The 57671-nt window shown below is 56.5% G+C and carries 48 protein-coding genes, 1 tRNA gene and 1 other RNA gene (1 of these 50 cut by a window edge); 24 read left to right on the top strand and 26 right to left on the bottom strand.

What is annotated here, in order from left to right; all coding sequences use genetic code 11:
• From C5L39_RS04260 to C5L39_RS04245, 4 genes are all read left to right on the top strand, one after another.
• A protein-coding gene (locus C5L39_RS04260) for a YeiH family protein (RefSeq protein WP_123047823.1) crosses the window boundary here: on the top strand, positions 1-797 show its 3' portion. Its footprint begins 235 nt before the window's first position; 797 of the gene's 1032 nt are visible here — the last part of the coding sequence; the start codon falls outside the window, past its left edge; the stop codon is at positions 795-797.
• 251 nt (positions 798-1048) lie between these two features.
• Entirely contained in the window at positions 1049-2500 is a 1452-nt protein-coding gene (gene uriT / locus C5L39_RS04255) for a uridine transporter UriT (protein ID WP_123047614.1), read from the top strand.
• Positions 2501-2507: 7 nt separating this feature from the next.
• Positions 2508-3449: a uridine-preferring nucleoside hydrolase UriH gene (gene uriH, locus C5L39_RS04250; RefSeq protein ID WP_123047613.1), complete on the top strand. Its 942-nt coding sequence runs from the start codon at positions 2508-2510 to the stop codon at positions 3447-3449.
• A gap of 252 nt (positions 3450-3701) precedes the next feature.
• Positions 3702-4145 carry a hypothetical protein gene (locus C5L39_RS04245; RefSeq protein WP_123047612.1) on the top strand — a complete coding sequence of 148 codons (444 nt, stop codon included), beginning with the start codon at positions 3702-3704 and terminating at the stop codon, positions 4143-4145.
• Positions 4146-4200: 55 nt separating this feature from the next.
• Here the strand turns inward: C5L39_RS04245 and C5L39_RS04240 are convergent, their stop codons facing one another.
• Together C5L39_RS04240 and C5L39_RS04235 are read right to left on the bottom strand one after the other, a co-directional pair.
• Positions 4201-5010, bottom strand: a complete 810-nt coding sequence (locus C5L39_RS04240; RefSeq protein WP_123047611.1) for an HAD-IIA family hydrolase — start codon at positions 5008-5010, stop codon at positions 4201-4203.
• A gap of 52 nt (positions 5011-5062) precedes the next feature.
• A complete protein-coding gene (locus C5L39_RS04235; protein WP_126268726.1) occupies positions 5063-5305 on the bottom strand; it encodes an acyl carrier protein in 243 nt (80 codons plus the stop codon).
• A 43-nt stretch (positions 5306-5348) separates the two neighbouring features.
• Between C5L39_RS04235 and C5L39_RS04230 the strand changes: the two genes are divergently transcribed.
• Positions 5349-6392, top strand: coding sequence for an alpha/beta fold hydrolase (locus C5L39_RS04230; RefSeq protein WP_123047609.1), 1044 nt, complete (start codon positions 5349-5351; stop codon positions 6390-6392).
• A gap of 9 nt (positions 6393-6401) precedes the next feature.
• Here C5L39_RS04230 and C5L39_RS04225 read toward each other — a convergent pair whose 3' ends face one another.
• From C5L39_RS04225 to aceE, 3 genes are all read right to left on the bottom strand, one after another.
• The gene (locus tag C5L39_RS04225) at positions 6402-7046 is read right to left on the bottom strand and encodes a DUF1707 domain-containing protein (protein ID WP_123047608.1); all 645 of its coding nucleotides are present in this window, start codon (positions 7044-7046) and stop codon (positions 6402-6404) included.
• 42 nt (positions 7047-7088) lie between these two features.
• Entirely contained in the window at positions 7089-7685 is a 597-nt protein-coding gene (locus C5L39_RS04220) for a DUF1707 SHOCT-like domain-containing protein (protein ID WP_123047607.1), read from the bottom strand.
• A gap of 131 nt (positions 7686-7816) precedes the next feature.
• On the bottom strand, positions 7817-10564 hold the full coding sequence (gene aceE / locus C5L39_RS04215) for a pyruvate dehydrogenase (acetyl-transferring), homodimeric type (RefSeq protein ID WP_123047606.1): 2748 nt from the start codon (positions 10562-10564) through the stop codon (positions 7817-7819).
• 554 nt (positions 10565-11118) lie between these two features.
• On the opposite strand from aceE, the gene C5L39_RS04210 reads away from it, so the two are divergent.
• Together C5L39_RS04210 and C5L39_RS04205 are read left to right on the top strand one after the other, a co-directional pair.
• Positions 11119-11550: a DUF3052 domain-containing protein gene (locus C5L39_RS04210; RefSeq protein WP_123047605.1), complete on the top strand. Its 432-nt coding sequence runs from the start codon at positions 11119-11121 to the stop codon at positions 11548-11550.
• 79 nt (positions 11551-11629) lie between these two features.
• A tRNA-Val gene (locus tag C5L39_RS04205) sits at positions 11630-11702 on the top strand.
• 185 nt (positions 11703-11887) lie between these two features.
• On the opposite strand, the gene C5L39_RS04200 is transcribed toward C5L39_RS04205, so the two are convergent.
• The 3 genes from C5L39_RS04200 to C5L39_RS04190 are packed head-to-tail and all read right to left on the bottom strand — an operon-like array spanning position 11888 to position 14030.
• On the bottom strand, positions 11888-12874 hold the full coding sequence (locus C5L39_RS04200; protein WP_123047604.1) for an SURF1 family cytochrome oxidase biogenesis protein: 987 nt from the start codon (positions 12872-12874) through the stop codon (positions 11888-11890).
• Between the two features lie 15 nt (positions 12875-12889).
• The gene (locus C5L39_RS04195) at positions 12890-13399 is read right to left on the bottom strand and encodes a low molecular weight protein-tyrosine-phosphatase (RefSeq protein WP_123047603.1); all 510 of its coding nucleotides are present in this window, start codon (positions 13397-13399) and stop codon (positions 12890-12892) included.
• Positions 13380-14030, bottom strand: coding sequence for an HAD hydrolase-like protein (locus tag C5L39_RS04190; RefSeq protein ID WP_123047602.1), 651 nt, complete (start codon positions 14028-14030; stop codon positions 13380-13382). Before C5L39_RS04190 ends, C5L39_RS04195 begins: the two co-directional genes overlap by 20 nt.
• A gap of 52 nt (positions 14031-14082) precedes the next feature.
• Here C5L39_RS04190 and C5L39_RS04185 point away from each other — a divergent pair, with 52 nt between their 5' ends.
• From C5L39_RS04185 to rnpB, 4 genes are all read left to right on the top strand, one after another.
• Positions 14083-15213, top strand: a complete 1131-nt coding sequence (locus C5L39_RS04185; protein ID WP_123047601.1) for a Nif3-like dinuclear metal center hexameric protein — start codon at positions 14083-14085, stop codon at positions 15211-15213.
• A 14-nt stretch (positions 15214-15227) separates the two neighbouring features.
• Positions 15228-15944 (top strand): zinc ribbon domain-containing protein, encoded by a 717-nt coding sequence (locus C5L39_RS04180; RefSeq protein ID WP_123047600.1) that lies wholly within the window; start codon positions 15228-15230, stop codon positions 15942-15944.
• A gap of 5 nt (positions 15945-15949) precedes the next feature.
• Positions 15950-17176 carry a bifunctional RNase H/acid phosphatase gene (locus tag C5L39_RS04175; RefSeq protein ID WP_245974870.1) on the top strand — a complete coding sequence of 409 codons (1227 nt, stop codon included), beginning with the start codon at positions 15950-15952 and terminating at the stop codon, positions 17174-17176.
• A 58-nt stretch (positions 17177-17234) separates the two neighbouring features.
• Positions 17235-17638: RNase P RNA component class A (rnpB, locus tag C5L39_RS04170), an RNA gene on the top strand.
• Between the two features lie 136 nt (positions 17639-17774).
• On the opposite strand, the gene C5L39_RS04165 is transcribed toward rnpB, so the two are convergent.
• Both C5L39_RS04165 and C5L39_RS04160 read right to left on the bottom strand, forming a co-directional pair.
• On the bottom strand, positions 17775-18860 hold the full coding sequence (locus C5L39_RS04165) for a 2,3-butanediol dehydrogenase (RefSeq protein WP_123047598.1): 1086 nt from the start codon (positions 18858-18860) through the stop codon (positions 17775-17777).
• Positions 18861-19170: 310 nt separating this feature from the next.
• Complete coding sequence (locus C5L39_RS04160) at positions 19171-20451, bottom strand: galactokinase family protein (RefSeq protein WP_123047597.1); 1281 nt, start codon at positions 20449-20451, stop codon at positions 19171-19173.
• Positions 20452-20598: 147 nt separating this feature from the next.
• On the opposite strand from C5L39_RS04160, the gene C5L39_RS04155 reads away from it, so the two are divergent.
• Positions 20599-20805, top strand: coding sequence for a hypothetical protein (locus C5L39_RS04155; RefSeq protein ID WP_123047596.1), 207 nt, complete (start codon positions 20599-20601; stop codon positions 20803-20805).
• 71 nt (positions 20806-20876) lie between these two features.
• On the opposite strand, the gene C5L39_RS04150 is transcribed toward C5L39_RS04155, so the two are convergent.
• Positions 20877-22742, bottom strand: a complete 1866-nt coding sequence (locus C5L39_RS04150; protein WP_123047595.1) for a CHAD domain-containing protein — start codon at positions 22740-22742, stop codon at positions 20877-20879.
• Positions 22743-22769: 27 nt separating this feature from the next.
• Entirely contained in the window at positions 22770-23891 is a 1122-nt protein-coding gene (locus tag C5L39_RS10950) for a DUF2786 domain-containing protein (RefSeq protein ID WP_123047594.1), read from the bottom strand.
• 178 nt (positions 23892-24069) lie between these two features.
• Here C5L39_RS10950 and C5L39_RS04140 point away from each other — a divergent pair, with 178 nt between their 5' ends.
• From C5L39_RS04140 to C5L39_RS04130, 3 genes are all read left to right on the top strand, one after another.
• Positions 24070-25407: a glutamine synthetase family protein gene (locus C5L39_RS04140; RefSeq protein ID WP_123047593.1), complete on the top strand. Its 1338-nt coding sequence runs from the start codon at positions 24070-24072 to the stop codon at positions 25405-25407.
• 31 nt (positions 25408-25438) lie between these two features.
• On the top strand, positions 25439-28546 hold the full coding sequence (locus tag C5L39_RS04135) for a bifunctional [glutamine synthetase] adenylyltransferase/[glutamine synthetase]-adenylyl-L-tyrosine phosphorylase (protein ID WP_123047592.1): 3108 nt from the start codon (positions 25439-25441) through the stop codon (positions 28544-28546).
• 116 nt (positions 28547-28662) lie between these two features.
• Positions 28663-28989 (top strand): hypothetical protein, encoded by a 327-nt coding sequence (locus C5L39_RS04130; protein ID WP_123047591.1) that lies wholly within the window; start codon positions 28663-28665, stop codon positions 28987-28989.
• A gap of 300 nt (positions 28990-29289) precedes the next feature.
• On the opposite strand, the gene C5L39_RS04125 is transcribed toward C5L39_RS04130, so the two are convergent.
• From C5L39_RS04125 to C5L39_RS04110, 4 genes are all read right to left on the bottom strand, one after another.
• Positions 29290-30657 carry an MFS transporter gene (locus C5L39_RS04125; RefSeq protein ID WP_123047590.1) on the bottom strand — a complete coding sequence of 456 codons (1368 nt, stop codon included), beginning with the start codon at positions 30655-30657 and terminating at the stop codon, positions 29290-29292.
• A 97-nt stretch (positions 30658-30754) separates the two neighbouring features.
• Complete coding sequence (locus tag C5L39_RS04120; protein ID WP_123047589.1) at positions 30755-32071, bottom strand: heparan-alpha-glucosaminide N-acetyltransferase domain-containing protein; 1317 nt, start codon at positions 32069-32071, stop codon at positions 30755-30757.
• 12 nt (positions 32072-32083) lie between these two features.
• Positions 32084-36097, bottom strand: coding sequence for a Pls/PosA family non-ribosomal peptide synthetase (locus C5L39_RS04115; protein WP_425453836.1), 4014 nt, complete (start codon positions 36095-36097; stop codon positions 32084-32086).
• Positions 36098-36586: 489 nt separating this feature from the next.
• Positions 36587-37519, bottom strand: a complete 933-nt coding sequence (locus C5L39_RS04110) for an alpha/beta hydrolase (protein ID WP_123047587.1) — start codon at positions 37517-37519, stop codon at positions 36587-36589.
• Positions 37520-37685: 166 nt separating this feature from the next.
• Between C5L39_RS04110 and thrC the strand changes: the two genes are divergently transcribed.
• Genes thrC through C5L39_RS04095 form a run of 4 tightly spaced genes read left to right on the top strand, consistent with a single transcriptional unit; the run spans position 37686 to position 40768 of the window.
• Entirely contained in the window at positions 37686-39134 is a 1449-nt protein-coding gene (thrC, locus tag C5L39_RS04105) for a threonine synthase (RefSeq protein WP_123047586.1), read from the top strand.
• 7 nt (positions 39135-39141) lie between these two features.
• The gene (locus C5L39_RS10690) at positions 39142-39303 is read left to right on the top strand and encodes a hypothetical protein (protein ID WP_165857966.1); all 162 of its coding nucleotides are present in this window, start codon (positions 39142-39144) and stop codon (positions 39301-39303) included.
• A 14-nt stretch (positions 39304-39317) separates the two neighbouring features.
• The gene (locus C5L39_RS04100) at positions 39318-40196 is read left to right on the top strand and encodes a trypsin-like serine protease (protein ID WP_123047585.1); all 879 of its coding nucleotides are present in this window, start codon (positions 39318-39320) and stop codon (positions 40194-40196) included.
• A 41-nt stretch (positions 40197-40237) separates the two neighbouring features.
• Positions 40238-40768, top strand: coding sequence for an NUDIX hydrolase (locus tag C5L39_RS04095; RefSeq protein WP_123047584.1), 531 nt, complete (start codon positions 40238-40240; stop codon positions 40766-40768).
• Between the two features lie 490 nt (positions 40769-41258).
• On the opposite strand, the gene C5L39_RS04085 is transcribed toward C5L39_RS04095, so the two are convergent.
• Positions 41259-41627, bottom strand: a complete 369-nt coding sequence (locus C5L39_RS04085) for a zinc ribbon domain-containing protein YjdM (RefSeq protein WP_123047582.1) — start codon at positions 41625-41627, stop codon at positions 41259-41261.
• A 132-nt stretch (positions 41628-41759) separates the two neighbouring features.
• Here C5L39_RS04085 and C5L39_RS04080 point away from each other — a divergent pair, with 132 nt between their 5' ends.
• The 4 genes from C5L39_RS04080 (at position 41760) to C5L39_RS04065 (ending at position 45301) form a co-directional block, all read left to right on the top strand.
• On the top strand, positions 41760-42968 hold the full coding sequence (locus C5L39_RS04080) for a metal ABC transporter substrate-binding protein (RefSeq protein ID WP_123047581.1): 1209 nt from the start codon (positions 41760-41762) through the stop codon (positions 42966-42968).
• Between the two features lie 17 nt (positions 42969-42985).
• A complete protein-coding gene (locus C5L39_RS04075) occupies positions 42986-43843 on the top strand; it encodes a metal ABC transporter permease (protein ID WP_197714711.1) in 858 nt (285 codons plus the stop codon).
• The gene (locus C5L39_RS04070; protein WP_123047580.1) at positions 43840-44610 is read left to right on the top strand and encodes a metal ABC transporter ATP-binding protein; all 771 of its coding nucleotides are present in this window, start codon (positions 43840-43842) and stop codon (positions 44608-44610) included. The genes C5L39_RS04075 and C5L39_RS04070 overlap by 4 nt, the downstream gene beginning before the upstream one ends.
• 142 nt (positions 44611-44752) lie before the next feature.
• Entirely contained in the window at positions 44753-45301 is a 549-nt protein-coding gene (locus tag C5L39_RS04065; RefSeq protein ID WP_123047579.1) for an NADPH-dependent FMN reductase, read from the top strand.
• Between the two features lie 106 nt (positions 45302-45407).
• On the opposite strand, the gene glnA is transcribed toward C5L39_RS04065, so the two are convergent.
• A complete protein-coding gene (glnA, locus tag C5L39_RS04060; RefSeq protein WP_123047578.1) occupies positions 45408-46844 on the bottom strand; it encodes a type I glutamate--ammonia ligase in 1437 nt (478 codons plus the stop codon).
• A 155-nt stretch (positions 46845-46999) separates the two neighbouring features.
• On the opposite strand from glnA, the gene C5L39_RS04055 reads away from it, so the two are divergent.
• Entirely contained in the window at positions 47000-47476 is a 477-nt protein-coding gene (locus C5L39_RS04055) for an RDD family protein (RefSeq protein WP_123047577.1), read from the top strand.
• A 16-nt stretch (positions 47477-47492) separates the two neighbouring features.
• On the opposite strand, the gene C5L39_RS04050 is transcribed toward C5L39_RS04055, so the two are convergent.
• The 8 genes from C5L39_RS04050 to sucB form a co-directional block, all read right to left on the bottom strand.
• On the bottom strand, positions 47493-49112 hold the full coding sequence (locus tag C5L39_RS04050; protein WP_123047576.1) for an aspartate:alanine exchanger family transporter: 1620 nt from the start codon (positions 49110-49112) through the stop codon (positions 47493-47495).
• 92 nt (positions 49113-49204) lie between these two features.
• Entirely contained in the window at positions 49205-49996 is a 792-nt protein-coding gene (locus C5L39_RS04045) for a DUF4191 domain-containing protein (protein ID WP_123047575.1), read from the bottom strand.
• Between the two features lie 33 nt (positions 49997-50029).
• The gene (locus C5L39_RS04040) at positions 50030-51073 is read right to left on the bottom strand and encodes a lipoyl synthase (protein WP_123047574.1); all 1044 of its coding nucleotides are present in this window, start codon (positions 51071-51073) and stop codon (positions 50030-50032) included.
• A 45-nt stretch (positions 51074-51118) separates the two neighbouring features.
• Positions 51119-51895, bottom strand: coding sequence for a lipoyl(octanoyl) transferase LipB (gene lipB / locus C5L39_RS04035; protein ID WP_123047573.1), 777 nt, complete (start codon positions 51893-51895; stop codon positions 51119-51121).
• Positions 51896-51976: 81 nt separating this feature from the next.
• Entirely contained in the window at positions 51977-52366 is a 390-nt protein-coding gene (gene gcvH, locus C5L39_RS04030; protein WP_123047572.1) for a glycine cleavage system protein GcvH, read from the bottom strand.
• A 47-nt stretch (positions 52367-52413) separates the two neighbouring features.
• A complete protein-coding gene (gcvT, locus tag C5L39_RS04025) occupies positions 52414-53514 on the bottom strand; it encodes a glycine cleavage system aminomethyltransferase GcvT (protein ID WP_123047571.1) in 1101 nt (366 codons plus the stop codon).
• A gap of 4 nt (positions 53515-53518) precedes the next feature.
• Positions 53519-56389, bottom strand: coding sequence for an aminomethyl-transferring glycine dehydrogenase (gcvP, locus tag C5L39_RS04020; RefSeq protein ID WP_123047570.1), 2871 nt, complete (start codon positions 56387-56389; stop codon positions 53519-53521).
• 149 nt (positions 56390-56538) lie between these two features.
• The coding region (sucB, locus tag C5L39_RS04015) for a 2-oxoglutarate dehydrogenase, E2 component, dihydrolipoamide succinyltransferase (RefSeq protein ID WP_123047569.1) at positions 56539-57671 on the bottom strand (1133 nt) is incomplete at its 5' end.

Here is a 57671-nt window from a genome sequence, read left to right as displayed (position 1 = left end):
AGAAGCTCTTGCGGCTGGGAATTGTCTTCTTGGGATTGCAACTGGTCTTCTCCGATATCGTCTCGCTAGGAGTCCCCATGCTGCTGGTCATCGTCTGTGTGGTGGTCAGTGGTGTGTTAGGGACCATCTGCATGGGTCGAATGATGAAGATGCCTCCGACTCAGGTCCTGCTTATTTCCTGTGGCTTTTCCATCTGTGGTGCAGCCGCCGTAGCTGGGGTGGAAGGCTCGGTCGATGCTGATGAAGAGGACGTTGTCACTGCGGTGGCTTTGGTGGTTATCTTTGGCACCTTGATGATCCCGGCGATCCCACTGGCAGGTTCTCTCCTTGGGCTAAGCCCGGAACTAACCGGAATGTGGGCTGGTGCTTCAATTCATGAAATCGCCCAGGTCGTTGCTGCCGGTGGGATCATTGGCGGGGCAGCGATGTCGGTGGCCATCGTGGTTAAGCTAGCTCGAGTGCTCCTGCTTGCGCCGATGGTGGCGATCTTGGGGATCGTCCAGCGTCGCAGCGGTAGCGTTCCAGCCAACGGGAAGCAGCCGGCGATCATCCCACTGTTTATCATCGGATTTCTGGCCATGGTGGTCATTCGATCTACTTTTGATCTCCCCGAGACGGTAATTCAAGCTGGAGGGCTCGCCCAGGCGGCACTGCTATCGGCGGCCATGTTCGGCCTTGGGTGTGGAGTGAAAATTCAATCACTAATCCGCGTCGGGGCGCGTCCATTCATTCTTGCCGCGGCTTCCACAGTGCTGGTCACTAGTGTGTCGCTGGCTGGAATCTTGCTCGTTCACTAATCAGCGATGTGGCCTGCCACATTCGGGACGCTAGGGTTGGGCGATTTTACTCGGACGAAGGCAGAGGGGTGCACTATGTCAATAATATTTCCAATGTCATACATAGTGAATCATTGGTTATCACCAGTTCTTGTTATTCTCCTATCTGCGATGAGATGATAGGTAAGTCACATACTCAACCGGTCGCCGACCCGCCCTCATTTGGTGAGGCTCGACACTTAGGGCCGCCAGATTGAAAAGGTAGTTTTTTCATGTCACAAGCAGTGGAAGTTCGGCGTGCTCCCGGCTCGGAGGTGATCCCACTGGTATTGGCTTTGCTGGTGGCAGTGTTCGCCTTCCAGCTCAACGCCTCAATGCTCTCTCCGGCACTAGCGACGATGGAGCAAGAGCTCTCCGCCACCGCCGCCCAGATCGGCCTGACACAGACCGCGTTCTTTACTGCCGCAGCGTTGTTCTCCTTGTTCTTGCCACGCTGGGGTGACCTCATCGGCCGTCGTAAAGTTCTCGTCGGCATGATGGCGGTGACCGCCATAGGCTGTGTGGTCTCCGCATTGGCGCCCAATGCCACTATCTTGTTTATGGGCCGAGTAATTCAAGGCGTCGCTGGACCTACCGTCCCGTTAGCCCTGATTATGCTTCGTCAACAAGTTCCCAACGAGAAGCAATACGCCCTGCTGTTGGGCATTATTACCTCCATTAACGGTGGCATCGCAGGCATTGATGCCTTGGCTGGCGGCTGGCTGGCCGGCAACTTTGGCTTCCGCTCCATCTTCTGGGTCATGGCTGTCGTCTGTGGCTTGGCGGTCGTAGGGGTTCGGCTATTCGTCAGCGAATCCACTGCAGAGCAGACCCCGCCGATGGACTGGAAGGGCGTTGCCCCGCTCGCGGTTGCCATTGGCGCACTGCTGACTGCCTTTAACGAGGCTGGCAAGCTCGGTGAAGCTAATTGGCTACTATTCGCAGTCCTCGTGCTGGTTGGCGCAGTCGGAATTATCGCGTTCTGGAACATTGAGAAGGGCCAGGAGCATCCGCTGGTTACCGTTGAATATATGAAGCAGCGCCGTACCTGGGCACTGCTTTTGACCACCTTGCTGACCATGACCGGTGTGTTCGCCGTGATGAACGGACTGATCCCAAATATGGGGCAAGACACCGTCAATGGTGCTGGTCTGAGCGCCGAAGTAGTCTCCTGGTACACGCTGACTCCCTACGCCATAGCCGGTCTCATTATGGGGCCGATTGCCGGAACTCTCGCCGCCAAGTTTGGCTACAAGCGCGTCTTGCAGGTTGGTTTGGTGGGTACCGTCATCGGCCTGTTGGCTGCGATCTTCATCTCCGGTGACATCAACCGCTGGTGGCTGTTGGTGATCTCGATCTTCATCGGCGTGACCTATGCCGGTATTGCCAACATCATGCTCAATGGCCTGGGCGTGGTCTCTAGCCCGGCTGATAACCAGGGCTACCTGCCGGGCATGAACGCCGGTGCGTTCAACCTAGGCGCCGGTATCAGCTTTGCCATCCTCTTCGCGGTGGCCACCATCTTTGCCGACAATGGTGGTGGATACGCCGCTGGCATGATCGCTGGAGCCATCATCGTCGGCTTGGCGTTCATTTCTTCGCTGTTTATTCCCAACCCCGAGACCATCACCGATACCTTGGCCGCTCAGGAGCGAGCCTTGGCCGCCACATCTACTAAGGAGTAACACTGCTATGACCAAAAAAATTATTCTCGACTGCGATCCAGGCCACGACGATGCGGTTGCCATCCTGCTGGCTGCAGGCAGCCCAGCCATTGATCTACTGGGTATTACCACCATTGGTGGCAATCAGACCCTAGAGAAGGTCACCTATAACGCCCGGCAGGTGTGCACTATTGCTGGCCTCAATGAGATCGCTATCCATGCTGGTTGCACCCGCCCGTTGGTACAAATGATGGAGAATGCTCCAGATATCCACGGTGACACCGGCATGGAGATCCAGGGCTATCAGCTGCCGGAGCCGACAGTAGAGCTGGCTGAGGGCCATGCTGTGGACTTCATCATCGACACGATCATGTCTCATGAGCCAGGTACCGTGACGCTGGTTCCCACAGGGCCGTTGACCAATATTGCTCTCGCAGCGCGCAAGGAGCCACGCATTGTTGGGCGCGTCGCAGAGGTAGTGCTTATGGGTGGCGGATACCATGTGGGCAACTGGTCAGCCGTGGCAGAATTCAACATCAAGGTCGACCCAGAAGCTGCTCATATCGTATTCAATGAGTTGTGGCCGGTGACGATGGTTGGTCTGGATCTGACCCACCAGGCACTAGCTACCGACGAGGTTGAGGCTCAGATCAAGGCGCTGGGTACAGATGTGGCAGATTTTGTGGTGGGACTCTTCGGATTCTTCCGTAAGGCATATCAGGATGCGCAGGGCTTTGAGCATCCTCCGGTACATGACCCTTGCGCAGTAGCCTATCTCATCGACCCGACGGTGGTTTCCACTCAGAAGGTGCCGGTGGATATTGAACTCAATGGGGCTCTGACCACGGGAATGACTGTCGCGGATTTCCGTGCTCCTGCCCCTGCTGACTGTCATACGCAGGTGGCTGTGGATCTGGACCATGCCCGGTTCTGGGAGCTAGTGATCGACTCCATCAAGGCCGTTAGCTAGGAAACGCGGCACTCCCTGGCAAGTTAAAAGCTCAACTTGAGCTTTAATAAACAGGGGTGTCAAGCAGGGCTTGAGAGTTGGCGGGGTTTGGAAAACTCACCGATACTTGCATGTACAACGCCATGGACATTTGTTTCATGAGGCGCATGCGAGGCCGTTGGGGAAGACGAACCTCGTCTTGCACTGCCGCTTGTCAGGACCATGCCAGGTCCTCTCGAGCGGCGATGCTCATGCTGCCGATTGGACACCGACATGACGACTTTTGCCCCATCGCTCTCACGTTGGTTGAGCGCCGCCGATTCTTCGGCACTGCTCGATCCATGGGACACCCCCGACGACCTTTCGCATGCGTCCATTGAAGATGCTGTGTGTAACACCGACGTCGCACGCACTGCCGTGCTGACGGTAACTGGCATGCCTCGAGAACTCCGCTCAAGAGTAGAGGCAGCTATGTCAGTCTGCGTGCCTTCGGAATCGCAGCTGAGCATCCCCGGTACCAACCCGCTGACCGCGGATTGGTTTACCTCTTGGTGCCGCGATCGCAGCAGCGAGGCGGAAGGCCATAACGCAAGCGTCCTGATCGGCTGTCGCCAGGTACTCACCGGCGAAGCCGCAGAACTTGAGCTTTTCAACCAAGTGGTCAGCGATCTAGCGCAGACTCACGGCTTTATCGCCGAGGTCCGCATCGTTGACTAGATCAACCTAAATTCTTCACCTCGCGCAGCTGCGCGAGTGGGAAAGACGGGGGAGATTAATCCTCGGGGAAGTAATGTCCATCTTCGAAGGGGTCGAGGATTCGGTCGGCCAGCTCGGCAACGCTGTCGACGACCTGAGTAGGACGATAGGGATACTGCGCAATCGCAGCATCATCAGAAATTCCGGTGCGGACCAAAATAGTGCGCATACCGGCTTCGAGTCCGGACTTGATATCAGTGTCCATGCGGTCGCCGATCATCACTGCCCGCTCTGAGTGCTCGCCCATGACATTGAGGGCTGAACGCATCATCACCGGATTTGGTTTGCCAATGAAATAGGGCTTCTGGCCGGTGGCCGCGGTGATGAGCGCCGCCACAGCGCCGGTGGCCGGGAGAATTCCCTGGGGAGCCGGCCCAGTCAGGTCCGGGTTCGTGCAGATAAACCGTGCCCCAGCCAAGATCAGGTTGATGGCGGTGGTGATGGCCTCGAAAGAATAGGTTCGAGTCTCGCCTAGGACTACAAATTCCGGATCGGAGTCCGTGAGGATCCAACCCTTGCTGTGTAGCAGTGTGGTCAGCCCGGATTCGCCGACCACATAGGCGGTGCCTTCTTGTCGTTGGTTGGCCAGGAAATGCGCGGTGGCAGTGGCTGAGGTCCAAATCCGCTCGGCGGGAATCTGCAGGCCGGTGGAAGCCAATCGGGCGGACAGGTCTCGTGGGGTGTGGATTGAGTTATTGGTGAGAACCATGAACGGAATGTCATTGTCGGACAGAGAATGCAGGAAACGATCGGCACCGGGGATCATTTCTCCCTCACGGATGAGAACGCCGTCCATATCGGTCAGGTACGCAATGTTCGTGGTCATGCTCACCATCATCCTCGTCTATCGGCAATTGTGCGCGTTGAAACAGCTGTGACTATTCTCCGGTGCCGGAAGAAATGTGATTGTTCAGGTCCCCCACGGTCTCAATGCCAAAGACCGTCTTGTCATCGAGGAAGACTCCGAACGTGTCCTCAATGCGGACAGCAATCTCGATCATGGATAGGGAGCTGATTCCCAACTCGCTGATCTTTGCCTCCGGAGTCAATGCTTCGGCATCAATGCCTGAGGCTTCCTCGATGATGTGGGCCAGTTCGGGGGAAGTAACAGGTGAGCTCATGCGCTTTAGTTTAGCGCCGGACAGGACTCGGTAGTGTTCAGGGATGGTCACGACCCTCCGCAATTTTCCTTCGCTTGCTCGCAGCTGGGGACATCGACTGAGCCATATCGCTCAAACTCAGCTCCCACTAGGCCGAGGAACACCGCATTCAGCGACCCGACTACCTGGGTTGACGGGCATTGATCGCACTGGTGTCGTGGATAACCACGGTGTGGCTGTCCATTGGTATGAAAGCGGAGAAACCGACTCGGTGACCGTGGTTTTCGTCCATGGTTTCACTCTGGCCGCTGAGTCCTTCTACCGCCAAGTCGATTATCTGCGCCCACGATGGCCGAATGCTCGCCTGTTGCTTATCGACGTCCGCGGCCACGGCCAAACCGGCCGTGTCAGGCCGGAGCAGTGCACCATCGACGGCGCAGCCGATGACGTCCTAGCAGTCTTGCAAGACCGCGGGATATCAGGTCCAGTGATTTTGGTGGGGCATTCGCTCGGTGGGCTAGTGGTATTGAACCTTGTGCGCCGTTGCGCAGAAGAGCTGCGCGATCGAATCTCTGGCCTCGTATTAGTGTCGACTTCTATTGAAGCGCTCTCCGACCAAGGGCTGCCGCAGCTGCTGGCATCTCCGGTGGCGGACAAGGTCTACCGAGCAGTCGAGGCTTCTCCTGCAGAGGCCGCAAAATTCAAGCGAGAGGCCGCGCACTTTTTTGCTCCCGGATTGGCTGTGACAGTATTCCGTCGTCCCACCGACTACGAAATCGTTGAGTTTCATGCTGCGATGATCCGCCAAACACCCCTAGAGACTTTTGTTGGGTTCTTTGACGAACTACAAAACCATGATGAGCTTACTGCGGGAAGCTATCTCGAGAGCATTCCTGGCTACGTCATCGCCGGTGAAAAAGACGAGGTCACTCCGTTGGAGCAGGCACAGCGACTCATCGAGGTATGGCCACGTGCCTGGCTGCAGATTTCCATGGACGCCGGACATATGCTTCCCCTAGAAGCTCCCGAGATTGTCAACGCCGCCATTGACCGGTTGCTGCAGATAGTCTGCTCACCGGAACCCCTCGATACTTCCCAATCCGACTGATTTGGCAAACTACCATTCAGTGAGCCATTTCCAGAGGCCGGAGCCGGCTTCTGGATCCTTAGTCTTCACACTCAACGATGAACCTTTCGTTGTGCCGCTAATAATCAGTCGGATACCACCGGTTGCTGGTGTCGTGGTGTTGATATCGGAGGAAGACCACGACTCCTGTAGCTGGTTTTCCAAGATCACTCCCGGCGGCAGAATAATCTCAATAGTAGAAAACATCGCATCGAGGTGGAAGGTGATTACCGGTGCAGAAGCTAGGGCTTGGCATAAATCCAAGTGCAACGTCGCGCCTTTGAGCCGGAACTGCGTGTACTCGGGAACAGTCCACTGCCCGCTACGACGAATAGTGCCGAGATTTGAACTCAATGTGTGCCCTTGTTGTTGCGGCGGAAGGGGTTGAGCCATCGGCTGAGGTCGCACAGGTTGCGGCGGTTCGGGTTGCTTTACTACCGGATGCGCTTGGGTGGGGAAAAACCGGTTCCGAATGGCATCAAGCGTGGTGGGATCCTCGGTAGACCAGATGAGGCTGCTGAGATCATCAAATTCTGGAAATGACAATTGTCCAGCACCGACCAAGCGGGTCAACTCATTCTGGAGCGCCTGACGGTCTTCGTCTTTTGGGCTGCGAGAATTCAATGGGTTGATCACGCAGTTGATTCTACTAACACCCACGCAACGATAGCGAGAGGCTTATAGCCAGCGCCACCAGAATGACGGATCCTCATCTAGATCCTTGGTGGTCACTTTTAAATCCCCCAGAATGCTCCTGCCGGTCAGCTTCACCAAAGGCGCACCGGGCATAGGGTTAGAGCTTTTCACCTTGTTGGTTCCAAGGATGGTAGTGAACTGGGATTCAACCGGCACCCCTGGTGGGAGCAACAAACGTACATCACCCAGCACAGCGTTGATGTGGATGGTGACTACCGGTGTGGCTGCTACCGCTCGACGTAGGTCGAGGAACACATCCCCGAATACGGTAGTGATAGTGCTCTGTTGTGGAACTAGCCAGTACCCGGAGCGTTCAATATCGCCGAAAACGGACGTGGTTTCTTGTGGAATATCGACAGCTAGCGCCTGATCAGGAGAAACTAGATCAGCGTTGGCCGAGTTCTGTTGCTGGGGCTGGACTTGAGCGATGATGCTGTCCAACACCGTCGGTTCCTCCGTCGACCACACGATACCGACCAGCTCGCTGAACTCGCCAAGATCTAGGCGACCTTCGGCGACCGCTAGGGTGAGCGCTTGCTGAGCTTGCTCGCGGTGGTCTTGGTGCTCCAGCTCCTTCATGCTTTGCCAGCCTAGCTATTAATCAGCATTCAAGCGCTGAGTACTTCCCAATGTTGTGTTCTTGAAGCTATGACAAGCGAGTGCCCCCGTCCGGGAACCGGACGGGGGCACTCTTGCGAGCAAGTAACTAACTAGACCGAGGTGGGATCGTCTAGTTCGAACTTCTCGGCGGCTGTAGCAGCAACCGACATATCGATCTTGCCCTCGCGAGCCAAGCCGATCAGCACAGCAACGACGACAGACTCGGCGTCGGTGTTGAAGAAACGACGCGCGGCCCGACGGGTGTCGGAGAAACCAAGCCCATCAGTGCCCAAGACGATGTACTGACCCGGAACAAAAGCTCGGATCTGCTCTTGGAGGTCCGTCGCGAAGTCAGAAACTGCCACGTACGGGCCTGATCCCTGGTTGAGCTGGGTGCTGGCGAAAGGCTCTTCGACCGGAGCCGCCGGGTTACGCAGCTGCTCCTTGTTCTTTGCCGCACCATCACGAGCAAGCTCAACCCAGGACGTTACGGAGAAGATGCTAGCTGCCACGTTGTAGTCGGAAGCGAGGATCTTCTGCGCTTCGATCGCGGCCTGCATTCCGATACCAGATGCCAGGATTGAGGCTTCGTGGCCATCGGCTTCGACCTCGGCTGCGGGGGAGTAAAGGTAGATGCCCTTGTGCAGACCCTCGACGTCTAGTTCCTCAGGCTCAGCCGGCTGCAGCGTCGGCTCGTTGTAGACAGTGAGGTAGTAGATGACGTTCTCGCCACGGCCCTCGCCGTACATGCGATCGATGCCCTCGTGCAGCAGGTGGGCGACCTCGTAGGCGAAAGCGGGATCGTAGGAGACCACGCTTGGGTTGGTCGAGGCCAAGATCTGGGAATGGCCATCCATGTGCTGGAGACCCTCACCTGTCAGGGTCGTGCGGCCAGCGGTGGCACCAATGAGGAAACCACGGACCATCTGGTCGGCAGCAGCCCAGACGCTGTCACCGGTGCGCTGGAAACCGAACATCGAGTAGAAGATGTAGAGCGGCACCATAGCTTGGCCGTGAGTGGCATAAGAAGAACCGGCGGCGATGAAGGAAGCCATGGAACCAGCCTCGTTGATACCCTCATGCAGGATTTGACCATCAGTGGCTTCACGGTAGGAGAGCATCAGATCGTGGTCAACCGGCACATAATTCTGGCCATAAGGGTTGTAGATCTTCAGCGTCGGGAACCATGAGTCCATACCGAAGGTACGAGCCTCATCCGGGATGATCGGAACGACGCGCTTGCCCAGTTCCTTGTCGCGCATGAGCTCCTTGAAAGTACGCACCAGTGCCATGGTGGTAGCAATCTCCAGCTTGCCTGAGCCCTTGCGAACACTGCGCAGCTTGGCCAGCTCCGGCACCGTCAACGGGGTGTACTCCTCGCGGCGGGTGGGTACGAAACCACCGAGCTGCTCGCGGCGGGACTTCATGTACTTGATTTCCGCGGCATCGTCACCGGGGTGGTAGTACGGCGGCAGGTAGGGATCCTTCTCCAATTCTGCATCGGAGATCGGAATGCCCTGCTTGTCGCGGAAGAGCTTGAGATCGTCGACAGTGAGCTTCTTCATCTGGTGGGTCGCGTTGCGGCCCTCGAAGTTATGGCCCAAGCCGTAGCCCTTGACCGTAAACGCCAGGATGACGCTTGGCTTGTCTTTGGTCTCCAGCGCACGCTGGTAAGCGGCGTGAACCTTGCGATAGTCGTGGCCACCGCGAGAGAGGTTCCAGATCTCATCATCGGTCATATCTTCAACGAGTTTGAGAGTGCGCTCATCGCGGCCGAAGAAGTGCTCGCGGACATAAGCACCATCGTTGGCCTTGAAGGTTTGGTAATCGCCATCCGGAGTGGAGTTCATGATGGTGACTAGGGCACCCTCTTTGTCCTTCTCCAGCAGAATATCCCAATCGCGGCTCCAAATGACCTTGATGACATTCCATCCGGCGCCGGTGAAGAAGGACTCCAGCTCCTGAATGATCTGGGTGTTACCGCGGACCGGACCATCGAGGCGCTGCAGGTTGCAGTTGACCACAAAGGTGAGGTTGTCGAGGTTATTGAGTGCTGCATGCTGGATTAGTCCACGGGACTCCGGCTCATCCATTTCACCGTCACCGAGGAAAGCCCAGACATGCTGCTGGGAGGTGTCCTTGATGCCGCGATTTTGCAGGTAGCGGTTAAAGCGTGCCTGGTAGATCGCATCCATGGGGCCAAGGCCCATGGACACCGTTGGGAATTCCCAGAAGTCCTTCATTCCGTGCGGGTGCGGGTAAGAGGGAATTCCGCCCTGCGGACGGGAAACTTCCTGACGGAAGCCGTCTAGGTCGTCTTCACTCAAACGCCCTTCGAGGAATGCACGAGCATAAATACCGGGGGAGGCGTGACCTTGGAAGAAGACATGGTCACCGCCGCCGGGATGGTCCTTGCCACGGAAGAAGTGGTTGAATCCGACCTCATAAAGGGGGGCGGCGCCGGCGTAGGTGGAGATGTGTCCACCAACTCCGATGCCTGGGCGCTGAGCCCGGTGGACCATGATGGCAGCGTTCCATCGCATCCAGCGGCGGTAACGCTTTTCCATGTCCTCGTCGCCGGGGAACTCAGGTTCCATGGTGGTGGGAATGGTGTTGACGAAGTCAGTAGAGGTGAGGTTCGGCAACGGGACGCGTTTGGCCGATGCTCGCTCCAGAAGACGCAGCATGAGGTAGCGCGCACGGTCCGGAGAGGTCTCGGAGAGCAATCCGTCGAGGGAATCCATCCACTCGCGTGTCTCTTCCGGATCGGAGTCGTTGAGGTATGAGGCGACACCGTCGCGGATCAACGGAAAGTTGGAGTCGTCCTTCGCGTCTTTCGCGTTAAGGTCTTCTGCCATGGTTAACCTCCTGGTTTGTGGGGTTGAGGTGAATTACCTGGGATACCTGTTGAGTCCCCCGGTTGCACCCGAGCTTGTTTAGCTAGAATACGTGTTTTCCTCAGTCAAGGCCTATCTAGTCAGTCTTGAATCGTTGTTGAGAGAAAGATCTCGTACTGAGGGGTATATTTCTATCCCTTTTAGGTGGGGGATTGGGGGCAGTGGAAATTTATCCAGGTAGCCATTCGGGGCGGCTTATCCATACTGCCAATTCTGCTCCTAATTGTAGGAGATTGAAAGTCTTAGAAGATGGGCACATTCATGCGATCACAAGCATCTAATTGATGCTTTGTACTCGGCTTTTGGCTCAACGCTGTCCGATGGGAACTGCGGGTCAAGTGCGGTAGAGTTCGGATATTTCCGGCGTGTCGAGGTGGTGGCTGAAGCTGTCAATGTGGGTTGAAGGTGGACGGAATCAGGAAAAACCTGCATACTCCTTGTATTCTGCTGATAGAAGCTAGGACATCTGAAGTTCGCCGAATCGCGGCGGGCTAGTTACAAGGAGGAACAAAGAAGTGGTGGACGCTCCGGGCGTGGTCAACGAAAACGCCCAGGAATATGCACAGACTCTCGGCGTCAAGCCGGAGATGACCGTTCTTGAGGTCGGTTGGGATGAAGACTGCGATAACAGCATCTCCGAAGCGATCGAGGACGCCATTGGCGGGGAACTCCTCGAGGATGAAACCGATGAGCTCTGTGATGTCGTGTTGCTGTGGTGGCGGGAGGAAGATGGTGATCTGGTTGACGGCCTCGTCGACTCCATTCGCCCGCTGGCAGACAATGGCTGTATCTGGTTGCTGACCCCGGGGGCAGGCAAGGATGGCACTGTCGCTCCAGGTGAGATCTCCGAGTCTGCGCAAACCGCCGGACTGGTGCAGACCACCGCCACTAGGATTGGAAATTGGCAGGGTAGCTGCCTAGTTTCCCGTGGTTACTCTAAAAAGTAACCCTTAAGTACCCTGTTTGATTGTTATCGTGTTAAGATCTCCAAGTTCTTTCCGATTGCCTCAGACAGGCAGTACGAGAGCGCCCTTAGCTCAGCTGGAAGAGCAACTGGTTTACACCCAGTAGGTCGGCGGTTCGATCCCGTCAGGGCGCACAATTAAAAAGCAGGCCACGGTAGGTTTTCAATCAACCACCGTGGCCTGCTTTTTCGTTTCTGACCCATTTTTGGGCATATTATTTCCGCACCATATTAGGGGTAGCGCTTCCCCCACGGCACGTTCACCGGGCCTGTCCCGAGCAGAAACGCCGCACGTCCAAAGCTAGGTGCGACTAGTAGCACTAGAAGCGTTCTTGGCCGCGCTGCCGGAATTTACGGTAGTGGTCGGGACGAGCATCGCCGTAACGGGCACGTGGACGGGGAGAGCTTGGGGGCTCTTGTGGCGTTGATTCTTCTTGGTCCTGTGGTGCATCTGAGGAGGACGGACCCTCCAGATCTTCTGGAGCAGAAGGATCCTCGGGATCGTCGATAAGTTCTTGTTCTTCTTCGCGTACACGGCGACGCTCTTTGATCTCTGCCCAGATGAAGTAGCCCAAGCCCAGTGGAGCCATAATGCCGAAGGCGATCCATTGGAACCCGTAGGACAGATGGGAGCCTCGGTCTAGTTTGGGCACTGGGATCGCGTAGAGCTCTCCTGGTTGATCCGAAGATAGCTGGACGTAGTCGTGGGCCAGATCAGCTCCGGTCAACTCTGATATTTGCTCGGTATTGATGCCGTAGACCTGCAAATAGCCATTATCTTCAAACGGATCTGTCGGTGGGGTGACCTCGTCGAGACGGACATGGCCGAGAATGCTCACTTCCTCGGTAGGCGCAGGAATGATATCCGGAATGCTGCCTTCCAAGGGCTCAGAAAAACCTCGGTTGACCAAGATTGTTTCCCCGGAGTTGAGCTGGAATGGGGTTAATGCATGGAAAGCCGGCTGGGATTCGACTGGACGAAGCCGAAGTAGGACCTCATCTTCGGGAAGGTAGCGACCTTCAAGGATAACTCGGCGCCATTCGTCATCTGGGTCGACAAACCCATCAGCATCGAACACCTCAGTGGCATCGACGGGGTCAATGACAAAAGCTGCATCGATGAGTTCATTGCGGGCGACGATAGCGTCGTCCTTATTCAGCTGCCAAGGGGCAAGAAAACTAAAAGCGGCGTAGGAGAAGCCAACGATGGCGATGAGCATCAATAGCCAGCCGGGACGGAGAAAAATCCGCCACCCGGTCCGGCGTTTAGTGCTCGAGTTAGATCGATTGTCCACGGTGCTACTCACATTGAGCGAGTTTACCTATGTACGCAAGCCTGCCTGAACCTGTTGGCGTACCCAGCTCAAAACGCCCTCAGTACAACGGTCGATTTGGATGCGGGTTTCGGTAAATCCCTCCGGGCCGCCGTAATAGGGGTCATCGACGGAAGCTTCAGCAGGTGCTGTCGAGTCAAAGCTGCGCAGCAGGCGCACTCTTTCTTCCGGTACTCCGCGAGCAAGTAGCTCGGCAACATGTCCGGTGTCGAGAGCGACGAGTAGATCGGCTGAAAAATCATCCGGCCCAAATTGGGAGGCCACATGCTCAGAGCCGTCATGGCCACTGGTGCGCAGTTCAGCTACGGCGCGCTTATCAGCGCCCTGGCCTACATGCCAGCCGCCAATGCCGCAGGAAGAGACACGGACCTTGTCGCTCAATCCTGCCGCTTCGAGAGCATCACGGATAATGATCTCTGCCATAGGGGAGCGGCAGATATTGCCGGTGCAGACGAAATCTAGGTGCAGTTGTTCTTCGCTAGGCCAAGAGTCGGGCATTGATGATCCTTTCCAGATCCTCAGGAGTGCGTGCCGTGCGGTATGCGGTTTCCCATTCCTGCGGGGTGCCATAACCCCAGGTCACTGCGATGGTGTCGATGTCGAAATGAGCGGCTCCCTCGATGTCATGAGAACGATCGCCGACCATGACAATATCTGAGGTTCGCTCCCGCCAACCATTCGAAGCCAGGACGTAGTCAATAACATCGGCCTTGGCTCGGCGCGGACCATTTTCTTGGGCAGCACCGAGGAAATCGATGTAGTCGAGGAAACCCTCGCGTTCGAGGATTCTCCGAGCGAAGCCCTCGCCTTTAGACGTCGCGGTGGCGATAGTCAGTCCCTGCTGCTTCCAGGACACCAATAATTCGAGCATGCCGGGAAATGGAGAGGCTTGTTCCCAACCGCCGTTGTGGGTGTAGTCGAGGTAGGACGCCAGACCCTGCTGAGCCTGCTGATCGGTCATTCCTAGAGATTTGAGGGTCAACTCCATCGGTGGACCTGCGATCTGAGATATGAACTCCTCTGAGGGATGCTCCCAATCCAGTGCGTCTAGCGCGTGGAGAAACCCGGCACGGATGCCGGGGAGGGAATCGATGAGAGTGCCGTCGACGTCGAGAAGGAGAATACTCACGAGCCTAGAGTGCCAGACTCAGCCCGATTCCGCCCGTCTACACTTGACTCCCATGACCACCGTCGCTGAGATTCGCTCTGTACTTGAGGACGCCTATCCGCCGAAGCTTGCGGAGAGCTGGGACGCCGTGGGGTTGATCTGTGGTGATCCCGCCTCCCCGGTAGATACCGTTGCCTTTGCCCTTGATTGCACCCAAGCAGTGGCTGAACAGGCAGTGGCCAGTGGTGCTCAGATGCTGGTAGTGCACCACCCTTTGCTACTTCGTGGAGTGACCTCGGTGGCCGCAGACACCCCGAAAGGCAAAGTCATTCACACGCTGATCACCGGTGGGGTGGCCTTGTTTGCTGCACATACCAATGCCGATTCAGCCAGGCCGGGAGTCAACGATCGACTTGCCGAGCTGGTGGGAATTTCCTCAGGTTCGCCGATTTTGCCCAGAGGCGGAACGAACTTAGATAAATGGGGAGTACAGGTACCACCGGCCAATGCGGAGGCGCTGAAGTCAGCACTCTTTGCCGCGGGAGCAGGCCAGATCGATAACTATCAGGACTGTTCCTTTGAGGTCTCCGGTACCGGTGAGTTCACTCCAGTCGTGGGTGCTGACCCAACTATCGGACAGGTAGGCCAGCACCATAGTGACGTTGAGCTGCGGATAGAGTTTGTTGCCCCGGCTGCCAAACGGCGCAGTCTGATTACGGTGCTGCGCGAGGTCCATCCGTTTGAACAACCTGCTTTCGACATCGTCGAATTGGCGGATACCGATAGTGCTGAGAATTCCTATGGTTTGGGTAGGATTGGTGAACTTCCAGAGGCAATGACGCTGCGGGAATTTACCCAGCAGGTAGCCGATAGACTCCCGGTGACCTGTTGGGGAGTGCGAGCAGCTGGTGATCCAGAATCGATAGTGAAAAAAGTCGCCGTATCCTCTGGTTCTGGAGACAGCCTGCTTGACGCGGTCCGTGGTTTGGGAGTGGACGTATTTGTTACCTCCGACCTGCGGCATCATCCAGTCGATGAATATTTACGTGCCGGTGGACCTCCGGTGATTGATACCGCGCACTGGGCCAGCGAATTCCCGTGGACTGCTCAGGCAGCCGAACTGGTGCAGGAACGCGCGGGCGTCGATACTGAGATCATCGAGTTGAGAACCGACCCCTGGACACTGTCCGCACATTCAAGCTAGTAGAAAAGGTAGATATGAAACTTCAACCCACTCAGCAGGCGGTTCTGCTGGAATTAGCCTCCACCGAACGCGCTCTCCAAGTCACTGGTGGAAAGGCTTTTGTCACCACTGAGCAAAAGGACTTGAACCGGCTGCTCAAAGAGCAGCAAGAGATGCGCAACGCCGCAGCCTCGGCTCAAATGGCGGTCGATGACATGGAATCGGAGATTCTGCGAATCCAAGAAGATGAGCGCAAGCTGCGCCGTCGCGAGCGCGATGATAAAACCCAGCTCACCGCTGAGGTCGATCCGGTTCGTCGTCGTGACATTGAGCATGATCTCTACTCTGCCAAGTCCCGCATCGCCGATCTGATGAGTGAGCTGCAGGAAGCGCATAATGAGATTCACGCGCTGCGTAATAACCGGGATGTCCACGGCGCGCGTCTGGATGATCTAGGCCGCAAGATTGATCTGGCTAAGCGTGCCGCGGAATCCGCAAACGAGGCTTCTTCCGCGAAACCTGATCCGCAGACGCTGATCTTGGAGTTGCGCGCTCAGCTATCCACAGAGGCATTAGCTGCCTATGACGCGCAGAAGAATGATTCTGATATTGGAGCCGCTGACTTCAACGGTCGCGCCTGCGGTGGTTGCTTCATGGTCTTGGGCACGCTTGACCAATCGGCTATTCGCAAGGCTCCGGCTGATGAACTGCCGCATTGTCCGGAATGTGGCACCTACCTGGTTCGGACGTAGATCTGGTGGCTGACCACAAAAAGCTCCTGATCTACACCGATGGTGGTTCCCGGGGAAACCCTGGAATTGCTGGTTCCGGAACGGTGGTCTATTCCACCGAGGGTGAGACCCTCGCGGAGATCGCCTATGTCGTGGGCAAGAAGGCCACCAATAACGTTGCTGAGTACCACGGCATGCTGCGTGGCCTAGAAGCTGCTCGTGATCTGGGCGCCCGGGAGCTAGAGATCCGCATGGACTCCAAACTCGTCGTAGAGCAGATGAGCGGGCGGTGGAAGATCAAACACCCCGACATGCAGGCATTAGCGCTCAAGGCTCGTGATCTGATCAAGAGTTTTGATCAGGTCACCTTTACTTGGGTTCCGCGAGCAAAAAACAAGGTCGCTGATCATCTGTCGAATGTGGCTATGGACGCGGCGGCAGATGGGCATGCCCCAGGCATCGTTGATGATGGTCAATCTGCCGGGCCATCTGCAGAATCCTTATCGACGCCGCCGTTGTCGCCGGAATCATCATCGGAGACCTCGGCAGCTACTCCCGCGACTTCGGCCGCACCTGTTGACCAAGCATCGGTGGGTAGCCCCGGTCATTGGACTGGAGCAAGCTCCCCACCCACCCGATTAGTGCTGTTGCGCCACGGCCAGACAGCCATGTCTGCGGCCAAGCAGTACTCAGGACGCTCCAATCCAGCCTTGTCCGAGATCGGTATGGCGCAGGCACGGGCAGCCGCCACGGCCTTAGCCGAGGGAGAACGGATCGACGCCATCGTCACCTCGCCATTGACTCGTGCCCGGCAAACGGCCGAAGAAGCAGGCCGAACATTAGGCCTAGAGGTGGAGGTCTTGGAAGGACTCACTGAGCTTGATTTCGGCATGTGGGAGGGCAAGACCTTCGAACAGGCACATGAGTTAGATTCGCAGCTGCACGAGGAGTGGATAGGCAACCCCACGATCACTCCACCTGGTGGAGAAGCCCCCCAAGCGCTGCATAAACGGGTCCGCACTGTGCGCCGCGAGCTGGTCGAGCGCTATCCGGGCAAAACCGTGCTGGTAGTGGCCCACGTCATGCCCATCAAGTCGTTGGTGCGCCAAGCTATCGATTCCGGACCGCATGTGCTGTCTCGCATGTTTTTGGAACTAGCTTCTATCAGCGTGGTGGAGTTTTTCCCCGGGCAAGCCCGCGTGTCATCCTGCCTTCGATCTTTCAATGACACCGCGCATTTGAAAGATATCTAAGCTGCAGAGCACCGTTGGTGGAATGAGGGGGCCAAGGGGTAGAGTCAGATTTCGCGAATGAGTTGGCTGGGTGATCGCGGCGGCTGAACCACCCCGGTATCGGGGAAGGCAGTAGTCGAGGAAAGTCCGGACTCCACAGAGCACGGTGGTTGTTAACGGCAACCCGGGGTAACCCGCGGGCACGTGCAACAGAGAGTAGACCGCCAGGCCTGATTGGTCGGGTAAGGGTGAAAGGGTGCGGTAAGAGCGCACCGGCGGGCCAGGTGACTGGTCCGGCCAGGTAAACCCCACCGGGAGCAAGGCATCAAAGCCTGCCAATAGCGCAGGCTGGTTCGGATGATTGAGGGTGACTCGCCTGAGTCCGAAGGTAGCTGCTTGAGGCGATCAGCGATGGTCGACCCAGATGGATGTTCACCGCCTCTTTTAGAGGTACAGAATCCGGCTTATCGGCTGGCTCATTCGCCTATTTTTAAAAAAAGAAAGTCCTTCCCTAGGGAAGGACTGGCTGGCAGGGAGCACGGCGGCGTCGATAAGCTTTGTTGCCTATTGTCGCCAGAAAAGCTCCCCAGCCATTAGCCGCTGGTTTCTCCGACGAGACTTACAAACCCTTGCCGGAGGGGGAAACCAAAATCTTCACGGCCGTCTCATTGTGGTTGATGAGGGTATCGAAACCTTCATCGATCAGGTCCTCAAGTGCAATCTTGCCGGTAATGAATGGCTTGAGATTGACCTTGCCGGACTCAACCAGCTCAATGGTGGCTGGATGCGCGTTGACGTAGCCGATCGTGCCACGCAGATCGATTTCCTTCATCACCAGCTTGTGCATGTCGAACTTGGAGCGTTCACCCCAAATCGAGACGACGACGATCTTGGCAGTGGGCTTAACTGCATCCATCAAGGTATCCAGAACAACCTGGACGGAGGTGCACTCGAATGCGACGTCTGCGCCCTCGCCGCCGCTGATCTTGTGTACTTCATCGGAGACATCGACCTCAGTCGGATCCAGAGCATAGTCTGCGACTCCTGAATCCAGGGCCTTCTGCCTACGCAGCGAGGAAAGCTCGGAGACCACAACGGTCGCTCCGGCTGCCTTGAGTACTGCGGCAGTGAGCAGACCGATCGGCCCGGCTCCGCCAATCAGCGCGAACTTACCGGTGGCATCCTGAGCTAATCCGGCCCGATCAACGGCGTGGTAGCCGACGGACAGTGGCTCGATCAGAGCGGCTTCATCCAAGCCGATGTCCTTGGAGATTTTATGCACCCAGCGACGGCGCACAACAATGTTCTCGGAGAGTCCGCCGCCACGGCCACCTAGGCCGATGAAGTTCATATTCGGGGACAGATGATAGCTGTTGTTGTTCGAGGAAGTATCTACATCATCGCCGATGATATAAGGCTCAACCACCACGTGATCGCCGACCTCAAGATCGTCTACGCCCTCACCGAGTTCTGCGACTACACCAGAAAACTCATGCCCCATGGTTACCGGAGCCGTCTCACCTGAGATTGGGTGCGGCGTGTCGTGGGTGGGGCAAAAGATCGGACCATCTAGGTACTCATGCAGGTCGGTTCCACAAATTCCACACCACGCTACGTCGATGCGGACGGTGCCCGGTTCCAAGTCCTGAGGAGTGGTCTCTTCAATCCGGATGTCTTTTTGGTCGTAGAAACGTGCAGCTTTCATGGAGAAAAATTACCTTTCTTAGGGTCCACGTGACGCTTCCATTCTAGGGTTTGAGACCTTTGGTTGCCAGGATGCTAAGTCCGTAAGGAAGCAATTCTGCAGTGCATCGGCAACTTTTCTGGAAGTGGACTTTTGCGGGAAACTGCTCTTTGGTAAGTGGACACGTCATATTCTGAGACAACCTAGCCACAGAAGCTGCCAAAAGCCTTGGCTAAGCGCAGCTAGATCTGAGCCAAACGCTTCTTATGAGCTAAGGAGACGGACGGCTCGAGGCGAATTCTTCCTTGCTGCTAAATACTCGGGAAGGCGCTTAAGAAATTTCTGCCAGCCCTGCTACTTCGCCTGCTTCCAACTTGATCACGAGTAGGCCATCAGCGGAGAGATCGGCGGCAAAGTTCGCGGCATGATGCTTATCGACGCCCGTGATTACCGCAGTTGACGACCCTGCCGCAGCAGATCGAGCACTCTGTGCTCCCCGTTCCAGGCATAGCTGGGCCAGCTCCGAGGCCCCGTGAAGGTCATATTTGCCGACTAATTCCGATTGAGATTGTGCAATCAACGGCCAGATCGCCGGAAGCCGCCGCGAACGCAGCGCTTGGCTTAGGCGCCGAGCTCGGAGGGTTTCCTCCTCATGGAATGACAACCACGCTCCGGCTTCTTTGAGACTCGGGGAGTCCGCTTCGCCATGGACTTTATGGACAGCTCGCAGCCACTCTAAGACGCGTTGAGGGGCATCCGGAAGCAGCCGTAATGACTCCGTGCCGAAGGCCTGACACGCAGTGGCCAGGAAGCGCCGCCGCCGGCGGATCTCTTCGTCAGCGTTGGTGTGGGTGCCGGGGGCCATAATGGCGAAAAAGTCGATCCCTGAGGTTTGCAAGAGCGGGGCTTGAGTAAGCGAACCGTCGGCATAGTCGATCACGCTGATGGTCTCACCTGAACCGCGAAGTGCGCAGGTATAGCGGGCTCGAAGCGGAGGAGTGGCGGCGAACATCTCCGCCGATTGCACACATACCTCAGCCAGGCGAGTGCGCGTTGGGGCCAGATCCAGTCCCTCGGCAAAACCCTGCAGTGCCAAGGCGAAAGCTGCCTCTTGGGCTGCTTCAGCTCCCAAACCCGCCCCTTGGGGGATGTCATCGACCACAGTGACATCCATGCCCGCGGTCTCCCGGGTCAGCAATTGCCGGTGAATCATGGTCCACGCGATGCCACTCAACCGAGCAGCTAGACCACCTTCCGGCGTCGGCGGGACTACCAAGCGCCCACGTTCATCGACGGTAGGTTGTTGCTCGGCAGCGCGCTCAGCCACGTCCCTGATGCTGACGCTGTCGGTGGTCATTGATATTCCGTCGACGCCGGTAGCGTATCGAGTCACCTTCACCAGATCGTCTTGGCGGGGAGAATAGGCAACTGCTACTCGAGGTGCGGCTTGTGAAATGAGCACGACCCCACCAGCGTAGTCAACGTGCTCGCCCAATAGCAGCCATGTTGCAGGTGCATCCGCTGCCTGAGTAGCCGCAACCCCAGTGTTTTCCTGATGGATGCTGAGCACCCGTTCGAGTGCGGGGGCCTGACTGCTGGGCCACATCGGCATTTTCTTAGGTCTCCTTAGCGATCACTGGTTTGCGAAGCAGGCTCAATACTCTTGCTAGGTATCCGCTTTACTTTAGCCGCCTCCCCGGTGTGGGAGCACGAGTAGCCTGGATGGGGCAACCACAGATCATGGCTGGAGGAAGAACACATGAGCAGCAATGAACAAAAATGGTATTTCAACCCAACCACCGGAGAGATTGACCAAGGAAAGAAAAGCTCCTGGGCCAATCGGATGGGTCCATATGACACCCGCGAAGATGCCGCTAGCGCACTAAAAATTGCCGCGAAACGCAATGCTGACATCGATGCGGCAGAGTCCGAAGACGATGACTGGGGCAAACCAGCTGCCTGGTAGGCCACTGAGCGGACAGACCTACTGTTGTATGCACAGTAGCTGTCTACGTTCGCGGTGACCGAGCCAGTGGCCTACTTCTTTTTAGACTTCTTCTTTCCTTTTCCCTTGCGGCTGTTTTTGAGCGATTTCAGCAGCCGCGCGTAGGCAGCCTCGATCGCTTCGGCTTCCTTGGCATAATCATCCAAGGCACGCAGGCCGATCATGCGTTCACGCTGATAGAGGACGCCGTAGCCGAAGGTATCTTCACCGCGACGGTGAGCATGATCTGCCAATTGGAGTAACCGATCGCGGGAAGTCACCGAATCTTGAAAATCTCCCAGGCTCGATTGCATGGCCTTGCAGGAGTTGTATAGCCGTTTCGTTTTCAGCTCCGTGGCTGCGCCGACGGCCTCTGCGGCATAACGCAGCTTCTTAGCGGATTTACGCATGTCATGGAAGAAGTCCTCCCGCTCATGCAGGCTTAACTCGCGGTTGCTCCAATTCTTCACGGCCTTGCGGTGGCGTTTGCGGAGTTTTTTATAGGCTTCATCGAGGTGCTCTGATAGTAGCTCCTCGACCTGGGCGGGAGACTGAGATGAGGCGTGGGCAGGCTCTGCTTCTCCTGCTTTCTCTGGCTCCGTGGCTGCAGTCTGCTCACTGGGCGCCTGCTCCTCGGTCTCCTCGGCGGTCTCCTCGACATCAGACGCAGGGGTGGCTTCATCTTCGACCGTTGCCTCGGAGGTATCAGTCGAAGCAACATCAGCAGAGTCCGATTCGGGCTCAGACTGAGACTCAGGCCCGGCCTCGGGCTCTGGCTCAATTGCGGTAGGAGCGATCGTGACCACGGGGGGATGCGCCAAGAGATGATCAATGGCGTCGAGGAGATCTAGGTAACGCTCGGAATTGAGAGTGGCGATCACTCGACGGTGGGCCCGTCGGTACTCCGCCCCCATGTCATGGCGCAGGTGCTCCTTGGTGTCCTCGTCTAAGACTCCTGAGTCCTCCGAATCGAGCAGACTGAGAAATCTCTCCTCAACGACTTCTGCATCTCGAGCATGTCCCAACATCTTCGCCAGCAGTTTGAGCTCGGACTCGATGTACTCAAGCTCTTGTCCGCCGAGGATTCCGTTAAACGTCTCGATATGGCTACGTAGTTCCCTGGTGGCCACTCGCATTTGATGGATGGAATCCCATTCATCGCGACGGACTATCGGGTCATATTTCAGCAGTTTGTCTCGGTTGAGTGTCAATGCGGCAATCACTGCAGCGGCTGGTGAATCACCAGCTATGTCTGGTTCGACTTGGAATGGCGGAAGCGGAGCATTATTGGCTGAGTCTCCCAGCGCCATGACAAGTTTTGACGGGGAAGACGACACCCGCGCACCGGCGCTGAGCAGCAACGCGGTGGCCGAAGTCATCAAATCGGTGCCGAGTTCGGTGCCCGTAGTCTCACCTGCGAGCTCTATCTCCCATTCCCGCCATGACGACTGGGTGCCACCGGGCAGGAGCGACCATGCAGTGACGTGGTCATCGCAGAATTCAGCGACCGGGGAACCATTTGCTCCTGCCAGAGTAGATTCCACCCGCGCGTTATCGACCTGGGCAATCGGAGCCAGCGGTTTGCCTCGTACTAGTGCCCGCACCTCGGAGAGTAAGTCTTCAGGAACCTGGTAAAAACCATCGACAGGTTCGCCCATGGGAGCTTGAATCTCTACCCGACCCGCAGAACCCGGCAGTTTAATATGCCAACCGGCATCGTGTCCGCCTTCCCGGCGTCGGAGGGTGATTTTTGATCGGGTAAGTCGGAGATCCTCGGTGTCGTAGTAAATTGCAGAGAGATGGTGGGTCGTGGCTGAAACGACACCGTCCACACCAGCTAGTCGGGTCAGGTCGGGGACGATGGCGCTATCGGCCACCGCAAACTTGGCTTCGACTTCAAGGAAGCTACGGGTGCTCACTGAAGAACTCCTGTCGGGATTGGTCAATCATGCGGATTGTGATCTCAGTCTACCCTCGGGGCATCGACTCGGCTCCCGCTCTTCGGGAGATTGTGGAGTCCCAAGAAGCGCTGCTAATTCCGGCCTGAAATTCGACTGTTCAGCAGCCGTCAGGCCATCAACTAGTCCCTGAGAATCCCGATGATGAAATCCTAAGGCACGGGTTCGGTGGAACTTGGCGAACACGTAATTGGTGGCAATAGTGTGGCGTTGGGAGGCCAATCTACGGGCGCGCTGTCTGGCTGGTTGCCTGCTAGATAATAAGGTTCCGATCCGCTCGGCGTAGGCATGAAAAAATGCTCCCCGATAGGCAGCGACTTGGCCGCGAGAGGGCGTGCCAGAATCCGACGTATGTGTTGGGAGAAACGCCAATCGCTGTCGATTGAGACTGCTAAATAGCCTCCTACAATGCTCGACATCTTCTGGGTGCCCAATCAGACAAGCGATGCCGCTGCGGGTCATGAGTACCGTGCTGCAAGAATATGAGGGCGCGATATTAGCTAGCAGCAGGAATTGATGCTTAATCCATGGTGCTTGAAGGCGCACCCGCATCGACACTAATGAAGCGGTGTCAGCAGGCTCATAGGAAAGATAGCGGTGCCGTAGTAGTTGAGCTTTGGCCACCAACGCCAGAGACTCGGCCTCAAATGTGCTCGACTCGGCTTTGCATAATAATTTCTCAATGCGCTGAAACGACCTGGAATATGACCTGGTCTCTGGCGGAGTTCGCTGTGGTACCCAAGATAGATCCTCGGTGAAAATCTCGGCATCCCGCAGCCTCGGTAACTCGCGGAGGCGGTCAATGAGTGGCTGGATTCCAACTGGACGAGTGATCTCTTCTCCGGTTCGCTGCCCTTGTTGCAGCCAAGCTCGGGCGATAGGTTCTTCAGCGGTGGCATCCGAGACGATCTGGCTGCAGGCTTCTGACGGAAAGTGACATGCTCTCTTCCCCAATAGATGGCGGAGATCATTAGGAGTCCACCCGAGAGCTGCTGCCGCTAGGAGGACCTCGGTGGGAACATGATGGGAATCTTGGGGGCCACTCGGTCCTGGCGAGATCGCGCCATCAGCGTGTGAGGCTGTGGGGATGAGCGTGTAGGAGTGCGGCATGGCCTACCTTTCAATTAGCAAGTATGTGCGATTTTCTTGATGTGCTCACAGTTGATCACACCCACCTGACATGGCCATGGCTAAGGGAGAGGGCTGGTTGCAGAAAACTTGGACAACTCCAGCGGAATCAGACCCCAGAGCGACTCGAAGACGTCGCTGCGCCGCTAGTGTTGTTTGTATGACCCGCCAACAAGAATTCGTGCTGCGCACCGTCGAAGAACATGACATTCGGTTTATCCGACTGTGGTTCACCGACATCCTTGGCTACCTCAAGTCGGTAGTGATGAGTCCCTCCGAGCTAGAGAACGCTTTTGATGAGGGCGTCGGTTTTGATGGCTCCTCTATCGAGGGTTTCTCCCGGGTAGCTGAATCTGACATCATCGCGCTTCCAGACCCATCCACTTTCCAGGTTCTTCCTTTTGATGCGAACAACCCAGAGATCAAATCTGCTCGGATGTTCTGTGACATCACCACACCAGATGAACATCCCTCCCTCTCCGATCCGCGGCAGGTGCTCAGGAAGCAGGTTCGGCAGGCCGCCGATGAAGGATTCACCTGCATGATCTCCCCAGAGATCGAATTCTATTTGATCAAGCAGAATGCTGACATCACCTGTTTGGAACCGACTGATACCGGCGGGTACTTCGACCAATCGTCGAACAACGTCGTCCCCAAGTTTCGTCGCGAGGCCATGGTGGCCTTGGAATCAATGGGTATTGCCACAGAGTTTTCCCACCATGAGGCAGCACCAGGTCAGCAAGAGATTGATCTGCGCCATGCCGACGCGTTGACCATGGCAGATAGTTTGATGACTTTCCGCTTCCTGATTAAGCAGGTAGCGGTCAACAGCGGAGTGCGGGCAACCTTCATGCCCAAGCCGTTTACGCATCAAGCAGGCTCGGCCTTGCACTCTCATATCTCCTTGTTCGAAGGAGATACCAATGCCTTCCATGACCCGGACGATGAGATCTCACTGTCTCAAACTGGCCGCCAATTTATCGCCGGTGTGCTCCGGCATTCGCCGGAGATCTCCGCGGTCACCAACCAGTGGCCTAACTCCTATAAGCGCATAGTCTTTGGCAACGAAGCACCCATCTCAGCAACGTGGGGGATATCCAACCGTTCAGCCTTGGTTCGGGTACCTACCTACCGGCTCAACAAAGCCGAATCGCGCCGGGTGGAGGTTCGTTCCCTAGATTCTGCGTGTAACCCCTACCTGGCTTATTCGCTGATTCTGGCCGCTGGGCTTAAGGGCATTCGCGAAGAGTATGTCCTTGATGAACCAGCAGAAGACGATATCTCTTTGCTGACTCGACGTGAACGTTTGGCTATGAGCTACGAAGATCTGCCAGCTTCCCTTGACCAGGCACTGCGCCTGTTGGAAAAGTCTGAGTTTGCAGCCGATGTCTTGGGTGAGCAGATCTACGAGTACTTCCTGCGGACCAAGTGGAAAGAGTGGCACAACTACCAGGAGCAGATCACCTCCTGGGAGCTGCGAAACACCCTCGACTACTAATAACCACTGGACGAAGGAGCCTCTCATCATCATGTCTGTCCCAAACCATCGCCCGAAGGTCCCCTCCCCGGCGGTACTCAGACTTACTGGACCCCGTGCAGCCGAAGATCTGGCGTGGTTGGGCTGGAATAATGAGCAGTCCATAGATTTGTTGTGGGCGCTATCCAGCGTCGGTGATCCAGACCTGGCGTTGAACACACTTATTCGTGTGATGACGGCACTGGGCGATGAACGCGACGACATCGACCGCGCCTTCCGCAGCGATTCCGCGTTCCGGATCCGAATGTTCGCGTTGCTTGGAGGCTCAACCTCACTCGGCGATCATCTGGCAGCTAATCCCCACCTGTGGCGGGAACTGACCAATGAACTGCCAACCTCGCGAGAACTTATGCAAGAGATGCTTGGCTGCGTTGATGCGGTGCCCGCGGTGGTAGCTGTCGACCAAGAAGCAGAGCCCACGGTCATCGATCGAGGCGAGGACACTGCCTCGACGGATCTTTCTACGCCAGGGACCTATCGGGCACGGCTTACTGGGGCTGAAGCTGGTGTTGCACTGCGGTTGACCTATCGGACGCTGATCATGCGGATCGCTGCTTATGACTTGGCTGGTACTTATGTTTCGCACCGCACTGCTGATAACCAGCAAACTGAGGTACCTTTTGTCACCGTTACTGGCCTGCTGACTTCGCTGGCTGATGCTGCGCTCACCGCGGCATTGTCGTTGGCAGTGGCGGGAGTCTACGGCGAGGAAGACGTGGATACCCAGCTAGGGATCATGGCCATGGGCAAGTGTGGCGCTGGGGAACTGAACTATATCTCTGATGTTGACGTGATCTTCGTTGCAGAACCTGTCAACCCCCGGGCCACCCGACTGGCTGGTGAGTTCATCCGTATCGGTTCAAAGGCCTTCTTCGAAGTTGATGCCAACTTGCGTCCCGAAGGAAAATCCGGCGCACTAGTACGTACCCTCGATAGTCACTATTCCTACTATCGGCGGTGGGCTGAGACCTGGGAATTTCAAGCATTGTTGAAGGCCCGTCCGATGACTGGTCACCTGCCATTAGCTCAGGCCTACTGGGAAAAGCTATCTCCGATGGTCTGGACGGCGTCGCAACGCGATTCCTTCGTTGTTGATGTGCAGGCGATGCGTCGTCGAGTGCTGGAAAATGTCCCCGAATCACTACGTACACGTGAGCTTAAATTAGGTACAGGCGGTCTGCGAGATGTTGAGTTTGCCGTGCAGCTGCTCCAACTCGTCCACGGTCGTTCCGATGAATCGCTCCGAGTGCTCTCTACCGTCGGTGCCCTGAACGCACTGGTTGAGGGCGGTTATGTCGGTCGAGACGATGGGCAGCAACTCATTGAAGCCTATGAATTCCTCCGGTTGTTGGAACATCGACTACAGCTGCATCGACTTCGGCGAACACACACCCTGCCTGATGCCGATGATCAGCGCAATCTAGTTTGGTTGGCACGAACCAGTGGATTCTCGGCCAATGCAAAGCACTCGGCTGTTGAAGTCATGTCTCAGCACTTGCGTCGGATCCGCTTGCTGATCTCCGACCTGCACTCCAGGCTGTTTTACCGTCCATTGCTCCATACCGTGGTCAATCTCTCGGTTGGCGAAATTACCTTGTCTCCGAAGGTAGCGAAGCTGCAGCTGGCAGCTTTAGGCTACCGACATCCAGTGCGTGCTTTCGAGCATCTGACTGCACTTGCATCTGGTGCGACTAGGAAATCGAAGTTGCAGGCGATGCTGCTGCCGACGTTGATGACTTGGTTGTCAACGACCGCGGATCCAGATGCAGGGTTGCTCAACTACCGCAAACTCTCCGATGCTGCCCATGACCGGGCATGGTTTTTGCGCATGCTCCGCGACGAGGGCGTGGTTGGGCAGCGCCTGATGTCTATTTTGGGTACGTCTCCTTATACCTCGGAACTAATCATCTCCTCCCCAGATTTCGTTAAACAGCTCGGTGATGGCGCTACCGGGCCGAAAGTCATGGAAACTGCTCCCGACCAAGTCAACAAAGCACTGGTGGCTTCGTCCAAGAGGCATCTAGATCCGAACAAATCAGTCGCGGTGGCACGTTCGCTAAGAAGAGTTGAATTAGCCAGGATCGCGGCGGCAGACCTACTTGGGTTTATGCCGGTGGGTCAGGTGTGTATGGAGCTCTCCTTGGTCTGGGATGCCGTGTTGCAAGCCAGCCTCCTCGCGGAAGTTCGAGCGAGCTTGAAGAATAACGGTCTTGAGGAACCACCGGCTCGTATCTCCATCATCGGCATGGGCAGACTCGGTGGAGCGGAGCTAGGTTATGGCTCCGATGCCGACGTGCTGTTTGTCTGCGAACCTGCCGCAGGAGTCGATGATCACGCAGCTGTTCAATGGGCCATCACAATTTGTGAGGGGATGCGAGCGCGGCTATCCAAACCCTCCGGGGATCCGCCGTTGGAAGTCGACCTAGGCCTGCGCCCAGAGGGTCGCTCCGGAGCAGTGGTGCGCACGATCGAATCCTATGAGCGTTATTACAGTCAATGGGGTGAAGTATGGGAGATCCAAGCCCTCTTACGTGCTACTTCCGTTGCCGGTGATGACGAGGTGGGCGAGAAATTCCTGCGGATGATTGATACCTTCCGCTACCCAAAGGGAGGAGCGACGCAGTCTCAAATCCGCGAGATTCGTCGGATGAAGGCGCGAATCGACAACGAGCGCCTTCCGCATGGCGCCGATCGAAATACGCACACCAAGCTCGGGCGTGGTGCGCTGGCTGATGTCGAATGGACCGCGCAGCTTCTGACTATGATGCACGCTCATGAAATCCCGGCTTTGCACAACACCTCTACTCTCGAGGTCTTGGAGGTCATCAGTAAAGAAGGAATTATTACCCAAGAGCAGGTCGATACTCTGCGTGAAGCGTGGCTGATGGCCACCAACGCCAGAAACTCGCTGGTCTTAGTTCGCGGCCGCCGCACGGATCAGCTGCCAAATCCTGGACCTGCTCTGGCTCAGGTGGCGGGTGCTGCAGGATGGGATCCCGATGATTCTCAGGGCTTCTTGGAGGCGTATCTCAAGATCACCCGCAAGGCTCGACAAGTCGTCGATGAGGTCTTTTGGGGGGAAAGGACCCTCGAGCCTTAATTTGAGGGAGACCTAGATGGGGTCAGGGTAGCCACCTAAGGGTGGTAGGCAGATGGAGTTTTCCGCCTAGGCTGGGCGAGGCACCGAACAACACCTTCCAGTCAGGAGCATCTTTCATGGCCGTTTCTCTGTCCATTGATCTCAACAACGGGACGTTCGCTGACCTGCGTGCGCTTGTCGACGCCGCCGAAACCGCCGGCGTCGATGATCTGGTTTCCCTCCAGCTCGAGGGCAGCACTTTGGTGGTTACTGCCGAGGCCAGATTGCCCCGTGAACGCCCTGTATCGGAGGTCGTCGATAATGAACAAGGCTCACATAGCTCTACGGCTAACCCACGGAGTCGCTTTGAGCGCAGTGGCGGTGAAGTAATCGGAGACGCAGCTTTACGCAGCGTCATCGACATACTCACCAACCGGCAGGATCCTCCGCGCGGATCCAACTAGCTTCTGCCAGGAAGATCACCAGGGAAGTGCAGATCATTGACTTAGGGTTGCCATTATGCAACCTGGAAGGAAGACTCGTCAGATTCTGGCAGCGACTGCACTGACACTTCTACCCTTAACCAGCGGGGTAGCCATAGCTCACTCGATTGAGCCTTCAGTGCAAGCAGTCAGAGGAATTAATCCTGAAGAATCGGAACCGCCTGGGATCGGGCTTGGAGTGGAACTCGGGGAGATGCTGGACAAGTGACCTAGGCCTATCTGCCTAGGTCAGTCTTGGCAAAGTGTCTTCTCCTAGATCGACTAATCTTCTGAAGAATCCACGATGCGAACCTGCCGGCCACCTCCAGCAGCTAGCGCCTTAGCACGGTTTCGCGCGACGATAATGCGAGAGCTTGTTAGTCCAATCATGCCGATGGCCCAGGTGATAGTGACTGCCCACCACGCCAATCGGAAGTCCGCCCATTCGTAGTCTCGGCCTTGAGAAGAATAATCAAGGAGAATGCCGACTGCTTGGGCCGCGAACATACCGGCAAAGAAGCCTCCCATGTTCGCCATACCGGTGGCAGTGGCTACGATCCGGCGGTCCAATCCCACCCGGATATCATCAAAGCCGAAATTGGACGTCGGGGTAAACAACGCCATGATGATGTTGACCACGATGATTGCAGTTACTCCGCGAGGCTCAGCGGGTAGGAAGAAAATGATCCAAGCCGTGCCGATCGATCCTGCGAAGACGATCGCGGCGACCACTCGGTTGGTTCCCAGTCGTGCGGAAATTGGACCCAAGATGGGGCCCGCTACTATCGACGAAATCACGTTGATGGTCAGCACCACACCAACGGTTGAGGGCGATAACCCCATTCCGAGCGTCATCAGCGGCACACCCCACAACAGGGTGAACACAATCTGCGGCAACATCGAAGAATAGTGGTTGAAAAACCCCTGCCAGCACAACGGTTCTTTAGCAACTGTTCGAAGCAAAGTAGCAATCGGGATCGAATCTTGCTGTTTGTCCTTTGTGTCTTCGGCTGGATCGTGATCTTCATCCGACTGCGATGCTGCCCATGATTCTGGAGAATCTGCGATAGCTACGCTCGCAGCCAAAGCTACGATTAGCCCGAGTGCTCCGAGGCTGAGGAAAGCAGGAGTCCAGCCTGCCCAATGCAACATAGCCAAAAATGGCACGGCAGAGAGGAATTGGCCAGACTGGCCAATAGCTGCCGTCATCTGGGTAAACAGTGGGGTCTTTTTCAACGGGAACCAATAGGGGAGGATCCGCATGACTGCCAGAAACGCGGTGGCATCTCCGCCACCGATGAGCACCCGAGCACCGATCGCTACCCAATAGGATTCAGTAAACCCCAGAACTACCTGGCCTAGCGCCATGATGACGGCGCCGATGACCAGAAGTCGTCGAGGGCCGAAACGATCGATGAGAATACCGACCGGAATCTGGGCAAAGGCGTACACACCGATTTGGACGGTGGTGAACACCGCTATGCGGGAGGCATCGACGTCGAAACGATCGATGGCGTCAACTGAGGCGACGCCGAAAGAGGTTCGTCCGGTAATTGCCACAGCGTAGACAAGTACGGCGACCAACCACACGATGAGCGCTTTGCGGGTGATCTGTTCGCGCGGGTGGGGATCAAGCAGTGTGGAAGTCACAGAAAACTACTCTAGACCTCCGCTATGAATGGAGGTTGTGCGAGTCCAAAGAGTTGAAGACCGCTGCGAGGATTGTCTTCGTTTCGCCGAGGCATGCTTAGCCTTTTCGCCGGTGGCGACTGCGGCTAGGAGGGCCAATCAATAGCGCGGAAGTCTTTTTCGAAATATCAGTGACTAATCGTTCGAGCGGCCCTCGGCCGAAGGTCTTAGACCAGACGATGGCGAAGACCACGGATGCAACGATTTGCAAGAGATACCAGAACGTGGAAAACGGTTCAGTGGTGGCATAAGTGATAAAGACCAAGTGAGTTGAGTAGAGAGTCAGCGTCATTGAGCCCATGAATACTAGGGGCACCAGTATCTGCTCCCAAGCTCTAGCTAACAGCAGGAATCCGCCTAGTGCTGCTAGTGCGAATCCCGCGCTGACCAATAGGGACAACGGTGTGTTGGTGTGCGGTCCATCCACGGCTAGCCACCAGAGGCTATCCGTTGGTAGGGGCTGATCATCTGGTGGGCCAAATCGATCAATCTCAATGATCTCATCCTTGTTCCAGCCAGCGGGAGCAGTCAAGAGATTTCTCCAACCGCCTGCATTGTTGAACAGGGCACTTGAGGTACTGGCCCCGAGGAAAGCGAGACCAAGCCCTGAAGCAAGCAATCGAATTTGGTTAATTAGGCTGCCCAGATCCAACCGACCTAGTCCCATTCCTAGGAAGAGGTAAGCCATCCAAGACAAAGCCGGAAAAGTTCCGCCTGCTAGCAGTGTCAAAAAGGTGGCACCGGGTTGCATAATCAGATCTGAAAAGCTGGGCAGCAAAACTGCAGTGAAGTCGACTCTGCTGTTTATTAAATGAATAAGTAGTGGACCTATGACAGCGGTGACAGCTGCAGCAAGAAACAGCCGAATCGGGCCCAGCCGGAGGAAAGGAATGACCAACAGAAAGTACAGGCCGTAGTAGGGGAGAATGTTGAACACCAGTGGCTCTAACTGATTAATACCCAATCCGAGAATGAGGATTAGCAGAGCGCGAACAGCAAGAGAGACCCTGCTTGCTGCTAATCGACGGCCGTTCAGCGGAGTCTGCCATCCGCTCATCATCGCCACACTGATTCCAGCCAATAGCGCAAACAGAGCGGATGATTTTCCAGAGAAGAGGAACCAGACCAGGCTAGGGTCATTGGTCGTTGTGTTATAAGCCGGATAGGTATGTACCGCGATCATCCCCAAGAGCGCGAAACCACGTGCAGCGTCAACTCCTATTAATCGGGTCCCTCGTGGTCGAGTCGTTTCTTCTTCGGGATCGGGCGGCGGGCCGCCGGACCAAATGTCACGGCCAGGTCTGAAACCAGGGGAAGGGTGATGTCCTGGTGGGAGATCCCCCTCAGGTATCAGATATTCGGGGCTTTGTTCCATAGTCACGGTCAATCACACAGCCTTCTCAACAGCATTGGTGGTACTAGGAACCCCACTTATTAAGTCGTGGGTTTCCTGGCTACGACGAACTGGGTTGCCCTGCCATACGGAGTCAGCGGGAATAGCATCTCGCCGAAGGACCAAGGAAGCTGCACCAACGGTGGAACGTTCACCAATCGAGGAACCAGGAAGCAGGAAGCTATTGGGTCCGAGAGTCGATCCGTGATGCATGGCAACCGGTTCCAAAGCCATCACCCGATCATGAAAGAGATGGGTTTGCAGGACGGTTCCTCGGTTAACAGTGGAACGATCTGCAATAGAAATTAGGTCGAATTCTGGCAACCACCAACTCTCACACCAGACGTCGCGCCCTATCTTGGTACCCATGAGCCGGGCCCAGAGATTGAACATGGGTGAACCCAGGCTCATCCGAATGAGGCTGGGCACTGCCAGTGGCTCGGCGAAGTTATCTGCGAGCTCACTGCGCCAGATGAAGGTGTCGAATAGCCTTTTTTCTCCGCTACGGAAGCGTCCTACCAAGAGCCATTTGGCGACTATTGGAATGCTGCTGGCAACGATCCCAGCAGCGAGAACTATCGGTCCGGAAAACAGTGTGGCCAGGAGTAGCCCGCGCTCAGGACCAGCAGCAAAGAGTCCCTCCATATAAATTGAGGTGCCGACGTAGACAATAATGAGATCTAGCCATGCGGCGATCAGTGCTGGTAGCAACCGGAGGAGTTCGACTGCGCCACGAGCAAGCTTGACCTTAGTCGGCGGGTCATAAGTAATCGTGTGGTCGCTGGCGATCTTTTGTCGAGGGATGCTGACTGGACGTCGTCCAAGCCAAGAGGTGCCTCGCTCAGGGTGATAGGGAGTTGAAGAGAGCACCGCGACGAGGGAATCTGGAGGCAGGTCGCGGTCGAGTCCGATGATCGCAGAGTTACCAACGAAGCTGCCTTCACCGATGACAGTAGTTCCCACTTGCACCCAACCGGCACGATATCGGGGGACAGACGCTAGTGCGTGATCGGCAACAAAGCTGCGGTCTTTGATCCAGGTCAAGTGCGGGATGGTGTTAATGGTGGAAATCTCGGTGCCTTCGCCGACTCGTGCACCTAAAAGTCTCAAGAAGGTTGGGGTAAACGAGGAAGCATAGATGAAATAGGTCGAGGTTAAGGACCGTTCCATCAGCGCTTGGATAAGCCACACTGCCCATCCCGTTACGCTCTGAATCTGAAAAAATCCGGGGAAAACCATGGTGGAAAGCACTCGAATTGTGGCTATGACTAGCGCCAGCCATACAACCACAGTAAGCAGTACTGCCAGTGGGCTCCAGAGAAGGAGGACAGGGAATACCTCCACAAATATTGGGATATTCCTGACTTGTTCGAGGAGCAGGAGTGCTCCGGGAAGAATCGCCAGAATTGGCAAGATCCCAATCCAACCCAGGCCTAGTAGGTGCAACAGATGATGTTCTACACGATTGGTTCGGCCGGGCAGATTAGTGGTGCTGGGTTTTTCCACCGGCCATGCCTGACCGCTTTCTCCCCAGTCTTGTAGAGGAGATCCACCACAGAGTTGGTGTGCGCGAATAGTACCGGTGATGTAGGAGCCAGGTAGAACTTCTGCTTGGGTTCCGACGATGGTGTCAGGATCAAATAGGGTTCGGGTGCCGATCCGAACTCCATCGCTGAGGTCAATTGTCCCGATGTAGAAGCGATCGCCGTCGATCCAGTGGCCGTTGAGATCAACCTCGGCTTCGACCGCGACGTCATCACCGATAGAGAGCAAGCCAGTGACTGGTGGAAAGCTATGCAGATGGCAGCGCTTTCCCACCTCATTGCCCAACAATCGGTAGAGCAATGGCATAACAACGGATCCATTGAGCGCGTCGAATCGCTGAAAAGTCAGCAACCGTTCAGCTGCCCAGACTCTTAGATGCGTGGGACCGCCACGAAGATAGACCCCAGGTCGAATACGCGTGGTCAGGAGTCTGACCCCTAGTGCAGTTTGGAGTAGTTTTCCGGGCAGTGAGAACAGCAGGATCCAGCCCAACAGTAGGGGTTCCCACGGAGGCCGAGGCACCCATGAGGCATCAGCAAATACGGCTAGAAACCACACCACAATCAAGGAGCCGAGAACGTATTTCAGTCCGTTGATCAAGTAGAGGAATGTCACCATCGAAGCCTGGATGAAGCCAGCATATCGAGGTATTTGGGCTGGCATTGGCCGTTGTGACAGCTCGGTTTTTAGCGTGCATAGGTAGGCATGCATCTCGGACAGTGTGCGGTTTTGGTAGAGCTCAGAGATATTCGATCCAGGATGGTGGCGCCGCAGTTCGACGACGAGCTTGGCTACAGCCACGGAGCTTCCGCCAAGATCAAAGAAGTCGCTGTCAGGGGTCAGCGGGACTGGACCGAGCTGGTCTATCCACCGCTGAGCCAGCCATTCCATTTCTGCAGGAAGCTCAGAGCTGCTTCCTTCGGTGTTGTTGGCCGGCAAAGGCCATGGAAGTGCCTTGCGGTCAACTTTGCCAGAGGTCTTAAGCGGCATTTCTTCAAGTAAGCAGAGAGTCGGGGAAATCCCTCCGGGTAGTGTCTGTGCCAATTGTGCACGCACAAGCGCCACATCCACGGTGGCCTGTGGTTCGGCGACTAGGTAACCGACGAGAACATCAGAACCAGCTGGAGTTTTATGAAGAGCCGCTGCTCCGACTCGGACGTTTGGAAGCTTCGTTAGGTAGTCGTCGATCTCACCGAGTTCGAGGCGTCTACCACCGAACTTGATTTGGTCGTCGGCCCTACCCATGAACACCAAACCTTGGTGCTCTGCGCGCACCAAATCTCCAGTGCGGTAGGCACGCTCCCAACCCAGCGCAGGAAGAGGAGCATAAGTCTCGGTATCTTTGATCGGATCGAGGTAGCGACCAAGGCCGACACCTCCGATGATCAACTCGCCGCTTTCTCCCCAGGCCACAGGTTGGCCGGCTGGGTCGACTACCGCCAGTTTCCAGCCTGGTACCGGTCGTCCGATGCGAACCGGAGGAGTGTTGGTCAGAAGTTGCCCACTGGCGATAATGGTGGTTTCAGTGGGGCCGTAGGTGTTCCATACTTCTCGGCCTGGGCGGTTGAGGCGGAGCACGAGATCTAGTGGGCAGGCTTCACCACCGAAGATCAAAAGGCGAACCGATTTCAATGCCTCTTCCGGCCACAAGGAAGCCAGGGTAGGCACCGTTGATACGGCACTGATGTTGTGGGCGATCAACCATTCGCCGAGTGCATCGCCAGAACGAACGATATCGCGAGGTGCCGCAGTGAGTTCTGCACCGTAGCGCCAAGCTAGCCACATTTCCTCACACGAGGCATCGAAAGCGACGGAGAGTCCTGCCATGACCCGATCGCCTGGGCCCAGTGGATCATCCACCAGATACATCCGTGATTCGGCATCCACTAGAGCAGCAGCAGAGCGGTGGGTGATCGCCACTCCTTTTGGTTTTCCGGTGGAACCAGAAGTGAAGATGATCCAGGCATCGTCAGAGAGAGCAGGGGCTTGGGGGAGAGCCGGGATCGTCTGTGCGTTGGTATAAGGGGTAAGCGAAAGCTCACTGCCATAGACAGCATCAACATTGGCTTCTTCCCATACGATCTGTGCACGAGAATCGGGGTCATCCCAGTCGACTGGCACATAACAAGCACCGGCCCAGAGCGTTGAGAGGATGGCTACATACAGGTCTGTGGTGCCAGAAGGTACCCGGATCCCTATCCGAGAGCCCGATCCGATGCCGAGCTTTCCTAAGCGAGTCGCCTGAATATCGAGGAGCTCTCGGAGCTGGCGGTAAGTCAGAGTTGAACCGCCATCGCGGAGTGCGATTGCATCGGGATGCATCAGCATGGTCGATTCGAGAATGTCGACGAGAGTGCGGGGAGGAGAAACCGCCTCAACGCCAAAGACCGCGTGCTGAGGATGGTCAGGGATGAACGGTTGGGGAGATATTTCGGAGTGAGGATCAGAGGATGGGCGGTGCACTGTTCTGGCTCCATGTACTGGATAGAGAGACGGTCGGTGACACCAGGTGGGTAACGAGGTGCCGGGAACCTCAGCATCATGGTGAATGCTGATTGTGGAGACTCGCCAAATCTCCATTCCTGATAAAGTGATAAGCCAAACTATTTAGTATACAAAACAATTATATTGGATGATTAGCCTTCTGGTGGATGAGCTCTCGGCTCCGCATAGAAGATGGACATTGTCGGAGTCTTCGCATTGTCGATTTAGCCCAAAAGGGTGCGCCATTGACATTATTTTCCTCACAAAAGCACTAATGTCCAAAGGTTCTTGCCCAAAATCTGTAATGTGATCTTCATCACACTACCTTCTAGGGGTAGTTATTTCATGGCTTGATGCCGGCCATATAGCTAAGTGAAAGTGCGCTCAACTGTCAGGATCCCATCAGGTTGCTGTGATTAACCTGTGTGCGTGTTGGCCACAGATTCGGAGTCCTAGTGGTTGAGCGATTTAGGTTCCCAAGCTCGAATGGAGCACGTTAACTTCATCAATGGTGAAGTGGTCCGCGTCTCGGGAAAAATCGGTGCGGACACCGTCGAATCCTAGATCTTGATAGAAGGCGGAGCCTCGGCGAGCGGCATTGAGCGCATCGAAAGGAGCGGCGGGATCGGCGCCGGAGTCCCTTTTTCCGGTCGCCCAAACTAATGGAAGCCGGGATTGTTGCGCTGTAGTGATATTTGCTATTTCAGTGGATCCTCTGGGGGCTCCACCGCCGGCGACCATAATGGCGCCTCCACTGATCATCTCGATAGCATTTGGCAGTAGTCCGTAAGAGATCATTTCTGCCCCGCCTGAGTACCCCATCCACCATGTCTGGGTGGGGTCAACGTCTTCTAAAGTGGTGATCCTCTCCTCATATAGGGCTTGGAGCCACTGAGTGTTGACGCGCAGGTCGGTCCACCAGGTTCTGTCTTGAGAGGGGGTTAGCGGTTGGACCAAGATTAGATTATGGGCAGCGGCTACAGCTGCCAGGCAGCTGGCTAATGAGGATGATTGCCTATATTCATATGCTCCATCTCCATGGAGTCGGATGAGAACTCCGACAGGTTGAGAAGGGTCGATGAAATTGTCGAAAACCCGGTAGCTGCTGGAGATTCCTTGGTGAGTGAAATCAGCCTCGCTGTAGCTTCGCTGTTGGGCATTTAGTTCTCGGTCATCTGCGGGCTTGATGCCGGCACTTGCTGCAGCATCGCTAATGCAACCGCACTCTTCGGCGGCAGTAGGAAAGCATGGAGCAGAGTTGGTCTCGTTGTGCAACAGTGCTCCCAAGGGCAGGCTAAGCGTGGCGATGACAGTGATAGGCAGCAGTATCGCAGCTATGAAAATCAGCTGAGTTCGAGAGGTGTACGCGGTACGTCCTTGACTCTGGGGAAAGATCTTCATAGCTTTCCTTCTCAGTTTGAGAGCGAAAAACTGGGCCAATTCAGCATTGGCGTGGGAACACGCTCGGTACCGGCAAATGATACATAAGGTACGGATTGTCGGTAGCCAGGCCTTGGTAGGGGTAGTACGAACCCGTAAAGCATCCAGGCCACGTAAGATTATGCGCGTGAATTACATTTCGACGCGAGATGCCTCCAGTACCCCTGCTACGTTTACCGATATTCTGCTTGGCGGGCTAGCCCCCGATGGTGGTCTCTACTTACCTGCCGAATATCCGCAGTTGAGTGATGAGACTCTGAGCCAGTGGCGCAAGCTACTCGCCGAGCAGGGCTATCCAGCGCTGGCAGCGGAAGTGCTTAAGCTCTTCGTTGATGATATTCCGGCAGCCGACCTTGAAGCTATCGCAGCTCGTGCGTATACCCATCCAAAGTTTGCTGATGAGCAGATCGTTCCGGTGACGGAATTAGAAGAGGGAATCTTCATCGGGCATCTATCTGAGGGGCCTACTGCTGCGTTTAAAGACATGGCCATGCAGTTGCTTGGAGAACTTTTCGAATATGAGTTGGCTCGCCGTGGAGAGACCATCAATATTCTCGGGGCAACCTCTGGAGATACCGGTTCCTCGGCCGAATATGCCATGCGTGGTCGTCGTGGCATCCGTGTATTCATGCTCACTCCGGCTGGTCGGATGACCCCCTTCCAACAAGCGCAAATGTTCGGGCTGGATGATCCCAACATCTTCAACATCGCCCTCGATGGGGTATTTGATGATTGTCAAGACGTGGTGAAGGCGGTATCAGCAGATTCCGCCTTCAAACGAGATAATCGCATCGGTGCGGTTAACTCCATTAACTGGGCACGCCTGATGGCGCAGATTGTCTACTATGTTTCTTCCTGGTTGAAGATCACCGAGTCCAATGATCAGAAGGTCTCTTTCTCCGTGCCCACCGGCAATTTCGGTGACATTTGTGCTGGACATATTGCTCGTCAAATGGGGCTTCCCATTGACCGGCTGATCGTGGCGACTAATGAAAATGATGTCCTCGATGAGTTTTTCCAGACTGGGGACTATCGTCCTCGTACCTCTGCGGAGACCCAAGCCACTTCTTCACCTTCGATGGACATCTCCCGGGCCTCGAATTTCGAGCGTTTCGTGTTCGATTTGCTTGCCCGTGATGCTGAGCGCACTGCTCAGTACTTCGGCATCGATGTTAAACAGGGTGGATTTAGCCTGGCAGACGATGAGTTGTTTTCCGCAGCCACAGACCCAGAGCGCTATGGATTTTCTTCGGGACGATCGACCCATGCAGACCGAGTGGAGACCATCCGTGACTGCTGGGAACGCCTAGGTGCGATGGTTGATCCGCATACCGCTGATGGGATCAAAGTTGCCAGGCAATGGGCGGCACAAACGCAAACGCCGATTGTGTGCCTCGAGACCGCGCTGCCGGTGAAGTTCTCAGAGACTATCGAAGAAGCCACAGGCACTCAGCCGCAGGTACCTGAGCGTTTCAAGGGGATCCTCGATACTGAACGGCATGTCACCTCGCTACCCAACGACGCTGAGGCAGTGAAAGCCTTTATCAGCGATTCCATCCGCAATACTGAGGTTTAAGGACATCATGGGGCAAGAATTCAAGCTCAGCCAGGAGTATTTCAACGAGTTCGACCCAGAGCGGTTTGCCAACCAGATTAAGGAGCAAGCTGCGCGAGATCAGGCTGCACGGGAAGCTGCCGAGACCGCCGAAACAACGGGTACTGACGCATCTGAACAAGCAGACTAGGTTAAGGCCCGCACGTGGATATCGGAATCTGGGCAGGATTGGCGGTGGTGACTGCCGCAGGCGTATCGACGGCCGTTACTCTCGGCGTCGTCAGTCAGGCCAACGATCCGATCTCTACCATCGCCTTAGCGCCCGCACCGGAAACTGAGGTTGTCAACGCTAGTTCCCAGGACTCATGGCGAATGCCGGAAACTAGCCCTTGGGCTCCCGGAACGTCGGTAACTATCACTGCTACCGAGCCAGTGCCAGGGGAGACTATCAGCGTTGGTCATTGCACTGTGGCCTATAGTTTCACCGCTGGGGAACGCGCCTATGCGGTCACTGCTTCACATTGTGGCAGTCCAGGAGATCTCGTCTGGTCTACTAGCGATGAGCTTTCGGTCGATTTTGAAGCGCCGGTGGGAACCTTTAGCTATTCCGACCTCTACTCTCCGGACACCAATCAACTTGATGTCGGGATTATCGAGATTATCAGCCCGGATTATCCAGTATCCGCACCAAATGTTCAGGCAGTAACTCTTGTCGCAGACGAGTTGGTTATCTTGCCGGACGTCATCTGTAAGTACGGAACCACCACCGGGGAGACCTGCGGAAAACCCTTAGACTCAACTGGAGTGGAGCTGCTGACTGATAGCGACGGCGTGGAGCTGCGTGCGGTTGCAGCTACCGCTGAGATGTGTGCTCGTGCCGGGGATTCTGGAGGTCCGGTTTATGCAGACTTGGATGGTCAACGAGTGATCGTGGGCTTGGTCTCTGGCACCAGAGACGCCGCTATTGGCCAAAGCTGTGAGGATACTTCCGCTGGGCCGATGATTTTGTCCTACACGGCAATGCCGGACATTCAGGAAGTCATCGATCGGGTGGTCCCCGATGCTGACTACCGAATTGACTAATGCTTAAGCTGGGTTTTTCCCAGTAAGAAAGGACACCACGCGTGCCAACCCCAGAATTCATCGTTTCTCTCCGAGAAAAGATCGGACATTCACCGTTGTGGCTTCCAGGTGTGACAGCAGTTGTCATGCGTGAGGTACCGCCAGGGGCTCCAATCTGGACCGTGCCGGAAGTGTTGCTAGTTAAGCGCGCAGACAATGGGCAGTGGACCCCAGTTTGTGGGATCTGCGAGCCAGGCGAAGATCCTCAAGAAACTGCTGTCCGAGAGGTGTTAGAAGAGACCGGCATCAATACTCAAGCTGTGGCACTTTTAGGAGTCGGCCAAGTCGGTCCGGTGACGTACCCGAACGGCGACATCGCCTCCTATATGGATACCGCTATGCGTTTATCCGTGGTCGGAGACACCGATCCAATTGTCGGTGATGATGAATCGACGGACGTTGGGTGGTTTGAGATCTCCAAGTTGCCGAAGATTAATCCGCGATTCCGGATGGTTATCTCGGATGCAGCCGCCCAGCTCAAGCACCCTATGGGTTATCGGCCTCGGATGGGTTATCGCAAACGCGAACTCTGATGCGAGCGTAGTGGCTTAGGCGAGGAGTGCGCCTTTTAGGATGTCGGGGCGCAAATTAGCTTTGGTGGAAGAGTTGGTGGAGCTGACCAGGGGAGTCAATGAAGCAGACTGTCTCCCACTCCGGAGGGAGAGTGTCATCGATGACAACGTCAGGCAAATGGGTTCCGCCACAGATGATCACATGCGGTGGGCCAGGCTCACTACCGAGGACTAAGCAGCCCTGAGACGCGAGTTCAAAGAGCAGCTGACATTGCTCAGGATTTGCCGTAATTGAGTGAACTTGGCCGTAGCAGGCGACTGCGCCTTCGCCGAGCCAAGATATCTCGATGGCTGTGGGCTCACCTCCGATTATCGGCAACTGTCCCGAAGGTCCATATAGCAGCGGGTCCTGCCTGCCAGGTTGGAGATGGTGTCGTGCTAAAACCGACCGGAGTGCAGGCAGATCAGCTGGGTGCTCAATCTCGACCAAAGTGAAAAAGAATCTCTGCACTTAGGCTTTCTTAACCACACTGGATTTCAATTGCATCGCGCCGAAGCCGTCAATCTTGCAATCAATGTCATGATCGCCGACTCCTTGTACCAGCCGGATATTCCGAACTTTGGTGCCGGCCTTGATGGGCTGGCTGGCACCCTTGACTTTGAGCGTCTTGGCTACCGTGACGGTGTCGCCATCGTTGAGGATGTTGCCGACTGAGTCTCGAATCTCATCGGCGACGTCTGAACCTTGGTCGCCGGAAGGTTCGTTGATCCACTCGTAGGCACATTCAGGGCACACCAGGTAAGGGTCCATCTCATAGGTGCAGTCTCCACCGCACTCCGGACACGGGGGCAGTAATGGGTTCTCGGTTGCTCTGCTCATGGCTCTCATATTGCCATTGTGGTTGTCGGTGTTTGTAGATTGCCAGGCAATTGGGCTGGCAAAGTCGGACGACTACTGATATTATTGCAAACTGATTTCAATAACATGGTCGTGACTTGAAGGAGTCTCCATATGCGGATCACCGCTATTCTCGGCATTATCGCAGTCAGCAGTCTTACTTTGGGGGCATGTTCATCGGCAGATTCAGATACTGATTCTGTGTCCACTTCTGCGGATGGAACTGTTTCATTGGTGGCTACGACCACTCAGCTGGGCAGTATTTCTGACCAGATTGCTACTTGTGCCGGTGGTGAATCAAGCACCTTGCTTCCCGTCGGTGCGGACCCGCATGACTTTTCTCCTTCATCTGCTCAAGTTGCTGAGATGGTGAATGCTGACTTGGTCATTGCTAACGGTCTGAGCCTTGAAAGTGGACTAGAAGCATCTTTGGATCAAGCTCGTGCTGATGGGGCAGAGGTGCTCGAAGTAGCCCCTGAGATCGATCCTTTGCCTTTCGGCGAGTCTGAAGAAGACCACTCCGACCACGACCACGGCACCGAGGTTGAAGAAGATCACTCCGACCACGACCACGGCACCGAGGTTGAAGAAGATCACTCCGACCACGACCACGAGGCCGAAGCCGGCACCGAGGTTGAAGAAGATCACTCCGATCACGACCACGGCACCGAGGTTGAAGAAGATCACTCCGACCACGACCACGGCACCGAGGTTGAAGAAGATCACTCCGACCACGACCACGGCACCGAGGTTGAAGAAGATCACTCCGATCACGACCACGACCACGACCACGGTGAGTATGATCCCCACTTCTGGTTGGACGCTAGCCGTATGGCTGTTGCCGCAGAGCTCATCGGTCAGCAGGTAGCCGATAGCTCTGGTGATGATACTTGGGCAGATTGTGGCATTGAGGTCCGCGACGAGCTTGATGATCTCAACGCAGAATTGATTGAAACCCTCTCGGTGGTTCCGGAGCAGGATCGCATCTTGGTCACCGACCATGACGCTTTCGGTTACTTCGCTGAGGCTTATGATTTCGACATTATTGGTGTCGTAGTCCCCGGTGGTTCCACTGAGGCTGAGGCTTCCTCCCAGGAACTGGCAGAGCTGGCAGGTGTCATCAGCGAGAGCGGTGTCCCTGCTATCTTCTCCAACACTGCCGTCAATCAGAGCGTGGTAGAAGCACTGGCTGCTGAGGTAGGCGAGGACGTTCAGGTTGTCCCGCTCTATGTCGGTTCGGTCGGGGAAGAAGGCTCCGCTGCAGAGGATTACCAAGGCATGATGCGGGAAAACTCCCGACTCATTGTTGAAGCTCTGACCTAGAAGACTAGATTTAACACGTGATTGATTGGTGGATAGAACCTTTCCTGCTGGGCTTTCAGCAGCGCGCGCTCATCGGTGGGCTCATCGCTGCGGTGATGAGTGCCACGGTTGGCGTCTGGCTGGTCCTGCGGGGAATGAGCTTTTTTGGTGATGCTTTCGTGCACGGAGTGCTGCCTGGCATCGCCGCGGCAGTCGTATTCGACTTCAACCCAATTCTGGGTGCGGCTGTCGCCGCTGCGGTAATGGTGGCCGCGGTGGAAGTGATCCATCGGCACACTGATCTAAAAGAAGATACTGCTATCGGCCTGTTGTTCGTCGGCATGTTGGCCTTGGGCGTGGTGATTATCTCTAAGTCCAGCTCATATACAGGTTCGTTGACAGGGATTCTCTTCGGTGACGCACTGGGAGTGTCGTGGTCTGCTATCCAGCAGCAAGCGGTGCTAGCAGTGGTTGTCATCGTTGGTTCATTATTGCTCTACCGCCCGCTATTGGCGCTGACCTTTTCTTCTGTCAAAGCTGAATCACTTGGGATGCGTCCAGGCCTGACTCATGGCCTGCTGCTCGTGCTTATTGCCACCTCTGTGATTGGTAGCTTTCAAGCGGTGGGCACCATGTTGGTCTTTAGTCTGCTGGTGGCCCCGCCGGCTACCGCAGCACTGGTGGCGCGTTCAATTCCGATGATGATTGTCATCTCCGCGTTTATCGGAGCTATCTCAGTGGTTATTGGTTTGGTCTTGAGCTATCACCTAGGTACTGCTGCTGCTGCCACCATGGCTTTGGTGCCGATTGCGGCGTTCCTGGTAACCATGGAGATTCGCCATATTCGACGCCGTCAGCGGGCGCGAGCTCGTAATGCCGAGGAGGCTGTGGCATGACCGATTCGGTGCAGAATTTTGCAGTAGCCCGGAATTTTACTCTCGCCTATGACGGTAATACCGCCGTGGATTCGTCGGATCTAGATATCCCCGTTGGCAGGCTCACTGCCATTATTGGTCCGAATGGTTCGGGAAAATCTACAGTCCTCCATGCTCTTGCCGGGCTAATTCAAGCACAAAGCGGTAGCTTTCAAGTGCTAGGTGGCAGTCCCGCTGATTCAAAGTCACGGATGAGCTACGTGATGCAATCGGTGGCCTATCCACAGGGCATCCCGTTGTCGGTCAGGGAGATCGTCGGTATGGGCCGTTATCCCTCCCGCGGCTGGTTTGGTCGGTTCGGGGCATCTGATCGCGAGCGTATCGACGCCGTCATGGACCGCCTTGCTGTGACTGATCTGTCGAAGCGACATCTCGATGAGCTCTCTGGGGGACAGCGTCAGCGAGTCTACGTTGCTCAAGGTCTGGCTCAAGATCATGATGTTTTGCTTCTTGATGAGCCGCTGACCGGCTTGGATATCGTCTCTGCGCGGACTATCGATGAGATTATTCACGATGAGACCGATGCTGGGCGAACCGTTGTCCACACCACACATGACCTGGATGAAGCGCGGGCGGCTGATCACGTCGTGTTGATGTCCAACCGGGTAGTCGCTTTTGGTGCTCCGGAGAAGGTGTTGACCGACGCCAACCTTCGAGCTGCTTATAACCTTGGTGGATTGCATGAAACGACCGGTTTGATCGTGGACGATCCGCACCGAGCGTGCTGAATTGTCCGTGGCTGTAGCTAGCCGATTCTAGTCTTCTACGACTGCGCGGTTTGTCAGGTGCCTCTCCGGGGCCTATATTGTTGATGTATCACATAAAGATGAGCGTCAAGACTTCAACAATTGCTGCACCAAGGAGACTGGAATGAAGATCGCCGTATTCGTAGGATCCATCCGTGAGGGAAGAGCTGGCATCGCAGTGGGGGAGTGGGCGCTTGATCAGCTCGCTTCTAGAAACGATGGTCACGATTATGAGCTTCTCGACCTAGCAAAACACGACCTCGTTCCGGTTGCCGGAATCCCGCCACGGATGGTCGAGGGGGAGTACTCTGACCCCAAAACCCAGCAGTGGGCGGAGACCGTCGGTGGCTACGATGCCTTCATTTTCGTGACTTCCGAGCACAACGCTTCGGTACCAGGGTTCATGAAGAACGCCTTCGATCTGCTCTTTAAAGAATGGACCAAAAAGCCGGTTGGCTTCATTGGATATGGTGGTGCTGGCGCTCAGCGAGCAGTGTCGCACTGGCGTGACATTGTCAGCGGTGTCGGCATGATTGCGGTACCAACCCAAGCTGCTTTTAGCTTTGCTGAGCACTTTCCCGCGCGTCAGTTTGTCCCAGGCCAGCAAGGCAAAGAGTGGATCAACATCATGGCAAATGAGCTGGATCGTGAGTTGGCCAAAGTATCTGCTTAACTCTTAAAATTAAGAGAGACAACGAAAAAGCCGCCCATCCCGAAAGGGAGTGGGCGGCTTTTGTTACTTCAAGCGAGCTGAGGAAGCCTCGAGTGAAGCGGACTGATTAGCAGTCGTAGTACATTTCGAACTCGAGCGGGGTCGGGCGCAGACGGCTCGGGGTGATCTCGTTGTCGTGCTTGATCCGAACGTAAGCCTCGATGAGATCCTCGGTGAAGACATCGCCTTCGGTCAGGAACTCGGAGTCTTCCTGCAGTGCAGCCAGGGAAGCTTCCAAGGAAACCGGTGCCTGCGGGATGGAGGCAGCCTCCTCCGGCGGGAGCTCGTAGAGGTCCTTGTCCACCGGTGCGTGCGGCTCGATGCGGTTCTTGATGCCGTCGATACCGGCAAGCATCATGGCAGCGAAGCCGAAGTACGGGTTACCTGAGGGGTCCGGTGCGCGGAACTCGATGCGCTTGGCCTTCGGGTTAGCGCCGGTGATCGGGATACGCACAGCGGCCGAGCGGTTACGCTGCGAGTAAACCAGGTTGATCGGGGCTTCGAAGCCGGGGACCAGGCGGTGGTAGGAGTTCAGCGTCGGGTTGGTGAACGCCAAGACAGCGCCGGCGTGGTGCAGGATGCCGCCGATGTAGTAGCGAGCCATGTCCGAGAGGCCAGCGTAGCCGGACTCATCGTGGAATAGCGGCTTGCCGTCCTTCCACAGGGACTGGTGGGCGTGCATGCCCGAACCGTTGTCGCCTGCGAGGGGCTTGGGCATGAAAGTCGCGGTCTTGCCGTGAGCGACTGCCGTGTTCTTAACGATGTACTTGAAGGACTGCAGATCATCAGCAGCGTGCAGCAGGGTATTGAACTTGTAGTTGATTTCCTGCTGGCCGCCGGTGCCCACCTCGTGGTGGAAGCGCTCGATGTCGAAGCCCGAGTTAGCCAGGTGGCGAGCCATCGCGTCGCGGGTCTCGACGGTGCCGTCATACGGCGGGACCGGGAAGTAGCCGCCCTTCATGCGGGTCTTGTAACCCAAGTTGGGGGTGCCATCGACGTTGGTTGCGGAACCACGGTTCCACCAGCCTTCGTCCGAGTCGACCTCGTAGAAGCCAGCGTTGGTTTCTGCGGAGTAGCGAACGGAGTCGAAGAGGTAGAACTCAGCCTCGGCGCCGAAGAAGCAAGTGTCAGCGATGCCGGTGGAGGTCAGGTACTCCTCCGCCTTGCGGGCAACGTTGCGGGGGTCACGAGAGAAAGGCTCGCGGGTGAAGGGGTCGTGAACGAAGAACTTAATGTTCAGCGTCTTGGCCTTGCGGAAGGGATCAAGCTTCGCAGTTGCAATATCCGGCAGGAGGTTCATGTCGGATTCTTCGATGGTGGTGAACCCACGGATTGATGATCCGTCAAACGCCAGACCCTCTTCGGCAGCCTCCTCATCGAACATTGCGGCGGGGATGGTGAAGTGCTGCTCGATGCCGGGTACGTCAGTGAATCGGATGTCGACGAACTCAACATCCTCGTCTTTAATGAATTTGACTACTTCGGCGATGGACTGGAAGGCCATGGTCGCTCCTAGTGGGTTTGGCAAGTAGGTCGGACAATAACCCATTCTACATCGGGTCTAGAATTAATATTAGTCGATCGACAGAATCAATTGCCACTTGAGGTAGTCTGCGAGTCGACTCTGGAGCAGTCAGTGCCCCCGCTAGGCTGTCTGGCATGGCTTCCTCTAAGCGCAGCTGGCTCGACGGCCCGCAGATCCCCGGTGAACATGACGATGAACTATCCCCCGGCAGGTGGCCTGGAGAAAAGTTGGGGCTACCGGCCTCTGGCCCAAACTCCCTAGCCACCGTGGCTAGGCGTGCCGGGGGAGTGACCATTGACTGGGTCATGAGCTGGATGGCTGCCATCGCCTTCGTTCAGGTTACCGATGTCTTGGGTTCGACCCCGACGGTGACGCTTATTTTTTGGGCAATTCTTGGCATCGTCACAGGTTGGCTATTTTCCCGGACTCCGGGCCATATGCTGCTAGGCATGGGCATTGCCAGGGTCGATGTTGGTGGCGCCAAAGTGGGGCTGCGTCGCGCAATCGTACGTACGTTGCTGACCGCCTTTATTCTCCCAGCAGCAATGGTTGATGCTGATGGTCGAGGTTTGCACGATCGCGCTACCGGTACGGCCGTGATTCGCGGTTAATGACGGCCGATGGGCGCTAAATCAGCATGAATAGGAGTAACTGTGCGGCAATGATCTTGGCCACCATCGACACCGGATATACCGATGTGTAGCCCATTGACGGCAGCTCGTTTTTGGTTAGGTCCGAGACGTAGCTAAGGACCGCCGGATGGGTCTGCATTCCGGCGAGAATACCTGCGGTTTCTCCGAATGAGAGTTTCATCACTTTATGTCCAACGAACAAGACAAGAACCGAAATTAGGGCCGTAATCATGGCACCAACACCGATGATGGTCAGTGAAGCTGGATCTGAGAGCGCCTGACGAAAGCCTGCTCCAGCAGTGGTGCCAATGGCTGCAAGGAAGAGCGTGATGCCGATTTGGCGCAATGCCAAGTTTGCGCCATAAGGAATCTGCCAGACAATCGGTCCGGTCCGTCCCAATGCGCCAAGAATCAGTGCGACGACCAATGGGCCGCCCGCGCTACCAAGTTTGAGGTCGGAGCCACCAGGTAGGGGAATCGCGATCATGCCGATGGCCACACCAATGGTCATACCGGCGATCAGTGGCAGCAGGTTGACATCAGATAGTCGGCGGTAGGAGTCGCCGAAGAGTCGGGTGACCTTGCCCATTCGGTTATGCGCTGCCACCACTCGTACTCGGTCGCCGAGCTGAAGAATGGTATCGCCGGTAACCACGGAGTCGTGATCTCCACGACGCACTCGAGTGATCAGCATGCCGGAGAGCTGGGGGCGCAATTTCGCCAGCGGGATGCCGACCAGATCATTGTTGGAGACGAAAATGCGCCGGTAGTCCAGCTCGTGGCCGTGGAAGGGATCGCCGGGTAGTGCCTCACCGATGAGCTCGGCGGCTCGGTCCAGTTCTTCTTCAGTGCCGACCACCGAGAGGATATCTCCTCGCTGGGCCCACGCACCGGTACCCGGTAGTCGCTGCTCACCGTCACGCTCTAGGCGCGAGATGATGACCTGCAGGTCTAGTTCTTCTGGCAAGGAGGCCAGTGCATGCAGATCATCCCGGTCCACTCGGATGCGCCGAGTGTAGAGCTCGTGGACGGCCACCCCGTGGTCTTCAGCTTCCTTGAGGTGATCGACTCGGAAGATCTTAGCGCCTACCGCAATGGTCACAATCACGATGAATACGCCCAGCGGGTAGGTCAGGGAATAGGCCACCAGCGGCAATGATTCATATTCCGGCAGTAATGCCGGATCCTCAATGAGGGAAGGCAGTGCATCAACGACCGCAGCCATAGCCGGGGTATTGGTTAGCGCGCCGGTAAATAGTCCAGCGCCGGAAACCCCATCGATGGAAAAAAGCCGGATGAGACCGAAGCTAGAAATGGTGACCACGGTGAATATACCAATGGCCAAGATATTGTTGCGCAGCCCCTTTGAGCGGAAGGTAGCGAAGAAATCATGGCCTGCTTCCAGCCCGATCGTGTAGACGAATAGGGATAGTCCAACGAGGTAGATCAGTGGCGGGATCTGAATATTTGGCTCGAATGCGGCCATCACCAGACCCACGAAAAGGACTGCGGCTACACCCAGCTGGAAGCCGAAGATCCGAATACGGCCAAGAAGCAAACCCAACGCCATAATGACGAGAAGGGCCAGTAGGGGGTTCTCCACGAAAATGTTCACGGCTATTATCGTGCCAGACTAAGCCCAAATAAGCAGAACACCCTGCGTTGCCCGAAGCCCGGGAAACACAGGGTGTTAGAGAAATGGTAGAGCTACTCGGCGCCACCCTTGCGCTTATTAGCACGCTTCATACGGCGGTTCATTCCAGCCATATTGGCACCCTTGGGCATCGGTCCTTTGGGCATGCCAGCACCTGGAGCAGTGGAGCCAATACGGTCCATCGCTTCGATTTTGGCGTTGATGCTGTAGACATCATTCTTCTTGTAGTTTCGCGGGAACTTCAGCATCGTACGCTGGAGCTTTTTCAACGTAACTTGGTCTTCGCCTTCACCGACGAGGATTTCATAAACCGGGATATCCCCAGCTAGCCGGTTAAGTTTCTTTCGCACCTGAGCCATCATCGGCTTGACACGGTGCGGGGCGCCTTCGCCAACGAGGACGATACCTGGGTTTCCGACCACCCGATGGACAGTATCCATTTGAGTGTTTGCTGCCACTGCGGTCTTGGTGTGCCAAACAACACCAACGGTGTTGCGCATGTTCTCCAGCGTCCAGCCAGCCGCACCCGGAGTGTCTCCCATCCGGTCATACATCGAGCTTTGCAGTCGCGATGAGAAGATGTACATTGCCAGCGCTAGGCCTACAGTCATGCCGATCGACAGCATGAGCCATTGGCCATTAAAGAGCAGACCTATGAGGAAAAACACCAAGCCCAAGCCGAGGATAGCCAGCAGCATCAACGGGATGAGCTTTTTATCCTGCTTGCGCTGGAGGTTGAAGGCCTGCCAGAACTGGCGCCAGCTCTGACTGAATTTGGACCGCTTGGCGGCCCTATTCTCCGACTTTGCGGCCTTGGCGGCCGCCTTCTGCTTCGCATCTGCCATGGTAACTACTCTAGGCGAGCCACCCGCGCGCGCCTAACGTGAGGTAACTGTGGTCTCCTGCGAGGGGCCATACTTAGCCAGCAACGTGGTGGCTTCCTGGTCCGTGCTGCCTTGGAAGGCCTCTGCCAAGTGGTGGAGATTATCTGGAATTTCCAGCCCGCGGAAGTTCATCGCCTCGGCATAGAGCTTGCCTGCGCGGTAGGAAGAACGCACCAGCGGCCCGGACATCACGGCACCAAATCCGATCTCGCGGGCGAAGTCGGAATGAGCAACGAATTCTTCTGGGCGGACCCAACGATCGATGGGGTGGTACATCGGACCGGGACGAAGATACTGGGTAATGGTGATGATGTCGCAGCCAGCAGACTGCAGATCGACTAAGGCCTCACGGATTTCCTCCGGAGTTTCTCCCATACCGAGAATGAGGTTCGACTTGGTGATTAGACCGAAGTCACGTGCTTGGCGGATGACATCGAGGCTTCGTTCGTAACGGAAAGCCGGGCGGATGCGTTTAAAAATTCGCGGCACGGTCTCAAGGTTATGTGCGAAGACCTCGGGACGAGATTCGAAGACCTCAGCCAACAGTTCCGGGCGACCGGAGAAATCAGGGACGAGGTTTTCTACCCCGGTGTGGGGGTTGAGCTCGTGGATCTGGCGCACTACCTCGGCATAGAGCCAGGCACCTTCATCGTCCAAGTCATCGCGGGTAACCCCAGTGATGGTGGAGTAATTTAGCTCCATCTCACGAACCGACTCGGCGACTCGGCGAGGTTCGCCAACATCCAAGGGTTCGGGTTTCGCAGAGTTGATCTGGCAGAAATCGCAGCGGCGGGAGCAATTAGCACCACCGATCAAAAAGGTTGCCTCCCGTGATTCCCAACACTCATGAATATTGGGACAGCCAGCCTCCTGACACACGGTATGTAGCGATGCGCCAGCGACGCGTTGCTTCATATCCTCGTATTGAGGACCGGTCTTGACCGCGTTGCGAATCCACCGGGGTTTAGTCTCGATTGGAGTCTGCGCATTGCGCTTTTCCACTCGAAGTAGCTTGCGTCCTTCAGGGGCGATAGTCACCAGATCACTCTACGTGGAAACTAAATTCGCCGTGAAATTCACGTGTTATTTTCGGGTCCGAGACTTGTTCGGATCGGGGGCACTGCCGAAACTATGGTCGGCGACGGTAAGTCGCCCAGAAAGGGCAGCATCGAGGGCGTCGATAAGCGGATCGATCATCTCTCCCACCTGGATTTCACGGCCCAATTCGAGGCTCAGCGTGGTGACATCGGCGTCATCGATGCCACAGGCAACGATGTGCTCGTAGTAATCGAGGGTGTTGTTGCAGTTGAGACTCATCCCGTGCATGGTCACCCCACGGGTGATTCGGATTCCCAAGGCAGCGACTTTGCGATCGCGTACAGATGCAGATGGATCAGCCGCCTGTGTGCTCGCGGGCACCCACACTCCAGAACGCCCATCGATCCGGCCCGCGGTGGTTGCGCCAATGTGGCGGACGGTGTGAATAGCCGCTTCTTCTAAGCGTCGGACGTAATCGACAACATCGATGGGTTCAGCGAGCTTAATGATGGGGTAAACCACCAATTGGCCTGGGCCATGCCAGGTGATCCGACCTCCTCGGTTGACCTCGATGATCGGAAGCCCATCAGTGGGATGATCGCCCGGTTGAGTGCGCTTTCCCGCGGTATAGACACTGGGATGCTCGAGCACCAACACCGTATCGCCGATCTCGTCGGCTGCACGCTGCTGAGCCAACTCGCTTTGGAGCTCCCAAGCCTTGAGATAGTCGACATTGCCTAGCCTACGGATTTCTAATGGAGTATCCGCATCAGCGCGGATGGCTAAGTGGGCGGGGAAGAAAGGCTCGCGAGGTGCAGTCATGATGTAGTCGAGAATACTAGCGAGCCTAAAGACCGCGAAAACCCCGGCCGATTGTCTCGGCCGGGGTATGGGGTAGAAAAACTAGATGCCGTTGGCAGCTGAATACTCAGCTGCGCTCATCAGCGGACCTGCTTCGTCGACCTCGATCTGGAAGAGCCAGCCTTCACCGAAGGGATCAGAGTTGATCACGGCGTAGTCATCGTGGACTGCGTCGTTGACCGCGGTGACGGTACCGGTAACTGGGGAGTAGAGATCGGAGACCGATTTAGTGGATTCGACCTCACCACAGGTATCGCCGGCGGTGACAGTATCGCCGACCTCGGGAAGCTCAGCGAAGACAACCTCGCCGAGGCGATCAGTGGCCACGGAAGTGATGCCCATCTTGACGGTGGTTCCGGCGGCTACGTCAGTGGGTGCATCGATCCACTCGTGGTCTTCGGAATAAGAGAAGTTCTCGGGAAGGTTTGCCATTGTCAGGGTGCTCCTTGCAGAAGTGATGGTGTGACAGGTTTTTAATACTAGCGCTTAGAGCGCTGGTAGAAGGGGGTATCAACGACGGTGAACGGATGGCGCTTGCCGCGGATGTCCACCTCTAGTTCGGTTCCGGTAGCTATGTCGCCTGCCAGTAGTGCAAGCGCGATGGGGTAGCCAAGTGAAGGCGAAGGCTGACCTGAGGTGACCTGGCCAAGCAGCTGCTCACCGCGGTAGACCTGTGCGCCCCCACGGGCAGCTCGCCGGCCCTTGCCCACCAATCCGACGATTCGGGCGCCGGGTTCACGGCCCACTAGCGGCTCACGGCCAACGAAGTCCGCTACCTTCTTCTTGAAGGCCATGCCCATGCCTGCCTCGACCGGGGTGATCTCGGTGCTCAGCTCATTGCCATAGAGCGGCATGCCAGCTTCCAAGCGGAGGGAATCACGGGCAGCCAAGCCAGCGGGTAGCAGATCGAATTCTTGCCCCGCCTTAAGCAATGCATCCCACAGTGCGGGGGCATCAGCATTGGGGACGTAGAGCTCGAAGCCGTCCTCGCCGGTGTATCCAGTTCGCGCCAGCAGAGCGGGAATACCGGCCACAGTCACTGGATCAGCTGCGTAGTAGCGCATGGACCTAGCGGTCTCAACGTCTTCCACAGCAGTCAAGGCGGCGACGATCTCTTCCGCATTGGGCCCTTGTACCGCGATCAACGCGGTGTCAAGAGACTCATTGACCAACTCGACGTCGAAATCGGCTGCGCGCTCGAGGAATTTCTCCCAGACGATATCGGTGTTGCCAGCATTGGGCACCACCAGATATTCCTCATCTGCCAGACGATAGGAGATCAGGTCATCGAGGATGCCTCCATCGGCACCGACGATCATCGAATACTTAGCCTTGCCCACCGGGATAGTCGAGAGCGTGGAGATCAGCGTGTAATCAAGGAACGCACCTGCATCAGGGCCGCTGACGCGGATTTCGCCCATGTGGGAAAGATCGAATAAACCAGCAGAGGCGCGCACCGCACGATGCTCATCGAGCTCATTGCCATATTTCAGCGGCATGGTCCATGCGCCGAAAGGAGTGAAGGTGGCGCCGAGTGCGTCATGGCGGCTGTGCAGCGGGCTTTCGCGTAGCTCGGTCATGGTCTTAGTTCTCCTCGGTGTCGTGGATATCGAAGGCTTCTGGGGGAGGGCAGGAACAAACGAAGTTGCGGTCGCCGAAGGCCTCATCGAGGCGGCGCACCGGCGGGAAGTACTTCACTCGGCGCTGACCCGGAACCGGCCACGCTGCCTGCTCGCGGGTAAACGCATAATCCCACTTGTCGTTGGAAACGGAGAACGCATTGAAGGGGGCATTGTGCAGGACGGAGCTCTGGTAATCAATGCGACCGTCGATAATCTCTTGGATTTCGGCGCGCACGCCACGCATCGCCTCGATGAACCGGTCTAGCTCAGCCAAGTCCTCGGACTCAGTGGGCTCGACCATCAAGGTGCCCGATACCGGGAACGCGAGGGTAGGAGCGTGGAAGCCATAATCGATCAGACGCTTGGCCACATCAGCGGCGGTAACTCCGGACTGAGCCGTCAGTTCGCGCAAATCGAGGATGCACTCATGGGCCACCAGACCATGGGCACCGGTGTAGAGCACCGGGAAGGAATCCGTGAGCTCAGCAGCAAGGTAGTTTGCCCCGAGAATGGCATTGGCTGAAGCCCTAGCCAGTCCCTCAGAACCCATCATCGCGATATAGCCCCACGAGATTGGTAGCACTCCGGCAGAGCCAAACTTCGACGAAGAAATCGGGACTCCGGTGCCGGTGGTGGCAGGCTGGCTGGGGTCGGTGGCCAAGGGGTTGGTCGGTAGGAAGGGGACCAAGTGCTCGGCCACTGCGACCGGACCCACACCTGGGCCGCCACCGCCGTGGGGGATGGTGAAAGTCTTGTGCAGGTTCAGGTGCGAGACATCGCCGCCGAACGCGCCGGGCTGAGCGAGACCGGTGAGGGCGTTCATATTCGCACCGTCGATGTAGACCTGGCCGCCGATCGCGTGGACCTTCTCACAAACAGTGCGGACAGTGTCTTCAAACACGCCGTGGGTGGAGGGGTAGGTAATCATGATCGCGGCGACGTTGCGACCGTACTTCTCCAGCTTGGCATCGAGGTCATCCAGATTGATCGAACCGTCCTCGGCAGTGGCCACCACGACCACGCGCAGCTTCGCCAGAGTGGCCGAGGCCGCGTTGGTGCCATGGGCAGAAGCCGGTACCAGACAGATATCGCGATCGAGATCATTGTTGGAGACATGGTAGCGACGGATAGCCAGCAGACCCGCCAGCTCACCCTGGGAACCGGCATTGGGCTGTACAGAGACCTTGGCGTAGCCGGTCACCGAAGCCAACCAGCCTTCTAGCTCCTCGATCAATTCGATCCAGCCACGTGCCTGATCATCGGGTGCGAAGGGGTGAATATTGGCAAATTCCGGCCACGTAATGGTCTCCATACCCGCGGTCGGATTGAGCTTCATCGTGCAAGAGCCCAGCGGAATCATCGTTCTATCGAGCGCGAGATCTTTGTCCGAAAGAGTGCGCAGGTAGCGCATCATCTGGGTCTCGGAGTGAATCGAGTCGAATATCGGATGGGTCAGCGTCTCGGTGGTGCGCACCAACGCTTTCGGGATAGCCGAGGATCCTTCGCTCGGCGCCGCGGTGGAAAAAGCTGCCGCGAGCTTAGCGACGTCGTCCTTCGTCGCCGATTCGCCGAAGGACACACCCACGGTGTTGCCATCGATGGGACGTACTAGGTATCCAGCTTCCGCCAACTTATCGACGCTCGCCTGCGCCCCACCTTTGACCCGCACCGCGACGGTATCGAAGAAGCCCTCGTGGACAACTTCAACCCCACCGCTGCGGAGGGTGGCGGCGAAATCGGTAGCCAGGCCGTGGATTCGCTCGGCGATGAGCTTCAGTCCTGCCGGGCCGTGATAGACGGCATACATGGAGGCGGTTACTGCCAAAAGCGCCTGAGCGGTACAGATATTGGACGTCGCCTTCTCACGGCGAATGTGCTGCTCGCGAGTTTGCAAAGCCAGCCGATAAGCAGGAGTGCCATCGGCGTCCACGGATACGCCGACCAAGCGTCCGGGCATTTGCCGCTTGAGAGCATCGGTGACGGCCATGAAAGCAGCGTGCGGTCCGCCGTAGAACAACGGAACGCCGAACCGCTGTGAGTTACCCACCGTGATGTCCGCGCCCAGTTCACCGGGAGATTCAATGAGAAACAGTGCCAGCGGATCGGTGACCACCGTGGCTAGACCGCCACGGGAATGGATGGCCTCAATCACCCCACGCGGGTCGGTGATATCGCCTTCGGTGCCGGGGTAGGCGATAACCACACCGCAGAGATCCTCGCCGACGAGGTTCTCGGTCAAAGAGGTGATCTCGACCTCAAGATCGATGGCGCGAGCTCGCTCGGAGGCCACAGCTAACACCTGTGGGTGCAGGCGGGCGTCGAGAATGACCCGACGACCCTTCTTCTTCGCCCGCGACATCAGCCCGATCGACTCCGCGACCGCTGAAGCCTCATCCAAAAGGGAAGCATTGGCAACCGGAAGGCCAGTCAGCTCGGAGATCATGGTCTGGAAATTCAGCAGGGCTTCCAGCCGACCCTGGGAAATCTCCGGCTGGTAGGGGGTATAGGCGGTGTACCAACCCGGATCTTCGACGACACCACGGCGGATGACCGGCGGGGTGATGGTATCGGAATAGCCTTGGCCGTAGAAGGCCTTAAGCACGACGTTTTTCTCGGCGTAGGAGCGCAGTACAGCCTGGGCTTCGGTTTCCGATAGAGCCTCGCCAACCTCCGGAGTGCTCGGCACGCGGATATCGGCGGGGATGGCGGCGTCGACAAACTCATTGATCGATGAGTAGCCGAGCCGATTGAGCATGACCTGCTCCTCGGCGGAATCAGGGCCCAAGTGGCGGGCCAGGTAGGAAGCAGTATCAGTAACCGGGGGGAGAGTCATTCGGGTTGAGCTCCTTGCAGACATCATGAGATATGGAAAGATCTGGCTGCCATTGATTATATGGCTAGTCTCGCCAGCCTAGGTAGATATGACGAAACCGCCACCCAGCAGAAGCCGGATGGCGGTGAAGTCAGAAGCGCTCTAGTGCCCTAGAGTTCCAGATCAGACTTGAAATCAGCCGTCTGGAGACGATCCTTGATGGTGGTGATGAAGCGGCCTGCATCAGCACCATCGACGACCTGGTGGTCGTAGGTGAAGGGCAGGTAGACCATCTGACGGATCGCAATGGAGTCCACGCCGTCATCGGTGACAACGACCGGGCGCTTCTCGATGGCCGCGGTACCCAGAATGCCAGCCTGCGGCGGGGTCAGAACCGGGGTATCCAGCAGTGCACCTTCAGAGCCGATGTTGGTCACCGTGAAGGTACCTCCGGAGAGATCATCCGGGCGCAGCTTACGAGTACGCGCACGCTCGGCCAGGGCAACGATCTCCTGAGCGATCTCCGGCAGCGTCTTGCTTCCGGCATCCTTGATAACCGGAACCAGCAGGCCCTGTGGGGTATCCACAGCGACACCGATGTTGGCCTTCGCATGGAAGGTCATTTCCTTGGTCTCTGCGTTATAAGACGCATTGACGTTCGGGTGAGAGACCAGAGCCTCGGCGACTGCCTTGATGAAGAACGGCAGGTAGGTCAGGTTCACACCATGCTTGCTCTGGAACGCAGCCTTGTTGGACTTGCGCAGCTCCGCGACCCGAGTCATATCGACTTCTTGGACGTGAGTCAGCTGTGCAGAGGTTTGCAGTGACTCGACCATCTTCTTTGCGGTGATCTCGCGGATACGGTTGACCTTCTGGGTCGTACCGATCAGCTCAGCCTTGGCCGGGTCGACAGACTTGGTCGACCAGTTGGAGTGCTCAGCCTTCGGAGCTTCCTTGGTTTCAGCGCCACCCTCGGCAGCAGCCAAAATGTCCTGCTTGCGGATTCGGCCACCAACTCCGGTGCCTTCAACCGTGGACAGATCGATGCCGTGCTTGTCAGCAAGCTTGCGGACCAGCGGAGTCACATACGGGACGTTGTCGTTGTTGGACTTGGACTCGGCCTTCTTGGCCGGCTCAGCCTTCGGTTCCGGCTTGGGTTCCGGCTTGGACTCGGTCTTCTTAGCCGGCTCAGCCTTTGGCTCTGGCTTGGGTTCCGGCTTGGGCTCGGCCTTCTTGGCCGGCTCAGCCTTCTTCGGGGCTCCGGAACCGATGCGGGCGATAGCGGCGCCGACGTCGACGGTGT

The sequence above is a fragment of the Corynebacterium alimapuense genome, from assembly GCF_003716585.1.
Taxonomy (GTDB): Bacteria; Actinomycetota; Actinomycetes; order Mycobacteriales; family Mycobacteriaceae; genus Corynebacterium; species Corynebacterium alimapuense.
The sequence above is the reverse complement of the archived record's forward strand: the minus strand, read 5'-3'. Positions and strand labels throughout refer to the sequence as shown.

Excerpts from the sequence above, each read along its gene's own strand:
- C5L39_RS04195 (WP_123047603.1), bottom strand. The coding sequence starts at position 13,399 with ATGCCCGACTCTTGGCCTAGCGAAGAACAACTGCACCTAGATTTCGTC.
- C5L39_RS10690 (WP_165857966.1), top strand. The coding sequence starts at position 39,142 with ATGGGGCAAGAATTCAAGCTCAGCCAGGAGTATTTCAACGAGTTCGAC.
- C5L39_RS10950 (WP_123047594.1), bottom strand. The coding sequence starts at position 23,891 with ATGCCGCACTCCTACACGCTCATCCCCACAGCCTCACACGCTGATGGC.
- C5L39_RS04160 (WP_123047597.1), bottom strand. The coding sequence starts at position 20,451 with ATGCCGATGTGGCCCAGCAGTCAGGCCCCCGCACTCGAACGGGTGCTC.
- gcvP (WP_123047570.1), bottom strand. The coding sequence starts at position 56,389 with ATGACTCTCCCCCCGGTTACTGATACTGCTTCCTACCTGGCCCGCCAC.
- aceE (WP_123047606.1), bottom strand. The coding sequence starts at position 10,564 with ATGGCAGAAGACCTTAACGCGAAAGACGCGAAGGACGACTCCAACTTT.
- C5L39_RS04155 (WP_123047596.1), top strand. The coding sequence starts at position 20,599 with ATGAGCAGCAATGAACAAAAATGGTATTTCAACCCAACCACCGGAGAG.
- C5L39_RS04140 (WP_123047593.1), top strand. The coding sequence starts at position 24,070 with ATGACCCGCCAACAAGAATTCGTGCTGCGCACCGTCGAAGAACATGAC.
- C5L39_RS04130 (WP_123047591.1), top strand. The coding sequence starts at position 28,663 with ATGGCCGTTTCTCTGTCCATTGATCTCAACAACGGGACGTTCGCTGAC.
- C5L39_RS04070 (WP_123047580.1), top strand. The coding sequence starts at position 43,840 with ATGACCGATTCGGTGCAGAATTTTGCAGTAGCCCGGAATTTTACTCTC.
- C5L39_RS04235 (WP_126268726.1), bottom strand. The coding sequence starts at position 5,305 with ATGAGCTCACCTGTTACTTCCCCCGAACTGGCCCACATCATCGAGGAA.
- C5L39_RS04180 (WP_123047600.1), top strand. The coding sequence starts at position 15,228 with ATGAAACTTCAACCCACTCAGCAGGCGGTTCTGCTGGAATTAGCCTCC.
- C5L39_RS04065 (WP_123047579.1), top strand. The coding sequence starts at position 44,753 with ATGAAGATCGCCGTATTCGTAGGATCCATCCGTGAGGGAAGAGCTGGC.
- C5L39_RS04165 (WP_123047598.1), bottom strand. The coding sequence starts at position 18,860 with ATGAAAGCTGCACGTTTCTACGACCAAAAAGACATCCGGATTGAAGAG.
- C5L39_RS04085 (WP_123047582.1), bottom strand. The coding sequence starts at position 41,627 with ATGAGCAGAGCAACCGAGAACCCATTACTGCCCCCGTGTCCGGAGTGC.
- uriT (WP_123047614.1), top strand. The coding sequence starts at position 1,049 with ATGTCACAAGCAGTGGAAGTTCGGCGTGCTCCCGGCTCGGAGGTGATC.
- C5L39_RS04045 (WP_123047575.1), bottom strand. The coding sequence starts at position 49,996 with ATGGCAGATGCGAAGCAGAAGGCGGCCGCCAAGGCCGCAAAGTCGGAG.
- C5L39_RS04240 (WP_123047611.1), bottom strand. The coding sequence starts at position 5,010 with ATGACCACGAACATTGCGTACCTGACCGATATGGACGGCGTTCTCATC.
- C5L39_RS04055 (WP_123047577.1), top strand. The coding sequence starts at position 47,000 with ATGGCTTCCTCTAAGCGCAGCTGGCTCGACGGCCCGCAGATCCCCGGT.
- C5L39_RS04220 (WP_123047607.1), bottom strand. The coding sequence starts at position 7,685 with ATGAAGGAGCTGGAGCACCAAGACCACCGCGAGCAAGCTCAGCAAGCG.
- gcvH (WP_123047572.1), bottom strand. The coding sequence starts at position 52,366 with ATGGCAAACCTTCCCGAGAACTTCTCTTATTCCGAAGACCACGAGTGG.
- uriH (WP_123047613.1), top strand. The coding sequence starts at position 2,508 with ATGACCAAAAAAATTATTCTCGACTGCGATCCAGGCCACGACGATGCG.
- C5L39_RS04080 (WP_123047581.1), top strand. The coding sequence starts at position 41,760 with ATGCGGATCACCGCTATTCTCGGCATTATCGCAGTCAGCAGTCTTACT.
- gcvT (WP_123047571.1), bottom strand. The coding sequence starts at position 53,514 with ATGACCGAGCTACGCGAAAGCCCGCTGCACAGCCGCCATGACGCACTC.
- C5L39_RS04120 (WP_123047589.1), bottom strand. The coding sequence starts at position 32,071 with ATGGAACAAAGCCCCGAATATCTGATACCTGAGGGGGATCTCCCACCA.
- lipB (WP_123047573.1), bottom strand. The coding sequence starts at position 51,895 with ATGACTGCACCTCGCGAGCCTTTCTTCCCCGCCCACTTAGCCATCCGC.
- C5L39_RS04185 (WP_123047601.1), top strand. The coding sequence starts at position 14,083 with ATGACCACCGTCGCTGAGATTCGCTCTGTACTTGAGGACGCCTATCCG.
- C5L39_RS04135 (WP_123047592.1), top strand. The coding sequence starts at position 25,439 with ATGTCTGTCCCAAACCATCGCCCGAAGGTCCCCTCCCCGGCGGTACTC.
- C5L39_RS04245 (WP_123047612.1), top strand. The coding sequence starts at position 3,702 with ATGACGACTTTTGCCCCATCGCTCTCACGTTGGTTGAGCGCCGCCGAT.
- glnA (WP_123047578.1), bottom strand. The coding sequence starts at position 46,844 with ATGGCCTTCCAGTCCATCGCCGAAGTAGTCAAATTCATTAAAGACGAG.
- C5L39_RS04230 (WP_123047609.1), top strand. The coding sequence starts at position 5,349 with ATGGTCACGACCCTCCGCAATTTTCCTTCGCTTGCTCGCAGCTGGGGA.
- C5L39_RS04110 (WP_123047587.1), bottom strand. The coding sequence starts at position 37,519 with ATGAAGATCTTTCCCCAGAGTCAAGGACGTACCGCGTACACCTCTCGA.